The organism is Chromobacterium sp. IIBBL 290-4 (assembly GCF_024207115.1).
Classification (GTDB): domain Bacteria; phylum Pseudomonadota; class Gammaproteobacteria; order Burkholderiales; family Chromobacteriaceae; genus Chromobacterium.
Map to the genome: position 1 here is coordinate 287,227 of NZ_CP100128.1, position 55,569 is coordinate 342,795.

Sequence of the window (55,569 nt, forward strand, 5' to 3'; positions counted from 1 at the left end):
TGATCCGCGATCATCTCGGTCTGCTTTTTCTTGGACAGGCTTTGAACAGCAGACTTGAGAGCAGCACCGAGTGCCGTTTCAGTATTTGGCTTCATGAACTTCTATCTAGATCCGTTAATGCTAAAAGACAGCGAATGCTGCCCACTCAAGAGGCTTGATGCAACCGGCCACTTGTCCAGTGTAGACGATGCGCGCCGAATCATGCCATTTTAATATGCCGGTATCGGGACTGCCCCGTCAAAAATGACCAACGATAGGACATTTGCTCTAAATCGTCGTGGTGCCCCGGGCCGGAATCGAACCGGCACAGCCGAAGCCGAGGGATTTTAAGTCCCTTGTGTCTACCAATTTCACCACCGGGGCGACAACAGAGCTGGCGATTGTAGCCCAGACCCGCCGGACTGACAATGCATTTTAAATAAGAAGAATCCCTAGTTGAAGCAGGCCGGCGATTTGCATTTCTACAGACAAACTGCCACGCATTGATAGATGCGCTTACAAGCCGCCTCGCAACGGCAACAGCTTGATTCCAAACAAGCCCCCGCTCAGGAGCGCTGCACTTTAACGATAAAGCGCCAAACTGTCAATGCCGCCTCAGCAAAACACCTGTCAATTCAGCCAACATTTTAAACCCATCAACATATTGCAAATAAATTATTATCAAATATTAGCCGGGTTACACACTGCCCATCCGTCAGCGAAATATGTTCACCATACACATTGCGGCATTATTACATTAGCGCCAGATCCCATCCCAATGAACACATCCTGCTAAAACCTATCCTTTGAAAACATCTCGCCAAACATTCTTTCACAAGCAAGCCATTAAGCAATCCCGTAGCCAGTTTAAATTGAACAGCCATTCCATGCGCCCATTAGCCCACCTGGGCAAATAGCTATACAAAAAGAGAGAATGCTCAATAACCACCACTTATGTCAAACATCCCACTCGCGGAATATTTAATAATGCCCGCCACCCAACTTTTCAATGCGCAGCATGCCCAGGCCATAGCCGGATAGTGGGAGTGAATGATGCAAGTCGGCGGGCAATGCATGCAGGCGATAATTCAAAACAAACAAGCCAGTAAACTCTTGAGTTTACTGGCTTAATTCCGGAGGCGGGGGTCGGAATCGAACTGGCGCAAACGGATTTGCAATCCGTTTATTCTATATATTTTTCAATTACTTAAAAATAAATCCACTCCACCAAACATACTTTCCTGAGTTATCCATATATAAGGAATCGCTGTGTTGCACTTTCGCCCCTCCTCTACGCGCATGAAAGCGCATGAGTGCTGCCACCCCGCCAGCCGCTACGAGCGCCGCGCCTGGGGCGTTTGAGGGGCATTCCTGCAGGTGCATGATTTCCCGCACATGAAGCACGGGGGCGAGGCGGGGCTTCGATGGCGCGCGCTGGGGGCTAGTAGACTGCTGCACTGTCGGACAGCTACCAAAATTAGACTTTGTTCATATAATTTGAGTTTTGCCTTGTCATCAATATGAAGCGAGTCATTCGGATCGGCGACCCCACTGACCATGGTGGGAGTGTGACCAGCGCGAGCAGCACAACAAGCATGTTCGGTAAGGCCGTGGCATTGGTAGGCGACAGCGTCAGCTGCCCAAAACAAGGTCACGTGAACTGCGTAATTGTGGAGGGCGACCCATCATGGACTATCGGGGGAAAAGGTGTAGCCCTTGAGGGTCACACGGTCAGTTGCGGCGCAAAGTTGATTTCGACCATGGGCGAAGTCGGTCGGGATTACAAGAGCAGCAAGGCTGCCATCACACTGCCACCCATGCCATTGTTCCCGGTTCCTGGTGACACTACAGCCAAATACGGCCGCCGGTTTGTACTGGCTGACTCTGAAACAGGCCAACCTCTTGCCAACCGTGCATACACGGTTACGCACGCGGACGGCAGGGTCGAAAATGGGACAACCGATGGCGACGGCTACACTCAGCCCATCGAAGCGGAAGAGGTTGGCACAGTCTCAATTCATGCGGGTTTCATGGCCCCTGCGACCGACTTTGACAAGGAACATCTCGCATGACTAAAACCTACGAAACAAAAGCCCAATTGGTCCAAGCGGTCAACGGCACCATTCCAACCACGGTTATCACCATCAACGACCGAGCCGCCACGCGCGAAGCAATCATCACCGCCACCCGTCGCAAAGGTATGGACTTCGTGCCTCGGTCAGACTGGGCCGCTCACAAGAACCGCTCCGACAAAATGGTAGATGACTGGAACTACACACAGATCGCCATCCACCACGCCGGGCGAAGCTTTTCATGTGGTCCAGCAGCATTACAGCTGCAGCAAATCCAAGAGATGCAGATGGACAAGCCCAAGGCTGCGGCTGACGACATTGGATATCATTACGCAATCGATTGCTTTGGCACCGTGTACGAAGGCCGCGACATCCGCTTCAAGGGAGAGCACGTCCACAAGTACAACACCGGAGTCATCGGTATTGTGCTGCTGGAAAATCTCACCGCGCCTGAAGAGGGCGGCGATATGGTAGCCAAAGTGCGAACAGCTCTTGATACTATCGGGATAAATCAGACACCAACAGTTCCGGCGGCCCAAGGCGAGACATTGGAAAAATTTGTTTCTATCCTCAAGCAATACTTCAACATCGCCAAGCTAGGCGGCCATCGTGAGTTCCCCGGCCAGTTGGGAGAAGGCAAAATCTGTCCCGGAAACATCGGTCTGGCATTCGTCCATACGTTACGTGCCAAGACTGGTCTTGCGGCCCCCGGTTAACGCAGGAATTAGACCAGTATGAAATTTACAGTAAACAAGCAAATGCCTGTGGCCATCAGCCTCGGGGTGATGCTATTGGCTTGGCTTTACGTCGGGTATTTCAATTCCTACTTGGATGAAGAAGTACAGACACACGTCTTTCTTAAAAAACACCCGACGTTTCAGGTAAAGTTCTACGACATGTACGCAACCGAGGCTGACGACAAACCGTTCGAACTGCTAGCGCCAGATGAGCGAAAAGAATACTTCGAATATTGCCACTCTCGGTTTGGGATAGAATCAGATGGAAACGCAGACCTGTCTAGATGCAAGAAAATCACGCCCCCCTATTTGAAATAGAGTCCAGCACAGGCTCAGTTACTGGCCATGCGCAACAAGGAAAAGAGCCATCCGAAGATAGCTCTTTTTAAAAGCGAAAACTAAGCCCCTGTCATCGCCAATTGGTAGGTATCAAAGCTAATCACCTCCTCGCCCAGCCAGTCGTTGACCTCCTGCAAGCGCAGCTGTAGCGGCCGGATCTCGTTTTCGTAGAACACCCCCGCCGCCTTGGGCGCATCGCCGAAGCCGCCGACATTGCCGGGAATCACGCCCAGCAGCTGCGGCGGCACCCGATGCGCGGCCAATACATCGTCGCGCGTCACGTTCGGGCGTGTCCGAATTTTTGTGTAAACGGGGTTTGGGTTACGCCTGTGGAATGCGTTCCTCGAACTGAATGGTAAAGCGAGTCAGCGCTGCCTTCCAATCCCGAATCGGCATGGTCCACTTCTGACTGATGTTCCTTAGCGCCAGATAGAACAGTTTCAGCAATGCCTCATCACTCGGGAACGAGCCCCGATTCTTGGTCAGCTTTCGCAGACTCATATTCACCGACTCGATGGCATTAGTGGTGTAGATCACTTTCCTGATCTCCGGCGGGTAGTCGAAGAATGGCGTCAACCGAGCCCAGTTGCGCCGCCAGGACTGACCAATTGGCAAATACTCGTCATCCCACTTGGCCTCAAACTCACCTAGCCGCTGCTCAGCTTCGTCGAGGGTGGCCGATTGGTAGATTCGCTTCAGGTCGGCGGCTACTTCAGCACGCCGCTTCCACGACACGTAGTTCAGGCTGTGTCGCACCATGTGCACGATGCACAACTGCACCGCTGCTTTCGGGAAGACCGCCTCGATCGCTTCCGGGAAACCCTTCAGACCATCGACGCAGGCGATAAAGATGTCCTGTACGCCCCGGTTACGCAGCTCGGTCACGACCTGAAGCCAAAACTTGGCTCCTTCCGTCTGAGCCAGCCACATCCCCAGAACCTCCTTCTCTCCAGCCAGGGTAATACCGATGGCGAGATAGACGGCTTTCACACGTACAGCTCCCTCACGTACTTTCACGTGGATGCAGTCGAGGTAGATGATCGGATAGAGCGAGTCCAGGGGGCGAGCCTGCCACGCCTTGACCTCTTCTGTGACGGAATCGGTGATGGAGGAGATCAGGCTGGGCGAGACCTCGGTGCCGTACATCTCTTCCAGATGGGCCTGGATTTCCCGAACAGTCATACCACGGGCGTAAAGCGAGATGACTTTGTCGTCGAAGCCGGTCCAGCGGGTCTGGTGCTTGGGAATGAGTTGCGGCTCGAAGGTACCCTGGCGGTCTCGTGGCACTTCGATAGGCAATTCGCCGAACTCGCCCTTGAGGGTCTTGCGGCTCTTGCCGTTCCGGGTGTTGCCGGCTGGATTGAGCACCGGCTCGTGTTTGCTATGGCCGAGGTGTGCGGCCATCTCAGCATCCAGTGCTTTCTCGACCAGCAGCTTGGTCAGTTGCTTGAGTAGGCCGTTCTCACCGATGAGGTCTTCGGGCTTCTGATAGTCGGCCAGCAAGCTGTCCAGTAGTGTGTCAGGTACGTCGTGTTTCTTTGAGCTCATTGTGTCTCCAGACTAGGTGGCAGTTTCCTGCCAAATGTCCGTTTACACAAAATTCAGTACACGCCCACAACATTCCCATCCTCTCTGCTAGACCGTATATCAATAGAGGACTTATCAGCAGAAATCTCCAATGTACCATTTAATGACTTATACTTAGGTATCTTATTTCTGCCTCGAATTCGCTTCAAAGTTCTCTCTACGCCTATATAGTTAGCCAAGTCATCTTCAATTACTCTGCTGAATAATTCATTGCAAGAATCACATTCATCGCTAGAAAATAACGAATTATTACCAATAAATCCAGGAAATGCATGCGCCTCAGTTTTGAAACTAACTTCAGGGCTCTTTTTACCGCAATAACGACACAACCCACTTTCAGCTGAAGGAATAACGACCTTCTTTCCTTTCACAAGAGAGCCATATTCGATAGTTAAATATGAACTATCTATCTTTTCCTTTCTCTTCCAGCCTATTTGATCCATTTTTTCACCATAGCAATTGAGCAAGATCTGACCCACGTAAATTTGCATATCTTGAAAGCATGCGCGGGTCTTTATGACCAGTGATCTTTGCAATTTGCAAATCTGAAAGTTGAGTCCGTTCAAAAATACGGCTGGTAGCTTCATGCCGTAGATCATGAAAACCAAAGTCCTCGCAGCCGGCCGCATCGAATATTCGCGCGTACTGACGTGAAAGTAGCGCCGTGATCTTCTTCAGCATAATCGGGCTGTCATCGCCATTCCACCACGGCAGCAGCCTGCCACCGTCAAATTGCCAGCCTTCCATGCCGCGCTCGCCGGCTTCCACCTGCCGGCGATAGCGCTCTAGGGCGGCCAGCGCCACAGACGTAAGCGGCACCTGACGCTTGTCGCCGTTCTTGGTCTTGTCCAAGAAAATGGTGCGCCTCTCGATGTCGATCTGCTCCAGCCCCAGCGTGTACATCTCGCGCATGCGCATGCCGGTTTCTATGGCCAGATCGAACAGCAGCTCAAGCGCGCCTTGCCAGCGCAGTTCCAACGCGCGCTGGCGGCCTACTGGCTTGTGGCCATCCAGAATCAGGCGAATCGCCTTTTCTTCATCCGGCGCCAACCGGCGGTCGCGCCATTCGTCTACCGGCACTTGAACCAACGCGCCATCTGGCGCAGTAGCACGCAACACCGCGGCGTCGGCATCGTTATAGGTGGCGTAACGCTTAGGCAGCAGGCGCAAGGGGTTGGTGACAAAGGTGGAGTTAGGCAGGCGCGTGAGGTGGTCAAAACAGCGAGCCAGCGAGCCCACGTAATGGCGAATGGTGGACGGAGCCAGCTGTTCCTCATGCTTCATGGAGCGCACCCAACTTTCGGCCCAGGAATAGTTGATAGTGCGCAGCTCGATACTGCCCAGCTTACCGGCCAGGGCGGATAAAACCGGCTTGTCGGATTCAGCCACCGCCACATTGACCAGATATTCCCGCAGCGCATCGCGGATGGTGGCAATGTCCGGTTTTTGATTGAGCAATTCCGGCGGGACGATGCCGCGATCCAGTAAGGCTTCCAGCCTGGCGCAGTAATTGTCGCCCTCCTCCTCGCGTTCAAAGGTCATGGAAACCGGGCGCGGCAATACGCCTTTGCGGCGGACGATAAATTCCCAGGAGCCGCTGGGCCTTTGGCGTTTGGTGGGCATGCAATACTCGCGTAGTCGGCAAAAACTATAGTCTACGCGTGGTTCACCTATTTTTCCGCGTGGCTGGAGGCAGAAAATGCCGGTAAAAGTGGCAGTTTTGAGGAAATCAAACCTAAGAATTAAGACGCGAAAAAGCCCGTAAACTCTTAAGTTTACGGGCTTTATTCTGGAGGCGGGGGTCGGAATCGAACCGGCGTAGACGGATTTGCAATCCGCTGCATAACCACTTTGCTACCCCGCCGTAATCGGCGTTCAACCAGATGAAATCTGATCGATTATGTTTGGAGCGGGAAACGAGGCTCGAACTCGCGACCTCAACCTTGGCAAGGTTGCGCTCTACCAACTGAGCTATTCCCGCGTAAATACTGCTGTGAAACTTTATGCTGGAGCGGGAAACGAGGCTCGAACTCGCGACCTCAACCTTGGCAAGGTTGCGCTCTACCAACTGAGCTATTCCCGCATTCATATTGTTTCTGGCTTGATGCTGGAGCGGGAAACGAGGCTCGAACTCGCGACCTCAACCTTGGCAAGGTTGCGCTCTACCAACTGAGCTATTCCCGCATCTAAACTGCTTCAAGCTTGTGTGGAGCGGGAAACGAGGCTCGAACTCGCGACCTCAACCTTGGCAAGGTTGCGCTCTACCAACTGAGCTATTCCCGCATCACAAATTGTTCTGGTCTTGCTGGAGCGGGAAACGAGGCTCGAACTCGCGACCTCAACCTTGGCAAGGTTGCGCTCTACCAACTGAGCTATTCCCGCAGTGCTTAACTTTCACAACTCTCTTCAACTTCGCTGCCGGTTTCGGCTGCGTCGTTAAGAGACTGCGAATTATAGAGATTTGATCGACGCTGTCAACACCTCAAACATCAATTTTTTTACCCGCAAACTCCTTGGCGGCCATTTGCAGATAGTAAACCATTGACCATAAAGTCAATATCACAGCAACATACATCGAAAAATTTCCTACAAATCTCGCATCAAATGCCCTAAGCAGCGGGCCATCGTACAAAAGCAGGGTGATGGCCAGCATTTGCGCCGCGGTTTTGAGCTTGCCGATATAGGCCACCGCCACGCTGCTGCGGCTGCCCATGCCCGCCATCCACTCGCGCAGGGCCGAGATGGTGATCTCGCGGCCGATGATGATCATCGCCATCCAGCCTTCGGTTCTGCCCAGCTGCACCAACAGGATCAAGGCCGCGGCGACGATCAGCTTGTCCGCCACCGGATCGAGAAAGGCGCCGAATGCCGAGGTTTGGCCCAGTTTGCGCGCCAGATAGCCATCCAGCCAGTCGGTGAAAGCCGCCAATGCGAAAATGCCGGCGCCCACCGCGTTGCGGCTATGCAGCAGCAAGATGGAATCCGGCAGGAAAAACACCGCCACGCAGATCGGGATCAGGGCAACCCTGAGCCAGGTCAGGAAAATCGGCAAATTGAAGGGCATCGGTTTTGGTCTTATCGCTACAGGCTCGTCTAAACAGCCAGCCGCCGCCCCGAGCCTGAATCAGGGACGACAACCGCGTGGATGCGTCAACACGGCATTGTACAGCTTGATGGCTGATCGCGGACTTGCCGCTTGCCCGCGGCGGCATCCATCACGCCATCAATGCAGGGCATTGTAAATCTTTTCCGCCAGCGTGCGGCTGATCCCTTCAACTTGAGCGAGATCGTCCAGGCTGGCGGCCACCACGCCGCGCAAGCCGCCGAAGCGGGTCAGCAATTGCTGGCGGCGCTTGGCGCCGATGCCGGGTATTTCCTCCAGCGTGGACGCGGTGCGCGCCTTGGCGCGCTTGGCCCGGTGCCCGGTGATGGCGAAACGGTGCGATTCGTCGCGCACGGTCTGGATCAGATGCAGGGCCGGGTCGTCCTGGCGCAGATTCAGCGTTTTCTGCAGATAAGGCAGAATCAGCGTCTCCAGTCCAGGCTTTCGCTCCTCGCCCTTGGCGATGCCGACGATGGGCAGGCTCAGGCCCAGTTCGCCCAGCACCTCCAGCGCCACTCCCACCTGGCCTTTGCCGCCGTCGATGAACACCGCGTCCGGCAGCCTGCCATCGCCCTCCGCCAGCTTGCCGTAACGGCGGGTCAGCACTTCGCGCATCGCGGCGTAATCGTCGCCCGGCGCGGCGGTGGTGATGTTGAAGCGGCGGTATTCGGTGGGCTGCATTCCGCCCTTGTCGTATACCACGCAGGAGGCCACCGTAGCCTCGCCCATGGTATGGCTGATGTCGAAGCATTCGAAACGGGCGGCGTCCTCCAGCTCCAGCACCTCACTGAGCCGCGCCAGCCGCTGGTTTTGCGTCGCCTTGCTGCCCAAACGCTGCATGATGGCCAGATCGGCGTTTTTTTCGGCCATTTCCAGCCAGACGCGGCGTTCGCCTATCGGATTGCTGACCACTTGCACCCGCCGTCCGGCGCGCGCCAATAGAAACTCCAGGATCGCTTCATCCAGCACGCCATTGACGATCAACACCGCCGGCACACCGGCATGCTGATAATGCTGCGCCAGGAAGGCCTCCAGAATCTCTTGCGCGCTGTCGGCCTCGCCGCCCACCGGGAAATGGCTCTTGTCGCCCAGATGGCGGCCGCCGCGTATCATCACCAGATTGACGCAGGGCACGCCGTCTCGCAATACGGCCGCCACCACGTCGCAATCCTGCTGGCTTTGATTGCTGGCGACGAACTGCTTCTCCTGCACCCGCGCCAGCGCCTGGATCTGGTCGCGCAGCTCGGCGGCCTGCTCGAAAGCCATCTCCTCGGCCGCCGCCATCATGCGCCGGGTCAGTTCGTCTATCAGCTCGCTTTGCCTGCCGTTCAGAAAGGCGACCGCGCTGGCCACATCGGCCGCGTACTCTTGCTTGCTGATATGTTCCACGCACGGCCCGGAGCAACGCTTGATCTGATACAGCAGACAGGGGCGGGAACGGTTGGCGAACACCGCGTCCTCGCAGGTGCGCAGCCGGAACACCTTTTGCAGGATCTGTATGCTCTCGCGCACCGCGTAGCTATTGGGATAGGGGCCGAAATACTGGTTGGGCTTCTTAGGCTCGCCGCGGTAATAGGCCATCTGCGGAAAATCATGGCCGCTGAACATTAAATAAGGATAGGACTTGTCGTCGCGGAACAGGATGTTGTAGCGCGGCGCAAGCGCCTTGATCAGATTGTTTTCCAGGATCAGCGCCTCGGCCTCGGAACGGGTGACCGTGGTTTCGATGCTATTGATCTGCCGCACCATCAGGCGGATGCGCGGGCTGAGATCGTTTTTCTGGAAATAGGAGCTGACTCGGCGCTTCAGGTCTATCGCCTTGCCCACATACAGCACCTTGCCGTCCTCCCCCAGCATCCGATAGACGCCCGGCAAGGAAGGCAGGTTCTGCAGCACATTTTGGTAATCGAAAACTGGTTTAGCCACTATTTTCCGCACCATGTCTGCATGTCTTTTTCAGCCTGGCGGATCAGCTCCTGCTTTTGCGCGTCATTGGCGATGGCGGTGGAGCCCGGCATGCGGATGCGCCCGTTCTGCTGCAAGGTGGCCAGATTGGCCTTGGCGGAAGCGCAGTTCTGCGCCTTGACCTTGGCGTTATTGGCGGCGATGGCCGCGTTATCGGAGGCGACCTGCTTGTTGTCCGGCTGCTTGGCGGCTTTCTTTTCCGCCATCGGCGCGGAAGACGCCGCCGCGGCAGGCGCGCGCACGTTCAGCTTGCGCGCGGCCACATTGGGCGGCGGCTGGTCGGAGTAGACGGTCTGGCCGTTGGCGTCCTTCCAGCTGTATACATCGGCCATGGCTGCCGCGGCGGGCAGCAAAGCCAGCAAAAACGTCCATACTATATAAGACTTCATTATCCGCACCCGACCCCAAAAGCTGTACTCCCGATTGTAAAGCCTGCCCCCGCGCCACGCAAAAAACGCGGCCCTTCCGATACTTTTGCAGAGGAGTACGTGAACCGGTATAATGCGGCTTTGCCGCCTAAGGAAATGCGATGCGCATCATCGAGAAAGCCTACACCTTCGACGACGTCCTCCTCGTCCCGGCCCATTCTGAAGTTCTGCCGCGCGATGTAGCGCTCAGCACCAAACTCACCCGCAACATCACCCTGAACCTGCCGCTGGTTTCCGCCGCCATGGATACGGTGACCGAAGCCCGCCTCGCCATCGCCATGGCTCAGGAAGGCGGCATCGGCATCGTCCATAAAAACATGGGCGTGGAAAAGCAGGCCGCCGAGGTTTCCAAGGTCAAGCGCCATGAAAGCGGCGTGGTGAAAGATCCCATCACCATCGCCCCTGACATGCTGGTGCGCGATCTGGTGCTGCTGACTCGCCAATACAAGATTTCCGGCCTGCCGGTGATCGAAGACGGCAAGGTGGTGGGCATCGTCACCAACCGCGACCTGCGCTTCGAAACCCGTCTGGACCAGACCGTCGGCTCCATCATGACCCCGCGCGAGCGCCTGATCACCGTCAAGGAAGGCGCCAGCATCGATGAAGCCCGCGAGTTGATGCACACCCACCGCCTGGAGCGCGTGCTGGTGATCAACGACGCCTGGGAGCTGAAGGGCCTGATCACGGTCAAGGACATCATCAAGACCAGCGAACACCCGAACGCCAACAAGGACAGCCAGGGCCGTCTGCGCGTAGGCGCGGCTGTAGGCACCGGCGCAGACACCGAAGCGCGCGTGGCCGCGCTGGTGGCAGCCGGCGTGGACGTGATCATCGTCGACACCGCCCACGGCCACAGCCAAGGCGTGATCGACCGCGTGCGCTGGGTCAAGCAGACCTACCCGCAAGTCGACGTGATCGGCGGCAATATCGCCACCGGCCAAGCCGCGCTGGACCTGGTCAAGGCCGGCGCCGACGGCGTCAAGGTCGGCATCGGCCCCGGCTCGATCTGCACCACCCGCATCGTGGCCGGCGTGGGCGTGCCCCAGCTGACCGCCATCCATAATGTGTCCGAAGCGCTGAAGGGCACCGGCGTGCCGATGATCGCCGACGGCGGCATCCGCTTCTCCGGCGACATCGCCAAGGCGCTGGCCGCAGGCGGCAACGCGGTGATGCTGGGCGGCATGTTCGCCGGCACCGAGGAAGCCCCGGGCGAAGTGGAACTGTACCAGGGCCGCTCCTACAAATCGTACCGCGGCATGGGTTCGCTGGGCGCGATGAGCCAGGGCTCGGCCGACCGTTACTTCCAGGACAGCTCCAACGCCGCCGACAAGTTCGTGCCGGAAGGCATCGAAGGCCGCGTGCCGTACAAGGGCCCGATCTCCCAGGTGATCCACCAGCTGGTGGGCGGCCTGCGTTCGTCCATGGGTTATCTCGGCTGCCCGAGCATCGCCGAACTGCATGAAAAAGCGCAGTTCGTCGAAATCACCTCGGCCGGCATCCGCGAATCCCACGTCCACGACGTGCAGATCACCAAGGAAGCCCCGAACTACCACGTGGACCGCTAAACCGGTTTCGCCTGGCCAGACAAAAGCCCGCGTCAAACGACGCGGGCTTTTTCACGCCGTCAAACCACGCCGCCTTGCAGCAGCGCCAACAACCGTCCATGCAAAGCCGGGCAGGCCGCCAAAATGCCATTCGCGCCATGCGCCAGCGGCTTGCCGTCCAGATCCGTCACCACGCAGCCGCCCTCCTCCGCGAGCAAAGCGCCCGCCAGCCAATCCATGACTTGGCTGCCCACCTCCCAATAGCCATCCAGCACGCCCGCGCCCGCCTGCGACAGAGAGATCGAAGCGGGCCCCATCCAACGCTGAGCCAAGACGTGGGGCATGGCCAGGCCCAAACGCGCCAGATGGCTGGCGATCTCTTCAGCCGGCCGCTGCGGATAATTGGGAAAACTGGCGCCCAGCACCGCGAGGGACAGTTCCGCCCGCTCGCCGCAAAACGCAGGCTCGCCGTTGCGCCACAATCCTTCGCCGCGGCGGGCGCGCCAGACATCGCCGCTGATGGGATCATGCGTCAGCGCGAACTCGGTCCGCCCCTCCGCCACCAGGCACAGCGACAAGCTCCACAAGGTCAGGCCGGACAGATACTGCACCCCGCCATCGATAGGGTCGCACCACCAATAAGCGGCATGCTCGGCCAGACTTTCCTGCGACGGCGCATCAGAGGCGCAGAACACGGCAGTGCCGGGCGAAACCTGGCCCAATAGCTCTCGCAAACCATTCATCGCCAACTGGCTGGCCGCTCCCAGTTCTGCCCCCATGCCGGCCAAGTCCGGCAAAGCTCGTCGCGGCTGGCGCGCGCGCAGCTGACTCCCCAATTCTCGGACAGCCCGCTCTATCCGCTCGCCATCCAACTCTCTTGCTCGTTCCTTCATAGCCATGCTGTTCTCCATGTGATGTGGCGTGAGAACAGCATGGCGAAGATTTGAATGGCCTGCTAACGTAAGCAGGCCAATCTTTTATTCAAAAGGGTCAACTTGCAGGATTTATTCGCCATCGCGCCGCTCACCCACGACGCGTCATCTTCACAAGCTCCGCATGCGCACTCTGAAGGCCAATTGTTCTGGATCCAACAAGGCTTGATGAGCGCGCATACCGATGCCGGGCAATGGGCGATGCCCATGGGCTGCCTGGGCTGGGCGCCGCCAGGCCATCGCCACGGCGCGGCCTATCACGGCCCGACGCGAGGCCATAATTTTTACTTTGCAGAGGCCTGGAGCCGGGCGCGCATGCCACCAGACATCCGGGTGGTGCGCGCCACGCCCTTGCTCGCCGCCTTGCTGGAGGCGCTGCGGCGCGACGATCTCGATGCCGAGCGGCGAGCGCCCTATTGCCTGACCTTGGCCGACGCGCTGTCGCGCGAGCCCTGCCATCCGTTCTACTTGCCCATGCCTAGCGATGCGCGCCTGCGGAATCTGGCCGCCAGGCTGATGGCGCAGCCGGCAAGCGCCGATGACCTGGATACCCTGGCGCATAGCGCCGGCATGTCGCGGCGCACGCTGATGCGCCGTTTCCAGAACGAAACCGGCTGGAGCCTGGGGCAATGGCGGCGGCAGATGCGCCTGCGCCATGCGCTGCAAGCCCTGGCCGAAGGCGCATCGATCACGGCTGCGGGAATGGAGGCCGGCTACGACAGCCTCGGCGCCTTCTCATCCGCGTTCAAACGTTTTTTGGGCAAAACGCCATCGGAATGGCAGGCCAAAGCCATCAAGCCCGGCTTGCCGGATTGAACAATCAGGCCAAAGACAGCAGCAGCAACGTCCGCAACTGCGCCGGCGGCGTGTCGTAAGGCGAGTTCAGATACTCCTCAGCGCAGGGCACCGTGCCGGGCTGCTCGCCGCTGTCCGGCAGCCAATGCCGGTACAGCCAGTCCCAGCGCTCGGACAATTCGGCATACGGCCCGATATGCTCCAGCACCGCATAACGGCCGGCGGGAATCTCGCCGCACTCGAAGCCGTCCATGCGCGGCTCCGCCAGCCCCTCAGGCAGCGCCGCGCAGGCGATGGAGCGCAGCTCGCTCGGCGCCGTCTGGCCAGGATCGTCCAGATAGAGGCCGAAAGCGCTCGGCGACAAAGCCGACTGCTCCGGCCCCAGCGCGGCGCGCAAGGCGTCGAATGCCTTGCCTATCTCCATATACGGCCCCTGATGATGACGCATCAATACTTTCACCGCCGCGCGCTTCACGATTGCAACTTGGCCCATCGCACTCTCCCGATTGTGATTGAGGAATATGAGACGACGCTGGCGATAGCGGCCCGGCGTTTCGCCGTATTTGGCGGAAAAAGCCCGGATAAAGGCGGCCGTGCTGGAAAACCCCGCCCGCAGCGCCACCCGCGACAAAGGCAGCACATCCTGGCTCAGTTCTCCCGCAGCTCGATGCAACAGCAAACGCTGCCGACTGTCCATCACCGTTTCGCCCATCAGATTGCGATACAGCCGATGGAAGTGAAAGCGCGAAAAACAAGCCTCCTCCGCCAGCCGGTCCAGCAGCAAGGGCTGATCCAGATGGCGCCACAGATAGTCCAGGGCGCGCAGCAGGCGGATGGTGTACAAGGCGCCGGGGCCGAATTGCCGATAAGCGTGTCTCATGGGCACAGCCTAGGCGGTTTCGATTGATCGATTTTGCTCTTCATGCAGCAACAGCCACTGCATGTCCTGGCACAGCTCCACCACGTAGTCCCACACCACCCGATAACGCAAGGTGCGGCGGATATTGCTGCGGGCGCTGATCCAGTAGGAACGGACGATGCGCACCTCCGGCAGGATCTGCGCCAGCCGCGGATCGTCGTAAGTCATGTAATAAGGCAGCACCGCGATGCCGCCGTCGGCCAGCGCCGCCTCCTTCTGCGCCACCACGCTGGTGCTGCGCAAGGGCATGCTGGGATGGCGGCACAGGCCATGGTGGAACATCAGCTCGCGCGAGAACAGCAGGTCGTCGACATAAGCCAGAATGGCGTGGCCGTTCAGGTCTTCGCGCTCGCGTATCGGCGGCTGCGCCGCCAGATAGGCCGGCGTGGCGTACAAGCCCAGGCAGTAGTCGGTGAGCTTGCGGGTGATCACCAGATTGGCCTGCGGCCGCTCCAGCGACACGGCGATGTCCACTTCGCGGCTGGTCAGGCTGACAAAGCGCGGCACCGCCACCAGGTCGATCTCCAGCCCCGGATAGCGCGCCATCAAGGCCGGCATGTGGCGCGCCAGAAACAGCGCGCCCAGCCCCTCGGGCGCGCCCAGCCGCACCACGCCGCTGACCTCGGCCGTGCCCTTCTTGGCGCCGTCCAGCATCTGTGACGCGGTGTTCTCCAAAGACTCGGCCAAGGGCAGCAATTGCCGCCCGGCGGCGGTCAGGGTATAGCCATCGGCCTGCTGCACGAACAGCGGCTGGCCCAGCACCCGCTCCAGCGCGGCGATATGGCGCGCCACCGTGGCATGGGTAGTGCCCAGCTGCCGCGCGGCGCTAAGCAGTTTGCCGCTGCGCTGCAAGGCCAGGAAAAAGCGGACATCGTTCCAATCGAACATGGATATTCCCGCAACAAGATTGTGCGCCCGCACACGCAAAGGCGCCGGAATGGGCATTATGCTGTTTAAAAATTAACATACGTTGTTTCCCGCTGGCTATTTCCACCCGGCGGCGCTTGAGATTAGATGGCGTCACGACAACGACATGATTCGCGCCATGCTCAGCGAAGAATTCGACTACATCATCGTCGGCGCAGGCAGCGCCGGCTGCCTGCTGGCCAACCGCCTGTCCGCCGACCCGGCCAAACGCGTGCTGCTGCTGGAGGCCGGCGGCAAGGACAACTATCCATGGATACACATCCCTGTAGGCTATTTGTTCTGCATCGGCAATCCGCGCACCGACTGGTGTTACCGCACCCTGCCGGATAGCGGGCTGGGCGGCCGTTCGCTGACTTATTCGCGCGGCAAGGTGCTGGGCGGCTGCTCATCGATCAACGGCATGATCTATATGCGCGGCCAGGCGGCGGACTACGACCATTGGGCCGCGCTGGGCAATGCCGGCTGGGGCTGGGGCGATGTGCTGCCGCACTTCATCGCCATGGAAGACCACTTCGACCCAACGCGGCATCTGCACGGCCATGGCGGCGAATGGCGAGTGGAAAAGCAGCGGCTGTCCTGGGAAATCCTGGACGCCTTTCGCGCCGCCGCGGCGGAACAGGGCATTGCGCCCACCGCTGATTTCAATCAGGGCGACAATGCCGGCTGCGGCTATTTCGAGGTCAATCAGAAAAACGGCCTGCGCTGGAACTGCGCCCAGGCCTTCTTGCACCCGGTCCGCTATCGCGCCAATCTGACAGTGCTGACCGGCGCCGAGGCGGAAACGCTGATCGTCGAGCGCGGCCGCGCCGCCGCTATCGCATTTATGCAACAAGGGCAGCGCCATATCGCGCGCTGCCGCGGCGAAATCGTCCTCGCCGCCGGCGCCGTCGGTTCGCCGCTTTTGTTGCAGCGCAGCGGAATCGGCCCCGCGCCCTTGCTGGCGCAGCATGGCATCTCGCCTATCCATATCCTGCCCGGCGTCGGCGCCAATCTGCAGGATCACCTGCAACTGCGGCTGGTTTTCAAGGTCCGCCACGCCCTCACCCTGAACCAGCGCGCGGCCCACTGGACCGGCAAGCTGGCGATGGCCTGGGAATACCTATGGAAACGCAGCGGCCCGCTGTCGATGTCGCCCAGCCAGCTTGGCGCTTTCTCCCGCAGCGCACCGGACGTGGACAGGCCGGATCTGGAATACCACGTGCAGCCGCTGTCGCTGGAGAAGTTCGGCGAACCGCTGCACCGCTTCCCCGCCTTCACCGCCTCGGTCTGCCATTTGCGGCCGCATAGCCGCGGCCATGTGGCGATAAGCGGCCGCGATCCCGCCGCGCCGCCGGCGATCCAGCCCAATTACCTCAGCCATCCGCAGGATCAAGGCATCGCGGCGGCGGCCATCCGCCAAGCCAGACGCATCGCCGCCTCGCCCGCGCTGGCGCGCTACCTGCCGGAAGAATACCGCCCTGGCCTGCAATGCCAGAGCGACGAGGAACTGATCGAGGCCGCCGGCCGCATCGGCACCACCATTTTCCATCCGGCGGGCACTTGCAAGATGGGCGCGGATGAGCTGGCGGTGGTGGACGCCAGGCTGCGCGTGCATGGCATCGCCGGCTTAAGAGTGGCGGACGCTTCCATCATGCCCGCCATCACCTCGGGCAATACCAACAGCCCCACGTTGATGATCGCCTCCAGGGCGGCTCAATTGATCATGCAGGACAACAAGCAGCCGGCCCCGATACGGACGCCGGCACCACACGCAAAGGAGAGCTGGACATGAGCAACAGCATTGCATCGACCGCTTCGGCGGTCGGCATCAGCCGGGCCGAGCGCAAGGTGATTCTGGCCTCATCGCTCGGCACGGTGTTCGAGTGGTACGACTTTTTCCTGTATGGCGCGCTGGCCGCCATCATAGGCAAGCAATTCTTCACCGGCGTCAATGAAACCACCGGCTTCATCCTGGCGCTGCTCACCTTCGCCGCCGGCTTCCTGGTGCGGCCTTTCGGCGCGCTGGTATTCGGCCGGCTGGGCGACATGATAGGCCGTAAATACACCTTCCTCGCCACCATCGTCATCATGGGCCTGTCCACCTTTCTGGTGGGCCTGCTGCCCGGCTACGCCACGCTGGGCATCGCCGCGCCCATCATGCTGGTGTCGCTGCGCATGCTGCAAGGCCTGGCGATAGGCGGCGAATACGGCGGCGCGGCCATTTATGTGGCGGAACACGCGCCCGACAACAAGCGCGGCGGCTACACCAGCTGGATTCAAACCACCGCCGGCGCCGGCCTGTTATTGTCATTGCTGGTGATTCTGGCTTGCCGCAAGCTGACGGGCGAAGCCTTCAATGAATGGGGCTGGCGCCTGCCCTTCCTGGTGTCCATCTTCCTGCTGGCCATCTCCACCTGGATCCGGCTGTCCATGCAGGAGTCGCCGGCCTTTCTGAAGATGAAGGCCGAGGGCAAACACTCCAAGGCGCCGATCAGCGAAGCCTTCGGCAACTGGGGCAATCTGAAGATCGTGCTGATCTCGCTGTTCGGCTTCAATGGCGGCCAGGCCGTCACCTTTTACTGCGCCCAGTTCTACTCGATGTTTTTCCTGACGCAAATCCTCAAGGTGGACCCGCAAACCGCCAATCTGATGCTGATCGCGTCGCTGATCCTCACCACGCCGCTGTTTCTGTACTTCGGCCACCTGTCCGACCGCATCGGCCGCAAGCCGGTCATGCTGGCGGGCTTGACTCTGGGCTTGGTCCTGACCTTCCCGGCCTTCCGCTGGCTGACCGACTACGCCAACCCCGATGTGGCCGCCGCTCAGGCCCGCTCGCCGGTGACGGTGGTGGCGGACCCGGCGAGCTGCCACTTCCAGTTCGACCCCATAGGCAAAGCCAAGCTGAACACGCCTTGCGACCAGGCCAAGGCATTGCTGGCGAAAAACGGCGTGCCTTATCAACAGCAGGCCGCGGCAGCCGGCGTCACCGAAATCCACATCGGTTCGACTGTCCAGCAGGGATTCGACAAGAAGGCGCTGCAAGACAGCCTCAAGGCCGCAGGTTATCCGGAAAAGGCCGATCCGGCCAAGATCAACCACCTCATGGTGATCCTGGTGCTGGTGCTGTTGTCGGTGATTTCGGCGCTGGCCTATGGTCCGCTGGCCGCGCTGATGGTGGAGCTGTTCCCCACCCGCATCCGCTATACCTCGATGTCGCTGCCCTACCACTTGGGCAATGGCTGGATAGGCGGCCTGATGCCGACAGTGGCCTTCTCGCTGGTGGTGTACACCGGCGATATCCTGTACGGCCTGTGGTATCCCATTGTGGTGTATGCCGTCAGCCTAGTGGTGAGCCTGCTATTCCTGAAGGAAACCTTCCGCAACGACATCCATCAGCACTAAGCCACTGCGCAGCCCCGCCTCCCGGGGCTGCGCGCCTTCCCCGCCACCCGCTGCAAACCTGGCCCTTCTCCAAGCGGCAAGCGATTCTCAAAATATGCGATAAGCTGAAAGTAAACGCGCCTGCGCATTCCCGCCGCGCCATCCAACTCGCCGCCAAGCCGGCCGCTTGCCTTGACGGTTCGCCCGCCGCGCAAGATTTGAGCGCCACCTGGCCTCTGCCCCTCAAGCCTATAGACACCTCGCATGGCGGAAGGCTTACCGTTATTTTAAATTTTTCATTATCAATAATTCAATTATAAAAGTGGTTGATGTTTACAATCCATATACATATACTCAACTTAACAGATGGCCTTAAACAAAAGGCCAAAACCTTAAACCAATAGTTTAAACAATTCCGCCGATCCGCACGAACCCGCGAGCCGGCAGGGAGGTCAAAATGAAAAAAGTCATCCTCACTCTGGCAGCCTTGGCTGCTCTGCAGTCCGGCTTGGTTCTGGCCTCCGACAGCGGTACGATCTCCTTCACCGGCGCCATCGTCAAAGAACCGTGCGCCGAGTCCAGCAGCGATTTGCTGAAATACGCGCAAAACCCGCGCCTCTACCAAGCGGCCCGCAAGGAAGCATCCTCGCAAGTCTGCTCCGGCATGAGCAACACGCAATCGCTGAGCGTTTCCACGATCAGCATGGCCAGCGGCAGCGCCGAAAGCAGCGGCCAGATCGTGACCGTGGTCTACAACTGATAGCCCCATCGAATAGCAAAAGCCCCCGGTCTGCCGACCGGAGGCTTTTTTTATTGATCCGCGCCGCCGCAGTTCCTGAGCCAACTGGCTCGGGCCGCAACCGCGCGGCGCGTTACTGGTAAAGCATGTCTATCGTGATCGCCGTCTGCAATCCGCCCGGCATCACCGTGTTTGTCCTCACATATTCGGCAAACAATCCCAGCTGCGCCGCTTGCGATTGCACATTGACCACCCGGGTATTGTTGGTGGCGTTCGCGCCGATATTCGCGCCGTCGGCGACGCTGCCCAGATTGATGGCCACGCCCTTGGCGCTGCCTCCGGTATTGGCGAACAACACCGGATTATCGCTGTCCGAGGTGCCGGAAAAACGGAAGGTCGCCGTTTTCACGCCAGTCGAGCAGTTTTGGGCGCTGATGGTAAAGTAGCTCCTGGCCAGGGCGCTGCCGACCGCGGCGAACTGCGGACCGCCGACTATGGGCAGGTTCACCGTGTACTGTCCGCCGGCGCTGAGATTGCACGTGCCGCCAGGGGTAAAGAAAACAGTGCCGGATATCAGCTGATTGAAATTGATATTGGGCGTGATATTGATCCCGCCAACCCCATCCAGCTGGAAAACCGAATACTGCGATACATTGACCGAGCCGCTGGAAGGCGCATTCGCCGTCTTGATCAAGACGATCGAATACTGCAGGCTGGTTTTCACCGCGCCATACCAGGGAACATAAATGCCGGTGTCGATCGCGCCGCTGTTGCGGGTATAGGTCACGCCATTGAAAAGAATCCCGATCTGCACGCCCGCCGCCAGCGTCTGGTTTTGCGGATTCACCCAAAAGTACACATCCTCGCCTATGCTTTGCGTGCAATACAGGCTGAGAGTCTGCAACGGCGACTGCCAGATGACGGTTCCAACCGGCACATTCGCCGCCACATACAAATTGCTGGGCAGCGTCAAAGTCGCGCTGACCGCGCCCGTCGTATCCTTGCCGTTCCAGCACCCCAGCGCATGGCTCAAGGAAGGCGCCGCGCTCAATAGCAAACACAGCCACAGGCGCGCCATGCGTAGAATCAGTTTATTCATTTTCATCGCTCACCAACGGCGCTAGCGTGCCGTCGCTTCTGGTTGTAAAGGCTGGCACAGGGCTTCTGTCTGCAGATAGCCGGCACTGGCGTTCTGATGCGGCAATTGATATTGGAAACGGCACTGCTGATCGCGCCCGGAACCCCAGCTTGCGGTCAGGCTCTGCCCTTCCATGCCGCGGATAAAGGCGCGGCCGCCCTGGCCGATCAAGGCCACATACTCGCCCTTGCCATCGTTGATTTCCGCGCCGACCGGCAAGCTGCCGCCGCCGGGACGCTTCAAGGCGACAATGACGGGCTTGCCCTGCTGGGTGTTGAATTTCAAAGTCACGATGGCGCCGGCGCGCGGGGCATCGAGAGCGCTGGTTTCCAGCAGTTCGACATCCTGGTTCATATTCTTGGGATCGAGCGTGATTTCGTTCTGCCGATACGGCATCAGCGAGGACACCACCGCATAACCGTCATGGTTGATGCGCACGCCGTTGGTATTGGCCACCGCCGCGCCCTCCGCTCCCGGCGCTTCGATCACCGCTATCGATTCCCCCAAGGCCTGCGCGGCGGTCACGCCGCCGGGGTGGAACACCAAGGCGCCGCTCACGCCGGCGTTCGTTTGCGTATTGGAGCCATTGACGCTGCCGCCAGCCGAGAACGAGGCCACGGAGCTCGCATACTGCACGCTGGCGCCGCCGCTATTGCTGTTGCCGCTCGTATTGGCATAGCTGTTGTTGGCGTAGACGTTGTAGCTCAGATTGCGCAAGTCGCCGGCGACGCCGCTGACGCTGACTTGCTCGTTGCGGCTTTGATCGCTGCTGGAGCCCGCGCTGGCGCTCAACAGCGGCGCGCCGGCCCCGCTCCCCAGCGGCATGGTCAAACTGAGCAGGAATTGATTGATGTTGCGGCCATTGGAATCGCGCGAGCGGCCGGCGGACACATTCAGGCTGACTCGCTTGAAACTATTGCCATAGCCCAGCTGATAGGTGGTATTCCGGCCGGTTTGATTCCAATAGTCCTGCGTCGTTCCGGTCAGAAAAACATGGCCCCAGCTGCCGCCCAAAGGCTGGTCCACATTCAGCTGGAACTGGTTTTTCGCCCGCGCCAGGCTGCTGCTTCCATTCAGCAAATTGGCATAGTCCTGAAACTCCAGATAATTGGCGGTGGAGAAACGATAGGCCGCGACCGTGAAATTGGTGCGGGTTTTCTCCATCAGCTTGCTGAACGACAAACGATAACTCTGCCCCTGCATCGTTTGCAGGCCCAGGCTTTCGGGCAAAGCGCCCGCCCAGGACTGCGTGACGTCCAGAGCCAAGGCGCCATAAGCCGTATTGATGCCGGCGCCGAGCAAAGCGGATTGATAATGCTCGGCCAGAATCGCGCCGCCATACGCGGTCAGGCTGTTGCTGATGCCGCGCTGATACGTCGCCTGCGCGAAACCGGGCCGCTGGCTCAGCGAATTGCTGCGCCACTGCCCCGCCGTAAAAGCGAAGCGCTCGCGGCCTTCGCGCAGAAGCTGCGGCACGGCGGCGTAAGGCACGATGAATTTTCGCACCCGGCCATCGGACTCGGTCACCGTCACTTCCAGATCGCCGGAAAAACCGGTGTTATACAAATCGTCGATGCTGAACTCGCCGGGCGCGACGGTATTTTCATAGATCAGATTGCCGTTTTGCCGCACCGATACTTTGGCATTGGTTTCCGCCACGCCTCGCACCACCGGCGCATAGCCTTGCAAGGACTCCGGCAGCATGCGGTCGTCCGATAGGATTTGCACGCCGCGGAAAGACACGCTGCTGAACAAGTCGGAAGGGGTGAAATAATCGCCCACCGTCAAAACCGAGTGCCAAGCGGTCAAATCATGCTGCGCGTAAGCGGCCGTATTCTGATAATTGCGCTGGCTCAGGCCATTGCTGTCCTGCTGCGTCAAGGTGCCGTCATAGCGCAGGCGCCATAATCCGATATTCACGCCGGAATTGGCGGACAAGTAATACTGCGTCGAATTGCCCTGCCCGCTATTGCCCGCGCGATAGACATTGGCGTTGTAGTTGAGAAAGCCGGCAACCGGCGCGCCCGCATCCCAATATTCAGGCGCGACGTACCCGCGCGCCCGCGCTCGCTGATACCTTTGCGGAATGCTGACGTCCAGTCTTAAATCCGCGCTATTGAATGAAGAGAACGCGCCGGGCACGATCGAGCCGATTTCGACGCAGCGAGCCAGCTCGTCGCGACCGGGCAGTTGTTGCGGACTCGGCAGTCGCGAGGCCTCCAACCCTAAATCATCCAACAAGCTCCGATTCAAACACGCTTGCGCCGCCTTGTCGCCAAACGACTTCATCAATACATCGCGCCGCCCCACCCAGACGCCGTTGGCGTAAACATCCGCCCGATAGTTGCCCGGCAAGGTGCCGCCCATCTGGTTGAAACGCGACAGATCGATCTGCTGGCCGTTGGAGGTTTGGTTCAGAAACACCGGGTTGAACTGGACATCCTCAGGAGGCTGGGCCGCCGCCTTTCCGCTCGGCGCGGCGTTCGCGGGCGCAGGCGTAGAGGCGGCCGGCGCCGCGGCAGAATCGGCCCATGCGGCCGGAGCGCCAAATAAACCGCAAATCAGCAGGCTGAGCGGGTTTAAGACCCAGCGCAAATCAGGTTGTCGTCTCATGGCGAGCTTCATGGCGGATTCAGTCTGCAGGGGCAAGGAAGCGGCGCGAAGTGTCAGGGCGCCAGCTTGGCGTCGGTATGGCTGACCGGCGCGCCGTAGTCATTGATGCTCTCGTAGGAAACGCCAAGCTCGCCCTCTGGCCGGGACTTGAGGTTTTTCAGCGCAAAATCGTGGCTGCCGCCTGGCGGCACCATGCCGCCGTCCGTTTCATACTCACGGCCGCCCGATGCCAACACCGCGCGATTCAAGGAGATGTAATACGCCGAGAGGTTCGCCGCGCGCAGCGCATAGCCTTTGCCTCCGGTTTGCGCCTGCAAGGACCAAGTCAGCTGGCTCGCGGCATCGTCAGGATTGCCGGCCAAGCCATGCGGCCGATAAAACAACTTGATGCGGGAGCGAAACGCCACCTGCATGAAGTTTTGTTGTTCACTGGTTTTCTTGGGCAAAGGCGGTATATCCAGCACATTCAGCCAGAACACCGATTCCCTGTCTTCCGGCAAATCCGCGCCGGTATAAGTCAGGCGTATGGTCTGCCCTTTGCTGGGATCGACGCGGAAAATCGGCGGCATGATCAAAAAAGGCGCGTCCGCGGTATTCGGCACCGACTTTTCATTGCCGCGATCCGCCCAAACCTGCACCAGGGACGGCTCTTTGCCCGGATTATTGACCTTGATCGTCACCTCTCGATCGTCGGCTCGATAAATCACCCGCGTGCCGGATACCACCACGCCGGCCAGCGCGGCGCTGCTCAACAATGCCGCCGCCAACACCAGTCCGACCACCCCTTGCCATGCTGCTTGTTTCATTTTTATCAGCCACTATCCAGTCAAAATAGCCGCCGGACGACGGATGCCGCCCGGCGCATGCTCGCGCTTATTGGTAAGTCATGGAGTATTGAACAGAGCTGTTCACCAGACCCGCGGTCGCGGCGCCCGTCGCGTAGTACTGGGCGTAGTAATTCAGGGTGGCGGTGCCGTTATTGATAGAAACCGATTGCGAACCGACATTGCTGGACAGGTTGATCGGCGCGAAGCTGCTGTTCAGCACTTGCACTTCTACGTTGGTGGCGTTGCCGGTGCCCACGGCGTTCAGCAGATTGCCGGTTTGGGAGTCGATGGTCGAACCGACTTCAAAGCGAGTTTGAGCATTGTTCAGACCCGACGGGCAGCTGGTCAGACGGATATTGAACGGGGTCGCGCCTGCGGTTGCGCCGGAGGTGGTCAGCGCGGAAGCGCCTACCGTCGGCAGCGGCACCGATACATTGGTGCCGGTGGTGCCGGTGATGGTGCAAGTTTGCGCGGCGATTTTTCCAGTGATGGTGATCAGGCCATCGGAAGCCATGGCGGCGGAGGAAACACCCAGGCCGATCAGCGCGGCGATAACGATCTGCTTCATTCAAAAGTCTCCATTTCAATGATGGGCAATATGGCTGCCCGGTTAAGTGCCCGATTGAGCTCAACGACAAGGTCTTCTTTGCGCCTCGGCAGATCCAAATCGCCGGTGCGCCGCTACCTGTTTCAGTCCTTCGATCCGCCATATCCGTCCTCATCGCGGCAAGCGCGAGGATAAGCGATACAGGCCGCCAAACCTAGATTGATAAAATTTAATTAACGCTAACTTGGTAGTTAGTTTAAAAAAAGGGCGCAAGAATCCGCGACGCGCGGCCGCAATGGCAAGACGCCACTCCGCTTCGCAACATCCTGGCAGGTCACGCAGCCGCGTCCCTGCCTTTAAGCGCCGCCCATCCAACGCATCGTCTGGCGCGATCTAGACGCAAGATTAATGTAAATACTACCAAACATTCAACATACAAAACTCGATGCACCCATGACGAGCGGCAAGTCAAATAATTGATTAAAAACACTTTTTCCTAATTGTTAATATTTACAATATCTAATTTGAACTGTTGCCTTGATACATCATTGCAAAATAAATTAAATCATTTAGTTTAAAATAGCGGCTATCCGCCATATGTTTCGGAAACGCTCGCGCACCCGAAAAATGCTCTTGGCTTGAATTGACTTGCGCGTCCACCGGTTTAAACTGCTATCCATTCGCCACTGAACAGCCCAACGATATGCAAACCAGCGCCAAGCAGTTCGCCACGCTCAACCAACGACGCTATCGACTCCGCACCTGGGGCAAGGCGGATGCGCCTTTGATCGTGATGCTGCATGGCTGGATGGATAGCTCCGCGACCTTTCAATTTCTGGTGGACGCGTTTGAGCAGGACTGGCGCGTGGTGGCGCCGGATTGGCGAGGATTCGGCGACAGCCAGTGGAACGAGGGCAGCTATTTCTTCCCGGACTATCTGGCCGATCTGGACGCGCTGCTGGAGCATTTATCGCCGAATCAGCCGGTCAAGCTGCTGGGCCACAGCATGGGCGCGATGATCGCCGGCATTTACGCCGGCGTGCGGCCCGAGCGCATCGAAAAACTGATTCTGGAAGAAGGCTTTGGCCTCAACGCCACCCGCCCCGCCGAAGCGCCGGGGCGCTATGGCCGCTGGCTCAAGGAAACCGCGGGGGGCAGCCGTTTCGACATCATGACCGGTCTGGAAGAGATGGCGGACAAGCTGATGGCGCGCAATCCCCTGCTCACGCAGGAAAGGGCGCGCTGGCTGGCGGCAGAGCTGACCCAAGCCGCGCCGGAAGGCGGCGTCATCCACCGCGCCGACCCGAAACATAAAATGGTCAACCCGGTGTTATACCGGCTGGAAGAGGCGATGGCGTGCTGGAAACGCATCACCGCGCCGGTGCTATGGGTGCTGGGCGAACACCCCTTCGACCACCCGGCGGTCAGCGCCGTGCTGAACACGCTGGACGAGCGCCGGGCCTGTTTCCAACAGTTGAGCGAGGTCACGATAGCCGGCGCCGGACACATGATCCAATGGGAAAAGCCTGAGGCGCTGGCGGCTGCGGTGGAACGGTTTTTCAGCGCCGGCTGAACACTCGTCTCGCTTGCGCTGCATCAGAAAAGTTCGCGGATCGGCTGCTACACTGCTTAAGTATCTGCCACAAAAGCGCTACCGCCATGTCCACCGAACTGAGCGAAATCCAACGCGACCAGCTGCTGCAGAATCTGGTCATCCCGCCTCGACCGGAAATTCTGGACCGGCTGCAAGCGCTGCGCAATGACAGCGAATCGCCGCTGCAGGAGCTGAGCGACATCGTCACCAGCGATCCGGCGCTCAGCATCGCCATGCTGAAGGCGGCCAACTCTCCCGCGCTGGGGCAAGGGCGCAAGATCCAGTCGATCAGCCAGGCCATCAACCTGCTGGGCGTCAACAACGTCATCCACCTGGCTAGCGGACTGGTGCTGCGCAGCCGGTTGACCCAGGAATCGCCCGCGGCGCTGGAGCTGTTCTGGGAACGGGCGATGCAGGTGGCGGCCATCACCGGCCAGCTCAGCGAGCGGCTGACCCAGGCGCCGGACGAGTGCCAGAGCTTCGCGTTGTTTCACGCCTGCGGCATCGCCATTTTGCTGATGCGCGAGCCCAACTATCCCCGCACCCTGCAATTGATGGAAATCGCCGACGATATCCGCGCCTGCAAGGTGGAGCAGCAGCTGCACGGCACCGATCATGCCATCGTCGGTTATCTGGTGGCCAAGGTATGGAATATGCCGGAGAATTTCGCCCGCGCCATCCAGGTGCAATACGATCCCGATGTTTTCCATAGCGGACCGGGCGCCCCGCTGGACCACGACGGCAGAATGATGGTGGCCATCACCCGCGCGGCGCTGCACATCTGGCGCACCGCCACGCCGGGACGAGAAGATCCGGGCTGGCCTTCGCGCAGCGCCGCCGTGCTGGCCTATCTGGGCCTGGATCTGGTTGAGTTTGAGGACTGGCGCGACCACCTGCATCAACAGATGGCCGGCGTCTGAAACCGCTTAGCCCAGATAGCGCGCTTCCAGATGGGCTCGATAGTAAGCCGGATTGAGCGTCTCGCCGGTCGCCCGCGTGACCAGCTCATCCGTTTGCCAGCGGCTGCCCTGGCTCCAGATCTTGTCGCCCAGCCAAGAGAATACCGGCGACAGGGCTCCCGCGGCGATCTGCGCATCCAGTTGCGGATTCTGCCGGCGCATCGCGGCGAAATACTGCGCCGCGTACATGGCGCCCAGCGAATAGCAGGGGAAGTACCCCAGCAGCGAAATCGCCCAGTGCGAATCCTGCATGCAGCCATTGCGGTAATTGCCGCGCGTGTCCACGCCCAGATAAGCCATCATCTTCTCATCCCATAAGGATGGGATGTCCTCCGCCTCGATCTCGCCGTCTATCAAGGCGCGCTCGATCTCGAAACGCAGGATGACATGCGCCGGATAAGTCAGCTCATCCGCATCCACGCGGATGAAATCCGGTTTGACGCGGGTGAACAGTTTGACCAGATTGTCGGCTTCGAAAGCCGGCAGCTCGCCGAAATGGCGCCGCACCAGAGGCGACAGCAAGCCGGCGAAAGCCCGGCTGCCGCCTAATTGCATTTCAAACGACAGGCTCTGGCTCTCATGTATGCCCATGGAGCGCGCCCGGCCCACTGGCTGCGACAGCAGATCGCGCGGCAGGCCTTGCTCATAGCGCGCGTGGCCGGTTTCATGGACCACGCCCATCAGGCTGGAGACGAACTCTTGCTCGTTATAACGGGTGGTGATGCGGACATCCTCCGGCACGCCGCCGCAAAACGGGTGGGCGCTGATGTCCAGCCGGCCGCCATCGAAGTCGAAACCCAGCAGCCTCATCGCATCCAGCCCCAGCAGCCGCTGCGTTTCGATCGGGAAAGGCCCTTGCGGCTGCAGCACGGTCTCGCGCGATTGCTTGTCCATCGCCCTGGAGATCAGGTCCGGCAGCCAGCTTTTGACGTCATCAAACAAGCGCGCGATGTCGCCGCTGCCCATGCCCGGCTCGTATTGACCCAACAAGGCGTCGTAGCGGCTGCCGCCCTGCGCCGCGGCCAAGTGCGATGCCTCTTCGCGCGCCAGCCGCACCACTTCTTTCAAATTCGGCAGAAATCCCTGCCAGTCATTAGCCGGACGCTGGCTGCGCCAGGCATGCTCGCAATGCGCGGCCGCCAGCGACTTGGCCTGCACCAGTTCGGCGGGCAGCAGGTTTTCCTTGCTCCATTCGCGCCGCATCTCGCGCAGATTGGCGCGCTGAGCCTCGTTCAGATCGTCCTGCTCGGCCTCGTCCAGCCAGCGTTTCAGTTCAGGCGAGGTGATCAATTGATGGGTGTAGACGCTGATTTCCGCCAGCGCGTCGGCGCGGGCTGCATGGCCCTTGGCCGGCATCATGGTCTCGCTGTCCCAATGGGCAATCGAGGCCAAATGATTGAAGCGATGCAATCGTTGGAAAGTCTGAGTCAGGCTCTGATAGGCCTTTGAATCCGCCATGGCGTTCTCCTCTAGCAATACCAAAATATTCCCATAGCATCGACCCGGCGACAACCGCCGCGCAGGCCGACGGCTAGCCCGGCTCGTCGCCGGCGGCCTGGCGCTGATGCGCGAAGGGAAAGGACTGCCAATAGGGAAAGTAAGCGCGCACCGTCTCCAGCAGCAGCTCGCGCTCGCCGGAGTCGGACAGGTGCAGCAACAAGGCATCCACCGCCATCCGGTAACTGGTGGAGCGGAAAGGGTGCGGCTCCAACAGATAGAGCAAGGCTTGCAGAATCAGTTCCCTCGGCCGGATGTCGGCATTGGCCATGCCATCCTCGAACAGTTTGCCCAGGAACAGTTCCAGCGACGGCGGATAAGACTCGAATGCCTCGCCCTCGATGCGGGCGATCAATAAATCGAAGTTGGACTCGATGGGAAAGACGGGATTGTGGGTGGAAAAGCCGGAGCGGGAGGTGATCTCCACCACCCGCTTCATATCGTCCAGCCAGAAGTAGAAGAACTCGCGCGCGCAGGTCATGGCCAGCACTTTTTGCGGCGGCGACAACACCGCCAGCAAGGCCTCAACCATCGGCGGGTAGGCGTCCTGGGTGCGCTTCGCCGCGCCCTGCCTGGCCAGCAGGTCCTGCAGCAGAGCGCGCCGCTCATCCAAAACCGCAGCGGACGCGCCCAGCCGCGCCACCAGGCTCAGATACGCGTTCAAAGCCGACGCCAGATCCGCCATGCCTCCCCTCTCCGCAGATGCCTGCGCCTGCCCGCGCCTCACGCTTCACTATAAGCCATGCGGCGTCGGCGCTCAGCCTCGCGCTTCGGGTCGCAGCGTCAGCCGCAGATCGGCGCCCACCTTGGCCGCGTCGACGATGTCCAGCCGGATCTTGTCCGCCAGATCGCTCAGCGCCGGCCAGGCGAACAAGCCGCGGGCGGCATCTCCGGCCAAGCTGGGCGCGAGATACAGCACAATCTCATCCACCAGTCCGGCTTGCAGCATGGCGCCATTAAGGCCCGCGCCCGCTTCCACCATCAAATGGTTGACGCCGCGCTGGGCCAGTTGCCGCATCAATTCGGCCAGATCCGCCTTGCCGTCGATGGCGGGCAGCGCCAGGCAATCTACGCCGGCGGCCAGATACGGCGCCAGCTTGACGGGATCGGCCGCCCCATGCGCCAGCAGGCCCCGGCCGCCTTGATAGATGCGGCTGGCGGGCGAGGTTTTCAGCGCGCCGTCCAAAACCACGCGCCACGGCTGCTCGATGACGGCGATCTCGCGCACCGTCAGCTGCGGGTCGTCGGCCAGCACCGTGCCGCTGCCTGTCAGGATGGCGCAGCTGGCGGCGCGCAGGCGCTGCACATCCATCCGCGCCTCGGGGCCGGTTATCCATTTGCTGCTGCCGTTGAGCAAAGCGGTTTTGCCGTCCAGCGTAGCCGCCGCTTTCAGCGTCACCCATGGGCGGCCGCGCGTCACGCGGGACAGGAAGCCGCGATGCACGCGCCGCGCCTCCGCCTCCATCAGGCCTGCCTGCGCGTCAATGCCGGCCTCGCGCAGCATGGCGATGCCCCGCCCGGCGACTTCATGGTAGGGGTCGACCATCGCCGCGACCACGCGCGCGACGCCCTCATCAATCAGCCGCCCGGCGCAAGGCGGCGTGCGGCCGTAATGGCTGCACGGCTCCAGCGTGACATAAGCGGTCGAGCCACGCGGGTTGCCGCCTCTGGCCAAACAATCCTTGATCGCCTGAATCTCGGCATGATCGGAGCCCACCGCCAGCGTCGCGCCCTCGCCTATGACGCGGCCATCCCGCACCAAGACGCAGCCCACGCCCGGATTCGGCGAGGCCCGCCGGGTGGCGGCCTCGGCCAGCCGCAGCGCCCGCTGCATATACAGATGATCGTCGGCGCTGAAGCCCGTCATGCTCTTTCCTTCCACTCGCTGGCCAACAGGCCGTAACAACGCATATTCCAAAACCGGCCATTCAGCCGCTGCGCGTCGCGCAACTCGCCTTCCAGCCGAAAACCCAAGCGTTCCGCCACCCGGCAACTGCGGATATTTTCCGGCGCGCAGCCGAGTTCAACTCTATGCAGGCCCAGATCATCGAACGCATGGTCCAGCAATTGCGCCAGCGCTTGCCGCATCGCGCCCTTGCCCACGTGATGGTCGGCCAGCCAATACCCCACCCGCGCGCTCATATGCGTCTGGCTGATGCCATGCAGGGAACAAATGCCGGCGATTTCGCCATCCACCTCGATGATGCGGTGCGCGCTGCCGCCATCCGCATTGCTCTTCGCTTGCTGACGCAGAAACGCTTCCGCCTCGGCAGCGGATCGCGGTTTCACTACCTGGCTCATCCACTGCGCCAGCGTGGCGCGATAGCGCTCGATCAAGGCATGCACAGCTTCTGCATCGCGCTCCGGTTCCGGCGGCCGCAGCGTGACGTTCACCGGCGCGCGGCCCATTGGCTGGCCAGCATGCTGTACAAGCTGGCATCGAAGTATCGATCATGCAGATGCAGGTATTCGCGCATCACGCCCTCCAGCGCGAAGTCCAGCCTGCTCGCCACCGCCCGGCTGCGATGATTCGCCGCGCCGGCCACCAAGGCGACCCGATGCAAACCCATCTCGCCGAAAGCGATGTCCAGCACCTGACTCACCGCCTGCGTCATCACGCCTCGGCCACTGCAACGCGAAGCCAGCCAATAGCCCAGGCTGCCGTGGCGATGCTGACCGCTGAGTGCATGCAGATCAATGCAGCCCGCCAGTTCGCCGTCCGCCTCGATCAGCCAATGACGGCAAGGCGCGCCGTCGCGCCTGCCCTCCAGCACGCCTGCCAGAAACTGGCGCGAATCCGCTATCGACAGGGTTTTATCCACCCATGGCAGCCACGTCCGCAGATGATCCCTATCTTGATCGATCAAGGCAAACAGCGCCGGCGCATCGATCAAATCCGGCGCGCGCAACGCCACGCGGCATGCGCTGACGATATCGCTCATATTCAATCCATTTATGACAAATAAATCAAAAGTTATCTATTTGCCTGCAGACTGTCAATGCGATGATTTCTGAATTTCCTTGATCGCATCGGAAAACTCGGAAATATCCTGAAAACTGCGATACACCGATGCAAAGCGGACATAAGCCACTTTATCCAGCTTGGCCAGCTCGTTCATCACCATTTCGCCAATCTGCCGGCTGCTGACTTCGCGTTCGCCCAGTTGCAGCAGCTTATGGCAGATGCGGTCGATCGCCTCGTCCACCAGCGCGGTCGGCACCGGCCGCTTGTGCAAGGCGCGCAGAAAGCTGGTGCGCACCTTGTCGATATCGAATTCGGAGCGATGCCCCGCCGTCTTGACCACTTGCGGCATCCGGACATCGGCGGTTTCAAACGTCGTGAAGCGCTTGTCGCACGCCGGGCAGCGGCGGCGGCGGCGGATGCTGCTGCCATCCTCGCTGACGCGGGAATCGATCACCTGAGTATCGGGGTTGCCGCAAAAAGCGCATTTCATGACAGGAATCCTAAAGATTGCAACATGTTGATGTTATCAGCAAAGCCTGTCGCTGGCATCGCCTGCGCCGAGTCTTGTCTATACTGCAGCGCGATCTCATTATCCAAATGGGGCATGTCATGACTAGAATGAGTTTGCTGACCCTGCTTTTTCTCTCCGGCGCAGCCGCGGCGGATCCCGCTCAATACTCCTTCGGCGTCGGCGCGGGCACCACCGGCTTTGACCTGACCGGCTCCTGGAGCATTCTGGACAACGTCAATCTGCGGGCCACCCTATCCGACTTCAATTACAACCATAACGGCAACTTCGGCTCCGGCGTCCAATATCAGGGCAAGTTCAAACTGTTCCAGGCAGGTCTGCTGGCCGATTATTTCCCCTTCGACTCCGAATTCCGGTTCAGCGCCGGCTTGGTGCTGGTCAATACCAAGCTGAACTTGAACGGCAATCCGGACGGCACCGGCAGCTACACCTTCAATGGCAATACCTACACGTCAGGACAAGTCGGCACCGCGACCGGCCAGGCAAAATGGGACAAGCCGGGGCTGTATCTCGGCCTGGGATATGGCAATAGCCTGAGCGAAAAAGGCTGGAGCGTGGGCGGCGACCTGGGACTGATTTACACCGGCAAACCCACCACTACCCTCAGCGCCGCCTGCGGCAGCTCGCTCAGCGCAGCGCAATGCCAACAGCTGCAAAGCGATGTCGCCGCCGATCAAGCGACCGTCCAAAACGACGTCAACAAGTACAAGATCTGGCCGGTTGGCCGCATCAGCGTCAACTACGGCTTTTAGCGCAGCCAGCTTCGCTCGAGGATAGCCATTTCCCAAACCGACAGAAGCGCCTGCCGCAGGCGATAGCGCTTTTGTTGCAATCAAAAATATTCACATATTAAATGCCAATGGATTTGACGTATGATTGTCCGCTTTTTTTGCACTACCCGGGACAATCCAAATGAAATATACGAAAATCCTCTCCGCCATCGCCTTGATCGGCGCCGCCCTGTCCGCTCATGCCGCCGATGACGCTGCCCGCTTCGCCATCGGCGCCGGCGTCGGCACCACCGGCTTCGACCTGATGGCCACCTACAAACTGGCTGACAGCGTCAACCTTCGCGGCGTCCTGTCCGGCTTCGATTACAGCACCAGCGGCAACTACGGCACCGACACTCACTACGACGCCAAATTCAAGCTGTTCCAAGCAGGCCTGTTGGCGGACTACTTCCCGTTCGACAACGGCTTCCGCCTAAGCGGCGGCCTCGTCGCCAACAATACCAAGATCGGCTTGAACGCCAATGCCAGCGGCCATGCCACCTACACGCTGAATGGCTATACCTACACCGCGGATCAGATCGGCAAGCTGGAAGGCGAATCCAAATGGAACAAGCCTGGCCTGTACCTGGGCCTGGGCTTTGGCAATAGCGTCAAAGAAAAGGGGCTGAGCCTGAGCGGCGACCTTGGCGTCATTCTGACCGGCAAACCCAGCACCAACCTGAGCGCCAACTGCACCAGCGCGCTCAGCCAAGCTCAATGCCAACAGCTGCAATACAACGTGAACGTTGAACAGGAGAAGCTGCGCGGCGACATGAACAAAGCCAACTTCTGGCCGGTTGCCCGCCTGACGCTGAATTACGCCTTCTAAGCAACCCAATCTGTCCAGTCCTGACATAGGTTGACACCTGCCAGCGCGCCGCATGCGCTGGTCAGATGCTCGCGACAGACGCCCGATGTACCTCATCGGGCGTCTTGTATTTCAAGCCCTGGTGAGGGCGCTCCTGGTTGTAGATCCTCACCGACTGCTCCACCATTTTCCTCGCCTGCTGCAAATCGGCTGGGCGATGCAGCAGCAGTTCGCCTTTTAGAATGCCGTTCACCCGCTCTGCCAGGGCATTCTGGTAGCAATCGTAGCCATCCGTCATTGAGCACATCAGCCCGTGTCGTTCGTGGATCTGCTGATAGTAGGCCGAACAATACTGAATGCCGCGATCGGAGTGGTGAATCAACGGCTGCCGTGAACGTCGCGTCCGCAAGGCCATTTTGAGGGCTCCGCTGACTTCCTCCGCCTGCAGGCTGTCATGCACGTGATACCCAACAATTTTCCTTGAGTAAGCGTCAGTCACGAGACTCAGGTAAGCAAACCGCTGCGCTGTCGGCAAGTAGGTGATATCCGCCACCCAGACCTGCTCCGGCCCCGTCGGGACGACTTGGTGCGGCCCGGCCTTGAGCAGATTAGGATGGCGGTAAAAGCGATGGTGACTGTGTGTGGTCTTATGGTACGCCCGCTGCGGCACGACCAGCAGGCGGGCTGTACGCAACAGATCGAACAAACCGTCCCGTCCCAGCTTGATCCCCGCTTCCGCCATTCGCGATTGCAGCACATGGTGCAGCTTCCGCGTTCCCAGTCGGGGCTGGCGCAAGCGCACGTCCCTCACCCACGCGATCACTTTGCCATTCCGTTCGGCACGATGGCTTTCGCTTTGGCGGCGCTTGTAATAGGCCTGGCGGCTCAGCTGGACATATCGACAGGCCCGGCCCACGCTCAACCCCTGGACGAGCCTTTGGGCAAGGACCTGCCCGAAGGCTTTTTTACTACGCGCACCCCGTAGTCTTTCTTCAAGACCTCAAGCATCGCTTCGAATAGCTGCGCCTTCTCATTGGCCTCTTTGAGTTGGGTTTCCAGTTCCTTGATCCGCTGTTCTGGCGTCAGCGGCTTGTTGCCTTGATTCCCCATCGCGATCCCCTGGGCGCTACGGGAGGGCTGGGCACTCCAGTCCTGCAAACCGTGCTTACGTAACCATACCAGCACCGTCGAACGACCTTGAATACCATAGCGGCGTTGCGCCTCTTTGTAAGTCAGTTCGCCTTTTTCTACCTGCTCTACGACCGACAGTTTAAAAGCCAGGCTGTAGTCTTGCTGGGTACGTTTAATCCTTGATTCCATGTGACTCTCCTTCGTTACGGCGAAAAAGTGTCAACTTATTCCAGGACGGGACAATCAAAACAAAAAAGCCGCCCTCATTCGAGAGCGGCTTTTTCTTGGGCCGAACAGCTTACTTGGCGTACACCGGGAAACGGTGGCACAACGCAGTGGCTTTCTCGGCCACACGGGCGATCAGCGCGTCGTCGTTCGGATTGTCCAGCACGTCGGCGACCAGATTGGCCACTTCAATCGCCTCGGCTTCCTTGAAGCCGCGGGTGGTGATGGCCGGGGAGCCGATGCGGATGCCCGAGGTGACGAACGGGGTTTCCGGATCGTTCGGGATCGCGTTCTTGTTGACGGTGATGTGGGCGCGGCCCAGCAGCGCGTCGGCTTGCTTGCCGGTCAGGCCCTTGGCGCGCAGGTCGACCAAGAACACGTGGCTCTCGGTGCGGCCGGACACGATGCGCAAGCCGCGCTCGGCCAGGGTCTTGGCCATGATGGCGGCGTTCTTGATCACTTGCTCTTGATAAGCCTTGAATTCCGGCTGCAGCGCTTCCTTGAAAGCCACGGCCTTGGCGGCGATCACATGCTCCAGCGGACCGCCTTGCAGCGTCGGGAACACATTGCTGTTGATGCTCTTCTCGAACTCCGCCTTGGCCAGGATGATGCCGCCGCGCGGGCCGCGCAGGGTCTTGTGGGTGGTGGAGGTCACAAAGTCGGCGTGCGGCACCGGGTTCGGGTACAGGCCCGCGGCCACCAGGCCGGCGTAGTGGGCCATGTCCACCATGAAGTAAGCGCCGACCTTCTTGGCGATCTGACCCATGCGCTCGAAATCGAAGCGCAGCGCATAAGCGGATGCGCCGCCGATGATCAGCTTGGGCTTGGTTTCCATCGCTACGCGCTCCATGTCGTCGTAGTCGATCTCTTCCTTGTCGTTCAGGCCGTAGGCGACGATGTTGAACATCTTGCCGGACAGGTTGGCCGGGGAGCCGTGGGTCAGGTGGCCGCCGTGGCCCAGGTTCATGCCCATCACGGTGTCGCCCGGCTTCAGGATGGAGAAGTACACAGCCTGGTTGGCCTGGGAGCCGGAGTGCGGCTGCACGTTGGCGTATTCGGCGCCGAACAGCTGCTTGACGCGATCAATGGCCAGCTGCTCGACGACGTCGACATGCTCGCAACCGCCGTAGAAGCGCTTGCCCGGGTAGCCTTCGGCGTACTTGTTGGTCAGCTGGGAGCCTTGGGCTTCCATGACGGCCGGGCTGGTGTAGTTTTCCGAGGCGATCAGCTCGATGTGATCTTCCTGGCGTTGGCATTCCGCAGCAATGGCGGCGGCGAGTTCGGGGTCGAATTTGGCGATCGTCTGGTCAGCAGCGAACATCTTTGACTCATCCATCAAAGGGTTAACGATGGGGCCATTCTACACGAAATGCTTCAAGCAAAACCTTAACGTGAAGCAAGCCGGCGAACGCACCGCGAAACCCTCGCCAGCCCGGCCTCATGCCGCCCGGCAGGAGCGGGCCGGCGCGCCGGAAAAGCCCTCAAGCGCGGCAGTGGACGTCCTCGCGGTTTCCCATAAGATTCTGGCGCTTAGCGGTTTGGTCGGCAGCCGGCTGAAAGGTCGCCCAGCGCAGGCTCACTCCCGGGTATCCACCAGGATCAATTCAGCATCCTGGCTGGCCGAAACCTGAATGGTTTCCTCGTCCCGGATGGCCGCGCCGTCGCCGGCTTGCAGGCCGATGCCGTTCAGCTGCGCCTCGCCGCTGGACAGCACCAGATAGCCGCGCCGTCCAGCGCCGAAGCGATAGTCCGCGCGCTCGCCGGCCCGCAGCGTGGCGCCCAGCACTCGGGCGTCGGCGCGGATGGGCAGGGCTTCGCCATCGCCGGCCATGCCGCTGGCCAGCGCGATGAAGACGCCGGAACGATCCGCCTTGGGAAACGGCTTATTGCCCCAGGACGGCTCGCCGCCGTGGCGGTCCGGATAGATCCAGATCTGGAAGATGCGGGTGGCGACAGGCTCCAGATTGTATTCGGAGTGGACGATGCCGCTGCCGGCGCTCATCACCTGCACGTCGCCAGCCTCGGTGCGGCCGCGGTTGCCCAGGCTGTCCGCATGGCTGATCGCGCCTTCGCGGACATAGGTGATGATTTCCATGTCGGAGTGCGGATGCGGATCGAAACCGGTGCCGGCGGCGATGGTGTCATCGTTCCATACCCGTAGCAGTCCCCAGCGCATGCGCTCGGCGTCGCGGTAATCGGCGAAGGAAAAGTGGTGCTTGGCATCCAGCCAGCCATGCTGGGCAGCGCCCAGGCTGGCGAAGGGACGGCGTTCGATCATAGCGCGCTCCTGCTGTTGTCGATAAGGATGTCGCCACTATAAGCCGCCGCCATCATCGTGTTAATAGAATATATTGAATTCCATGATTTCCATTTTTTAGATAATCAAGGCCAAACCGGCTAGCGGGAATGATAGTATCGCCAAGACGCCACCCTTCGCCGGAACCATCATGAAACGACTGCCCGATCTGGAAGCCTGGGCCATTTTCGCCAAGGTGGCCGAATGCGGCGCCTTCGCCCGCGCCGCCGACGAGCTGGGCCTGTCCCAGGCCACGGTATCCAAGGCCGTGTCGCGGCTGGAAGATAGAATGAAGACCATGCTGCTGCGCCGCACCTCGCGCCAGCTGTCCTTGACTGAAGCCGGCGAAGCGGCCTTGGAGCGCGCCGCGCGCATCTTGGCGGAAGGCGAGGCGGTAGAGGCGGACATCGCCGAGCAGTCCAGCGCGCTGCGCGGCCGGGTGCGCATGGCTGCGCCCATGTCTTTCGGCCTGTCCCATTTGGCGCCGTTGCTGCCGGGCTTCATGGCGCGGCACCCGGAAGTGGAGCTGGACCTGCATTTCAGCGACGAGCAAATCGATCTGGTGGCGGACAGGATGGACCTGGCGCTGCGCATCGCCTCGCCGGCCGACTCCAGCCTGCTGGCGCGCCGGCTGTGCGCGGTGCGCATCCTGTTGGTGGGCGCGCCTTCCTATTTCGCCCGCCACGGCAAGCCGGAGCACCCTGCGGAATTGGCCCGGCACCGCGCCTTGCAATACAGCAATTCGCAAGGCGGCCGCTTCTGGCGCTTCCGCCATGCTGTCGACGAGGAGTTTTCGCTGGAGATGAGCGCGCCGCTGCGCGTCAACAACGCCGACGCGCTGGCGCCGGCGCTGCGGGAAGGCCTGGGACTGGCGCTGCAGCCTGAATTCCTGGTCTGGCAAGACCTGCTGGATGGCCGGCTGGAAACCGCCATGCCGGATTGGCAGATCGATCCCATCGCGCTCTATATCCTGACGCCGCCGGGCCGCGGCCGGCCGGCGCGGGTGCAAGCCTTGATCGACTACCTGGCCCAAAGCCTGGCCGGCTCGCCCTGGGCCCGCGCGGGAGGGTGAAACGAAAAGCCCCGCACGCAGCGGGGCTTGCACGGCGCGGCGCAGACCCTTACAGATCGTCGGCGGTGAAAAACAGCGGGATGCCGTCGCGGCTTTCCGGCTGCAGTTCCGGCAGCACATGCACCTCGCGCACGTGGCATTCGCGCATCAGCTCGCGGAAGTTCTCTTCTATCAGCTGGACGTTGTCCAGCGAGGCCAGCGGCCAGACGAAGCCTTCCCAATTGCGATCATCCCCCTGGGCCGACAAGGTGAAGTGCACTTCGCCATTATTGTGGGCGGACAGAATGGCCACCGGCTCCAGGTTCAGTTCTCGCAGATGGCGGATCTGGCTGCTGGCGAACACTTGCAGCGCCACCTCGAAGCGGGCGAAGTTGCCGGCCACCAGCGCCTGCATCGCCGGCAGCGGCGGACGGGCGATGGGGAACAGCGTCACGCCATCGGCTTTCAGCTGCTCGCCCAGAAACTTCATCACCGGCATGCCCCAGACGCCGACGGAGCCGCCCAGCCTCACCGGCGGCTCCTCGCCCTCGCGCTGAATGGCCACGCCTATCATATAGCGCAGGAAAACGCCCTCTTCCTTCACCGTCACCGGCGCGGCGCGGTTCGGCAAGCCCTCGCGCGCCGCCTCGCCCTGGCGAGTCATCTTATATAGCTTGAGCGTATCCAGGCCGATCAAATCGTCCGGATGGGACAGAATGCCGGATATGGTCACATCGGCGCCGTCGGCGAACACGCCATGCTGTCGCAGCAACGCGTTCAGGCCCGCCGCATCGGCCACCGCCCCCGGCAGCTCGGTCTGGCTGCGACTGCCCGCCACCAACACCAGCGGCATGGCGAATACGATGGCGCGCGCGCCGCCGGTTTCTTCCACCGCGTGGCGCAAGGCATCCCACACCACTTGATAGCAGGCTTGCGTCGGCACCATCGCCAAAGCCACCGAAATCGACAACACCTCGTCGCGCTGCAGCATTTCATCCATCGCGCCGGCCAAGGCCTGGCGCCACATCTCGCGCTCGCCGGCATCCGGCGCGTCCAGCACGGACTGGGCATGATGGATCAGGCGGTTGGTCAGGGATACTTGAGGGTGATACTGGCGCGGATCGGGAAGGGTATGGCGGACGGCGTCCATGGGCTGACATCCTGCTGCAATCGAAAAGAACGTATTGTGGCACAGCTGCCACGCTAGCGCTCGCCCGCTCAAGCGCATTCACATGGCCCGCGACCCAGCAAAATCAGCCCTCCCCGCCAGCAATGTGCATAGTTGCGACAAAAAATTACATTTCTCGACATTTTCGAAAACGCACATGTTGACACTCGCTACCGCAATCCGGATAATCCGTTCTCGTTGAGATGCAGCAATTGCTTCTTGATAGTTTCTCCTCTATTTCTCCTTTGTAGACTTGGCGCGGGCCGAAAGGCACCGCGCATTTTTTTTGCCTATCGCGGCATAGAATAAATCAAACCTTTAAAAATCATTGCGATGCGCTGATGATTTTTAACAGTTCTCTTGGATATAAGCTCCATTCAACTCAATACCCTCCTCTTTCGACACATAGAGTTATCGCTCAAGCCGCAAGCCAAAATGCATTTATCAACACAAATTATATGCTTATAGAATATTTTAACATTTCACTTCCGAACATAAACGAATTATTGCTTGCGGGAATTTTTCGGAATGAAAATAAATGAACACAGCGCATCGCTGTGGATTTGAGGCGGGTCAACGGTAGACAAATGCAGGCAGGAAGTAGTTCCCTCCCGGCCCCGCAGAGCATGACGGAATGATATCACCAAGCGGCTGCGCCAATATGACAATCATCAAGACATAATCACTTCTCCGCCCTTTATGCGCAAAGGGAACCCATCCGCAAGCGCCGCGTCTCAGCCTTTTACACGCCAACGGACCCGGCATGACCATCCAGCAACTCTCCCTGAACGGTTTCCGTTCCATACGCAAACTCACGCTGGAGCTGGATGCGCTCAACGTCGTCATCGGCCCCAATGGTTGCGGCAAATCCAATCTCTACAAAGCCATCCATTTAGTGCATGCCGCAGCGGAAGGCCGGCTGTCGGCGGCGCTGGCGCAAGAAGGCGGCATTCAAAAAGCGATGTGGGCCGGCGGCCCCAGGCGCGGCGACAAGGCCCGCGCGCCGAAGAGAATGATCCTCTCCACCCGGCTGGACGACTTCGACTACGAGCTGCAATTAGGCTATCCCGAACCCAGCGCCAGCCTGTTCAGCCTCGACCCGTTGGTGAAGGAGGAAAGCCTGTGGCTGGCGGGCCATGGCCGCCGCCCCTCCACCTTATTGCTGGAACGGCGCAATCAAGCCGCCTTCCTGTCCGGCGTGGACGGCGAACGCAACGCCTATCCGGCCAGCTTGCGCGCCGAAGAGTCCATCTTCGGTCAACTTGCCGAGCCGCATCGCTACCCCGAGTTGTCGCAACTTCGCGAAACGCTGCGCAATTGGCGCTTTTATCATGAGTTCGCGGTCTGGCCAGGCTCGCCCTTGCGCGCGCCGCAAGTCGGCATCCGCTCGCCGGTATTGGCCCACGACGGCGCCAACCTGGCCGCCGCCTTCCAGACCATTGTCGAGATCGGCGACCGCGAGCTGCTGCGCCATGTGCTGGCCGAAGCCTTTCCCGACAGCCATTTCCAGGTCGATGCCGCGCAGGGCCGGTTTCAAATGCTGATGCAGCGCGAGGGCTTGCTGCGGCCGCTGGAGGCCGCCGAACTGTCCGACGGCACGCTGCGCTTTCTCTGTCTGGCCGTCGCCCTGCTCAGCCCTCGCCCGCCAAGCTTTCTGGCGCTGAACGAGCCGGAAAACAGCCTGCACCCCGCCCTGTTGCCCGCCCTGGCTCGCTTGATCGCCGAAGCCAGCCGCTACAGCCAGATCTGGCTAACCAGCCACTCGCCGGCCTTGGCCGAGATGATCCGCCGCCATCGGCCGCTGAAGATATTTCCACTGGCGCTCAAGGATGGCGAAACCACGCTGGCCGAGGAGGCGTAAAGCCCGCCGTCCAGATTGTCGCAAGCCGTATTTTTAGGTTTGACGCAAAGATATCGCGGCAATTTCGCCGATATGGCGAGATCATGCGCGCGACAAGCAGGGAACTCGCCGCGACAAGACCCGGTCAGACCTGGGTCTTGTTTATTTTATTCAACACTATGCATAAAAAATTATTCACTCCTCTGCTCATCTCCTGGCTGGTGCTGCTGGCAGCCATCCTCTGTGAAATCGTCGGCACCTCCTTCATGGCAGTCGCCGCCCGCAGCGGCGGCTATCTGGGCTACCTCTGGATGGGGGGCGCGCTGGCCTTGTCCTACTACTTGTTGTCGCTGGCCCTGCGCGCCATCTCCATCGGCGTCGCCTACGCGGTATGGGAAGGTCTGGGCCTGGTGGGCCTGACCGTTGTCAGCGTCTGGCTGTTCGGAGAAAAGCTGGTGCCGCAGGAGTTGCTTGGCCTCGGACTCGCCCTGTTGGGTCTGATCTGCGTGACGCTGGGCGAGACGCATGACGAGGAGGCCGCGGCATGAAAACCGTTTACCTCTTGTTCGTGCTGGCCTCAGCCTTGATTGAAGTGGGCGCTAATTTGATGCTGGAAAAATCCGACGGTTTCCGCCGCCGCGCCTGGGGAATCGGCGCCATCCTGCTGGTGTGGCTGGCCTTCGCCTTGCTGGGCCAAGCGGTTAAGGGCATGGACCTGGCCATCGCCTACGCCTTGTGGGGCTCCATCGGCATTCTCGGCACCGCCATCGGCGGCCGCCTGCTGTACCAGCAGAAACTGAAGCCCATAGGCTGGGCAGGCATCGGCATCGTCGCAGCGGCGGTGGTGACCTTGTCCACCGTCTGAAAACAGCCAGGCCCGAAAATTCCACCGTCCCAAACGGGACCGCGGCGAAATTTTCAGGCCCGCCTGGAAACATGAAGGGGAGGCGCTCAGCCTCCCCTTTTTCCATCCGGCCATGTCCGGCGCGACGCCCCTGCGGGGTGATAGCGCCCTAGCCTGGATTATTTACGCTCGACTTGCGATACATCGCGCACCGCCCCGGTGTCTGCGCTGGTGGTCATCGCCGCATAGGCTCGCAGCGCGGGGCTGACGACGCGATCGCGGCCCAGCGGCTTCCAGGCGTCGCGGCCTTTGGCCTCCATCGCCGCGCGGCGGCGCGCCAGCTCCTCGTCCGGCACCGCCAGATGGATGCGGCGCTTGGGGATGTCGATCTCCACCGTGTCGCCCTCTTCCGCCAGGCCGATGGCGCCGCCTTCCGCCGCTTCCGGCGAAGCGTGGCCGATGGACAGGCCGGAAGTGCCGCCGGAGAAGCGCCCGTCAGTCAGCAAGGCGCAGGCCTTGCCCAAGCCCTTGGACTTCAGATAGGAGGTCGGGTACAGCATCTCCTGCATGCCCGGTCCGCCCTTCGGCCCCTCGTAGCGGATGATGACGATGTCGCCGGCGACGATCTGGTCGGCCAGAATGCCTTCCACCGCCGCGTCCTGGCTTTCGAAGATGCGGGCGCGGCCGGTGAACTTCAGGATGGAATCATCTACGCCCGCCGTTTTCACGATGCAGCCGCGCTCGGCGATATTGCCGTACAGCACCGCCAGGCCGCCGTCCTGCGAATAGGCGTGCGCCTTGTCGCGGATGCAGCCGTCGGCGCGGTCGTCGTCCAGCGTCGGGTAGCGCATGCTCTGACTGAAGGCGATGGTGGTGGCCACGCCGCCCGGCGCGGCGCGGTAGAAGCGGCGCGCTTCGCTGTCCTCCGCCTGACGCATCACATCCCAGGCCTCCAGTCCTTCACCCAGCGTTCTGCTGTGCACGGTGGGCACGTCTCGGTGGATCAGGCCGGCGCGGTCCAGCTCCGCCAGGATCGCCACCACGCCGCCGGCGCGGTGCACGTCTTCCATATGATATTTCTGCGTCGCCGGCGCCACCTTGGACAGGCAGGGCACGCCGCGGCTGATGCGGTCGATGTCGGCCATCTTGAAGTCGACGCCCGCCTCGCTGGCGGCGGCCAGCAGGTGCAGCACGGTATTGGTGGAGCCGCCCATCGCCACGTCCAGGCTCATCGCGTTTTCAAACGCTTCCTTGGTGGCGATGCCGCGCGGCAGGATGGAATAGTCCTCGCCCTCGTAGTGGCGCTTGGCCAATTCCACGATCAGGCGGCCGGTCTTGAGGAACAGCTCCTTGCGGTCGGCGTGGGTGGCCACCAGGCTGCCGTTGCCGGGCAGCGACAGGCCCAGCGCCTCGGTCAGACAGTTCATCGAGTTGGCGGTGAACATGCCGGAGCAGGAGCCGCAGGTGGGACAGGCGGAGCGCTCGACGCGGTCGACGTCTTCGTCGGACACCGCGCTGTTGGCGGCCTCCACCATCGCATCCACCAGGTCCAGCTTGCGCACCTCGTTGCCCCACTGCACCTTGCCGGCCTCCATCGGCCCGCCGGAGACGAACACCACCGGGATGTTGAGCCGCATCGCCGCCATCAGCATGCCGGGGGTGATCTTGTCGCAATTGGAGATGCACACCAGCGCGTCGGCGCAGTGGGCATTGACCATGTATTCCACGCTGTCGGCGATCAGATCGCGGCTGGGCAGGCTGTACAACATGCCGCCATGGCCCATGGCGATACCGTCGTCGATGGCGATGGTGTTGAATTCCTTGGCCACGCCGCCGGCTTTTTCAATCTCGCGCGCCACCAGCTGGCCCATATTCTGCAGGTGCACGTGGCCCGGCACGAACTGGGTGAAGGAGTTGGCGATGGCGATGATGGGCTTGCCGAAGTCGGCGTCGGTCATGCCGGTGGCGCGCCACAGCGCGCGGGCACCCGCCATATTGCGGCCGGCGGTGGAAGTGCGGGAACGGTATTGAGGCATGGAGCTTCCTTTATCTGTGCAAAACCGGTCGTCGTTCCGTCACGTCAGCAGGGTAAGCTGGCGGCGCTTGGCCCATGGGTGCCGGGTGGGCCGAGCAAAATGCCGAGTCGCCGCGGGTGAGCGGCGCGACGGCGGGGAACGCTTTCCGTATAATCTCGTCAACATTTCTTTTACCGCAAACGCACATCACTGACAAATGCTGATTCATCCACAGTTCGACCCGGTGGCCATCCACCTGGGGCCGTTGGCCGTTCACTGGTACGGCCTGATGTACCTGCTGGGCTTCGCCCTGTTCCTCACCATGGGCAAGTACCGCCTGAAAAACGGCAACGACGTGCTTACCGTGCCCCAGCTGGACGACATGCTGATGTACGGCGCGGTCGGCGTGGTGGTGGGTGGCCGCCTGGGCGAGGTGTTGTTCTATCAGCCCGGCTTCTACTTCAGCCATCCGCTGGAGATCTTCATGGTGTGGAAAGGCGGCATGTCCTTCCATGGCGGCTTCCTCGGCGTGCTGATCGCGGTGGCGATTTACGGCCGCAAGGTGGGCCGCGGCTTCTGGCAGCTGACCGACTTCGTCGCGCCGCTGGTGCCGCTGGGCCTGGCGGCCGGCCGCGTCGGCAATTTCATCAACGGCGAGCTGTGGGGCCGCGTGGCCAGCCCGGACTTGCCGTGGGCCATGCTGTTCCCGCAGGCGCGGCTGGAAGATATCGCGGAAGCGCAACAGTCGTCCGACCTGATGAATATGCTGATGCAGTACGGCGGCTTGCTGCGTCATCCTTCGCAGTTGTATGAATTCGCGCTGGAAGGCATCGTGCTGTTCGGCGCGCTGTGGCTTTACAGCGCCAAGAAGCGCGCCACTGGCCAGGTGTCGGCGCTGTTCCTGATCGGCTACGGCCTGGCCCGCTTCATCAGCGAATACTTCCGCAATCCGGACGCCGGCATTTTCGGCAAATCCGACGTGATCAGCATGGGTCAATGGCTGAGCCTGCCGATGATCGTCATCGGCGTGGCGCTGTTCCTGTTCTTCGGCAAGCGCAAGGCCGCCTGATGCCGGCTTGAACCGGCCTCAACGAAAAGCGCCGTTTCCGCACAAGGGAAACGGCGCTTTTGCATGGACCTCGGCAACGATGCTCACCAAGCGCAATACGCCAATCCCGCCAGGCACAGCCCCCAGCACAAGGCCGTCGCGATCAACGCGCGGCGCAGCAAGCCGGCCATGCCGCGCTGCCTTTCCTCTAACGAGCGCCCGGCGCCGTTTTTCTTGCCAAACAGCCTGGCCAGGACAGTATCCAACTGCGCCAAACCCGCTTCGCCATTCATCGCCCGCAACATGCCGGCATCCAGCTGCAGACGCCAGTTCAGCCAAGCCTGCCATAGCGCGGCCAGCGCGCATGCGGGCAGCCAGACCGCCCCGCCCTTAAGCAAGGCCAGGGCCAATAACAAGACCGGAGACGGCCAGCACAGCCAGCGGCAGGAAGAAAGAACGGCGGCGCTCAACCGCGCCTGGGCGAGATCATCCGAGCTCATAGCGGCTCCAGTTGCGCGCATAGTTCGGCCAGCTGCGCATATTGGCTCTCGCTCAATTCCACGCGCTGCCGGCGCTGGCGCAGCAAGGCCCTGGCCTCTTCCAATGATGCCGCCCGCCCCGACACCACCAGCCAGGCCAGCGCCACCGCCGCGCTGCGAGTCAGCCCCAAGGCGCAGTGCACCAGCAAAGGGCCAGGCGTCGCCGCGCGCAGGTTTTCCAGAGCGCGGACCGCCCGGTTCAAATCGTCTGGGCATGGCAACAGCAAATCCAGCAAAGGAACGCTTTGGTAAGCCGCTTGGGCATGCGCCCGCCGGTCGTACTCCGCGGCAAGGTCCAGCACGGCGGCGAAACGCCTCTCCTCCGCCGCGGGAATAGGCCCCAGCCAGACGCCCGGCGCAATCTCCTCCGCGCCCGGCAGGCGGCGCAGGAAATAACGGTGGCACCATGCGGCCGCCAGGCTATACGGCAAGAGCAGCGCGCGGGCGGCGAAACGGCGCCGGCCTTGATGCTTTTGCATCACCGCCGCCCCTAGCCGCAGATAACCCAAGGCCAGCGCAGCCAAAGACAGGCCCGGCCAACACAGCAGCCATCCCCAGCCGCCCCAGACCCATGCGCCGGCGAAACAGGCGATGGCGGCCAGGCCATAGCGGCCGGCCAGTGCGCGGCTGCGTGCGCGATCTTGCGTCGACAACGCGGCCTGGCCCGCCAAAGGCATGGGCAATACATAGCAGACCAGCACCGCCAGCGCGAACCCGGTGGGAACATCCAGCAAGTGATGCTGCCAAGTCGTCAGCACGGACACGCCTATCAGCGCGAACCAGCCATGCAGCAGCCAGCGCCAGCGTTCCGGCACATGCTGCCAATAACGCAGCCACAACACCGTCAGCAAGCCGATATGCAGCGAAGGCGCCTGGTTGAACGGCTTGTCGAAGCCCATCAGCAGGTTGAACAGCTGGCCGAACACGCCCTCCAGCTGCGGCCGCTCGAAGCCGAAACGCAGCGGAAACAGCACGAAGCACAGGCAGGACAACACCGTGACCAGCAACAGGCGCCTGGCGTGGACATTCAGTTCGGCGCGGCTGCGGCACACAAACAAGGACACGCCGTACAGCAGGTCTATGCTCCAGTACGGCACGATGGCCCACGTCCACAGGGGAATGTGGCGCTCCCAAGCCATGGCGACATTGCCCACCCTATCGGCGGGCAGGCTGGCCGCATAGCCGTTGGCCGCGCCGTACAACAGGAAAAAGCCGGGGCCCAGCGCCAACAACCACAAGCAAGCCAGGCGCCACGGATGCTGTTCGCTTGCCAAACTCATGCGCTGACGCTTTCCTGCCTGGACTCGGCCGCTGCCGGCCGGACATCCAGCCTTCTGGCCAGGCTGACGGTGAACACGCCCCATTCGTCTATGCGCTGCTCCAGCTTCTCGAAGCCGGCGGCCGCCACCAGCTGGTCCATCTCCTGCTGGGTGCGGCGGCGCATGATCCAGTCTTCGCCGCCGCGATGGCTGGTCAGCGTGCGGGCGATCAGCTCCAGCTGCGGGTGCCAGGGCTGGTTGGTGTAGACCAGATAGCCGCCCGGCGGCACCGCCTCGGCCAAACCGGCCAGCGACTGGCGTATCGGTTCGTTCAGCGGAAACAGCTCGTACAGGCCGGACACCACGGCCAGGGTCGGCGCGGGCTGCAAGGCGGCCAGATCGGCGCGGTCGAAGGCGTCGCCCTTATCGAAACGGGCCCTGCCCTCCAGGCCGCGCTCGCGTATCAGCGCGCGACCGGCGTCTACATTGATTTCGCTATAGTCGCGCAATTGCACATGCTCGACCTCTTCGCCCAAAGCGCCCACCGCGTCCAGAATGTAACGGCCGTGGCCGGCGGCGATGTCGACGACCCGCACCGGCGCGCCGGCTTCCCGCAGCCGGCCGGCCGCGTCGGCGATCAGCGCCTCCAGATTCAGCTTGCGCTGGCGTATGCCCTTCCAGCCGACGCTGTCCAGATAGGCGCGATCGCCCAGTTTGCCTATCGGCGTCACGCCCTCGGCCTGATTGCGGTAGACATAATCCAGCGTGCTGCCGGAATCGAAACCGGTTTGCCAGCCCAGGCGGATGCCGGCGGACAAGCGCCCTATCGTGGCCAGCGTCAAACGCGTCAGCGCGAAATTCCAGCGCTGCGGCGACCACCACGGCCTGGATTGTTGCAAACGCTGGAACTCGGCGGCGGTGTAGCCGCCCTGATCGGCCCGCCTCAGATCGGCCTCGGCCGCGCCCGCTTCCACCTTGGCGATGAAGGCGCGGATCTTGTCCAGCGCCAGCGCGCGGTCGCGCTCGCCCAGCGTGTCGTGATAGAAGCCCGGCAGCTCATGCATCTCCTTCACCGAGCTGCCCAGACGGCTGAAGAAGGTTTGCTGCGGCCCTTTGTGGACGACGAAATCGGCGCCGGACACCAGCAGCTGGGTCGGCACGGTGATCGCGCCGGCATCGGCGACGATGCGCTCGGCGGTATCGTACAAGGCCAGCAGCATGTTGGCGGAAATCGGCCGGGTGATCAGCGGATCGCTGTCGTAAGAAGCGATGCGTTCCGGATCGTGGCTGAGGAAACGCGCCTTGACGTAGGAGTTGACGAAGAAATTGCCGCGCAGCTTGTACAACAGCTGCAAGCCCGGCCGCGCGAACGGCACGTACAGCTTCACTTTGAAAGCGGGCGACGCCAAAAGCAGCGCGCGGATGCGCGGCGCGTAATCGTGGACCCAGGTGGCCGCCAGCACCGCGCCCACGCTCTGGGCGATGACGACGATTTCGTCGATTTTCAAGCCGTGGCAGCGGCACAGATGGCGAATGAACTCGTCCAGATCCCGCACCGTCGCGCCCAGGCTGGGGCTGTAGCCGCGCGGCCCCTCGTTGCGGCCATGGCCGCGGGCGTCCCAGGCGAAGATAGGCGTATCCGGCATGCCCAGCTCATCCGCCAGATGTTGCAGCCGGCCGGAGTGCTCGTGCCCGCGGTGCAGCAACACGATGGCGCGCGGACGCGGCCCGCCGCCGGACGCCGGCCAATGGCGATAGAACAGGCTTTGCCCGTCGAAAGAAGTGAAGCTGAGCTCCTGAGCTTGTCGCATGATGATTATCCTTGTCCTTCCTGCCCGGTCATGGCCGGCAGGGTTTTCTGTTTCAGGTACAACAACGCGTCGCGGATGCGCTGGCGGAATGCCGGCTTATCCTCAAGCCATTGCAAGGGCCTCCCCACGGCCACGTCGACGAAAAACGGTATCGGCAGCCACTGGCCTCGCCCCATCGCCCGCCCCAGGCCATGCAGATACACCGGCACCATAGGCACGTCGGGAAAGTCGCGCGACAGATACCAGATGCCCGATTTGATCTCGGACAAGGCCTCCGGCTCGCCGCGCGTGCCTTCCGGAAACAGGATCAGGATGCGGCCGTCCGCCAAGGCCTGGCGGCAGCCTTCCAGAGGGTCCAGTCCTTTGGCCACCCCGCCGCGCGTCACCGGGATGATGCCCACCACCTTGGTGGCGAACCAGGCCGACAAGCGGTTGCGCATGAAGTAGTCGGCCGCCGCCGCGGGCTGGACATGGGGAATCAAGCGCAAGGGGAACAGGCTGTACAAGGCCAGGATATCGAGATGGCTGTTGTGATTGGCCACCACGATGGCGGGGCCGTGGATGGGCAAACGCTGCTGATGCCGCACAGTCAGGCCGAACCACAGCCTGACCACCGGGCGCGCCAGCAACACGACGAACAAAATGCGCAGCAAACGGTCCATCGCGTCAGAAATACAGGTAGTGGACGAAATGGAAGAACAGCGGCGCGGTATAGGTCAGCGAATCCAGCCGGTCCAGCACGCCGCCGTGGCCGGGCAGCAGGCGGCCTGAATCCTTGACGCCGATGTCGCGCTTCACCGCCGAGATGACAATGTCGCCGATAAAGCCCATGGTGCCGATCAGCAAACCGGCCAGCGCCGCGTGCAGCGGGCTGAAAGGGGTGAGAATCGGCCCCAGCGCCCAACCCAGCAGGCTGGTGGTGGCCGCGCCGCCCAGCAGCCCGCCCAGCGTCTTGTTGGGGCTGACCTTGGGCGCCACCTTGCGCCGGCCTATGGCCTTGCCCCACAGGTATTGGGCGACGTCGTTAAGCTGCGTCAGCGCCACCAGGTAGAACAACAGCATCGCGCCCTGACCCGGCTCGCCTATCTTGGTCAGCTGCGGCAAGGTCAGCACGCCCGCCATGTGGCTGAGGCAGAACACGCAGATCATCAGCCCCCATTGCAGCGAGGCCGCCGCCTTCAGAAAGCCCTGGGTCTCGCCTATCAGCACCATGCGCATCGGCACGAACAGGAAGGCGTACACCGGAATGAACACGATGAACATGCCGTACCAGTGGATGCTCAGCCAATAGTACTGCAGCGGAATGCTCAGATAGGCCCAGAACAGCACCAGATGATCGGCGCTGCGCGTGGCGCACAGCGTCAGGTATTCCTTCAGCGCCAGGAAGCTGATGATGCCGAACACCACCAGCGCCAGCGCGACATTGCCCAGCAGCGTCAAGGAAAAGAAACCGACTATCCACCACCAGGTGCGCACCCGCAGCTTCAGCTCCAGCCAGTTTTTTTCCGGTTTGGCGCGCTCCAGCAGCGCGATGACAGCAGTGGCGATCACCAACAATATGAATACGCCGCCCAAGGCATACAACAGCGGCGGCGGCAGAACGGGCTTAAACACGTTTATCTCCTTCAGCCAGGATGGCGCGCGCGCGATTGGCGCAGGTAAACAACAGCAGGGCCGAAGCGGCGGCAAACGCCCAGTCGGCCAGCACCGCCCAGCCCGGATTCCACGCCAGCAACAGCGCGCCCAAACCATAGGCGAAAGCGCGGTCGCTCTTGCCGAAGGGGCCGTCATAACGGCGGGAGGCGCCCAGCATGGGCCCCAGCACGCCGATGTACTCGGTCAGAAACGCCAGCAATACGCATAGCACCGCCAGCAGCGGCGTCGGCGCAATCAAGGCGAAAGGCAGGTACAAAGCGGCGTCCGACACCACATCGCCCGCTTCGTTGAGGATGCCGCCCAGACAGGATTGCTGGCCATGCTCGCGCGCCAGCATGCCGTCGATCGCGTTCAGGGCCATGCGCAAGAACAGGAAAAGGGGCAACAGCGCCCAGGGCAAGGGACTGCCGGCATCCCTCCACAGCCATAAGCCGTAGCCGATGGAAGACAGCATGGCGAACAAGGTGACGTGGTTGGCGCGAATGCCCAGTTTGACCAGGGTGCCGAGCAGGGGACGCAGCCCCTGCTGAAAACGAGACTTTAATTGATAGATGCTGACCATGATTCCGAAGGCTATGTCCCAATAATGTGTTGCAAGGGACGACCCACTGCCTCCTGCAAGCAGTGGCAAGGCTGCATGGTTTGCTGATAGCGCTCCAGCATCCGTCGCCACCCCAGATAGTTTTCAAGGTATTTGGTGGCAACCCCGTGGAATCGAGCCATCCAAAGCTTCAAGCGGCTATGGTAGGCATTCACATGCTGGATATGGAACGCCCCCTCGCGTACCCGCTGTCCCGTCTTGGCATGCACGACTCGATGGGTAATGCCATGCTGCCTGGCAAAGGTCGAGTACACCGCTGCGCCGTCCGAACACAGGATGGCGTCGCTATCCACCAACGGGGCTAAAGCCGCTTCCACATGAGCGCCATTGAGCTTCTTCAACTTGAAGTCCGCTATATGTCCCTCTCGGTCCTGCACCACCATGATGGGAATCTGATCCGGCCCGGTTCCCCGTGTTTGGCTGACGCCACCCCGCTGGCGCGGCGCGCGGGGGAGGCACCGCTGCCCTTTGAATGATTCCAGAATGAAGGTTTCATCTACTTCGACGATGCCTCGGGCTTGCGCCGCCAGATGGTCTGATGCGCGATGCAAGAAGCGATGCCGCCATAGGAAAGCCGTGTTCTTGCTGATGCCGCATGCACGAGCGGCTGCTCGCACGGTCAAGCCATCCTGCAGTGCTTGGGCGTAGCTCAGCCAGCGATCGGCCTTGCGCAATTTGGCTAATGGACTGCCCGACAAGGCATTGCAGGTCCGGTGGCACTGTTTGCAGCGATAACGCCGCAGGCCTCGGCTCCAGCCCCATAACGCCAACTGGTTGGCCTCGGCCTGGCAGTGTGGGCAAGCCGTCAGGTCAGGCAAGGCGTCCTGAATGGCGTCATGGTGAGTGGGATGTTTAAGCGCAGAAGACAGCAAGCTCCTCTGTTTGAGCGTGAGCTGATCCAGTTGGGCAAGAAAACGCTGAAAACTCTGGGCATCCATGGCGCGACTCCCGGTCTGCTACTGTATTCAGCATAGCTCCCAACACGGAATTGGGACATAGCCATTCCGAAAGCCGCACGCTGTCATGCAGATAGACTGCCTGACAGAAATGGTTAGCCGATGATAATTAGAAAAATGTGAAAGGTTAATATTCTATATGACTATTAAGCATTTGGTAAAATTTTAACTGCATGATGAAGATCAGGGACTTTAAGACGGCTTAGGCTCTCGCAGCCTAGCCTCCGGCATAACGGAACATCAACAATGTGTCATCGGGCCAGGATTCATCGGCCAGCGGGGCGATAAAGCCATGTCCTCCGTTTTGTATTCTGGTCAGCGGCGCCTGGCGACCGCCGGCTTGCAGCTGTATCGACTCAATCTTGCGGGCAGATGGGAAAACCAAGGCCATGGCTTGCATGGTGCACATATTGCCTACCACGCTCATCGACGCTCGCGCAGCCCAAGACAACTCCTGCTTCATCATCGGCCAGTACACTCGACATATCAGCCTCAAGTCGCCCAAGCGCTGCACATTGTCAGCCAGCCCTGGCGTGCGCACTATCGGCCGCCAGCGATAGCTGCCCTGCTTCTGATTGCTGCGCACCACCGCGTCTTCATCCTGCGCCAGCTCGGCGATGCGCGGCAGCGTCACGCGACCATCGCGCGACACCGGCAGCGCTTCCACCTTGCTTTCGCCGACAATCTTCAAGACCAAATCCTCGGGCAAGGTCTGGCCTTTTGGTGGGCGAAGTTGAAACTGCAAGCTGGCTTGCGGCGCCAGCCCATGATGCTGGTCAAACTCATCCAGCCAACTCAAGGCCTCGCGATACGGCACCGACTCCGGCTGCCGAACCCCTAGCGTCTCGCTGGCCGGCAATATCTCCGCGGCTGGCGCGCTGGCAGCAGCCGGTTCGGATTCCGCCTGCGTCCAGGCGCTCATCGCCAATAGGCTTGCCGCTAGCCATTGCACTTTCATATTGCCTCCCCGTTAAATGACAAAAGCATTAAAGGCAGGGTATTCGATAGCCTAACCACTGTCCAGCCATCAAAAATCATTCCATGGAATATCAATTTAATTTTTTATAATTTAAAGGTATGAATCATTTCGGGTAGCATGGCGCTCAGCAATAAACATTTCGCACTATCGATAAGGCTCGCCATGAAAAAGACTATCGCTTTCGCTATCGCCGTCGCCCTGACTTCCACCGCCGTCCTGGCCGACCGCCTGGATGACATCAAGAAAGCCGGCGTGCTGCGCGTCGCCGCCTTCGACAGCAACCCGCCCTTCGGCTTCCTGGATGCCAAGAGCCGCCAGATCGTCGGCCTAGATGTGGACGTGGCCCAGCACATCGCCAAGAAACTGGGCGTGAAGCTGCAACTGGTGCCGACCAACCCGGCCAATCGCGTGCCGCTGCTGGTATCCGGCAAGGCCGACATCGTGGCAGCCAACTTCACTGTCACCGACGAACGCAAGAAGCAAGTTGATTTCAGCCTGCCCTACTTCGCCTCCGGCCAGCAGTTCATCGTCCGCAAGGGCACGCTGCAGAAGCCGGAACAATTGGCCGGCCTGCGCGTAGGCGTGGACAAGGGCACCACTCAGGAAGTGTATCTGCGCGACAAGTACCCGAAGACTACGGTCGTAGCCTATGACGACACCCCTCTAGCCTTCACCGCGCTGCGCAACGGCAATGTGCAGGCCATTACCCAGGACGGCTCCAAGCTGGCCGCGCTGTTGGCCAATGCGCCGGACAAGGCCAAGTACGAGCTGGCGCCGTTCACGCTGACCCGCGAATTCCAGGCCATCGGCCTGCCCAAGGGCGAGGCGCGCCTGACCAAGGTCGTGAATGAAACGCTGCAGCAGCTGGAAAAGAGCGGCGACGCGGCCAAGATCTACGATCATTGGTTCGGCCCCAAGACCAAGGCGCCGCTGCCGCGCGACTTCAAGATCGGCGACGCCGCCTGATCCGGATTGCCCCGCCGTCCGCAACCGCCGCCTCGCCGGCGGTTTTGCCGTTTCACGCCGTAGAAAGAAATCCGCATGACCCCACCCGCCTGGCTCGGCCATAACTGGCTGGAACCGCACTATCTCGTCTGGCTGGGCAAAGGCGCGCTGCTCACCAGCTGGTTGTCCTTGCTGGTGATTCTGGCCGCCAGCCTGCTCGGCCTCTTGTTCACCGCCCTGCTCGATCAACCCTGGAAACCGCTGCGCCTCGCCGCTCAGCTGTGGTTGAGCCTGCATCGCAATACGCCGCTGATGGTGCAGCTGCTCTTGTGGTACTTCGGCGTGTCCGGCCTGCTGCCGGACGAGGCGCGGATGTGGCTGAACGCGCCGCACGCGCTGGCTTTGCCTTTCGATCTGGCCCTGCCTTGGCCATCGTTTGAATTCCTGGCCGCGTTCACCGCGCTGACGCTGTACAGCGCCGCCTTCATCTGCGGCGAACTGCAGTCCGGCCTCAACGCCGTGCCCAAGGGCCAAGCGCTGGCCGCTCGCGCGCTGGGCATGAGCCGCTGGCAGGTATTGAGCCTGGTGGTTTTGCCCCAGGCCTGGCAATTGGTGAAACGTCCCTTGGTCGGGCAGTACACCGCCATCGTCAAGAACACCTCGCTGACCATGGCCATCGGCCTGGCCGAGCTCTCCTACGCCTCGCGGCAGGTGGAGACCGAAACGCTGCTGGCCTTCCAGGCTTTCGCCGTCGCCACCGCGCTTTATCTGGTTCTGGTGCTGCTCACCCAATTGCTCAGCCATAGGCCGGAGCCAGCCTGGAGCACGCTGCGATGATCCCGGCCGTGATACAAGACAATCTGGACTACCTGCTGTGGGGCAATCTGTCCGGCGGCGAGCCCGGCGGCCTGCTGCTGACGCTGGCGCTGAGCCTGGCCGCCGCGCTGTTGGCCTCCGCGTTGGGGCTGGCGCTGGGCATCGCCCAGTTGATGGGAAGCCCCAGAATCGGCAAAACCTTGATGGCGCTCACCGCCGTGCTGCGGGCCGTTCCGGTGCTGATGCTGATCTTCTGGTGCTATTTCCTGCTGCCGCTGCTGTTCGGATTGGACATTCCCGGCCTGCTGACCGTCATCCTGGCGCTGGCGCTGATCCATGCCGCCTATCTGGGCCAGGCGGTGCTGGCGGGACTGACCGCAGTGAGCCGCGGCCAATGGATGGCGGGACTGGCGCTGGGCTTCAGCCGCTGGCAGACGCTGCGCTGGCTGATCCTGCCGCAGGCGCTGCGCATCATGCTGCCATCTTTCGTCAATCAATGGATATCGCTGCTGAAAGACAGCTCGCTGGCCTATATCGTCGGCGTGGCGGAATTCACTTTCGTCGCCACTCAGGTGAACAACCGCGAGCAGGTCTATCCGCTGGAAATCTTCACCACCATCGCAGTCGGCTATCTGCTGCTGTGCGGCGTCTTGCAATTGCTGGGCCACTGGAGCGCCCGCCGCTGGCAAACCGCGTGGCGATAGCCTGACTTCATG

53 protein-coding genes and 7 tRNA genes (1 of these 60 only partly in view) are annotated in these 55,569 nt (G+C 61.1%); 19 read left to right on the forward strand and 41 right to left on the reverse strand.

The genetic code is table 11. The features are described 5' to 3' along the window. Together NKT35_RS01245 and NKT35_RS01250 are read right to left on the reverse strand one after the other, a co-directional pair. On the reverse strand, window positions 1–95 hold the 5' portion of the coding sequence (locus NKT35_RS01245; protein ID WP_254298012.1) for a ProQ/FINO family protein. The gene continues 337 nt to the left of window position 1, outside the view; 95 of the gene's 432 nt are visible here — the first part of the coding sequence; it begins with the start codon at window positions 93–95; its stop codon lies beyond the left edge, outside the window. 183 nt (window positions 96–278) lie between these two features. Beyond that, window positions 279–363: transfer RNA gene (locus tag NKT35_RS01250), tRNA-Leu, on the reverse strand. Window positions 364–1,499: 1,136 nt separating this feature from the next. On the opposite strand from NKT35_RS01250, the gene NKT35_RS01255 reads away from it, so the two are divergent. Then, window positions 1,500–2,051: a PAAR domain-containing protein gene (locus NKT35_RS01255; protein ID WP_371926425.1), complete on the forward strand. Its 552-nt coding sequence runs from the start codon at window positions 1,500–1,502 to the stop codon at window positions 2,049–2,051. Beyond that, window positions 2,048–2,767, forward strand: coding sequence for a peptidoglycan recognition protein family protein (locus tag NKT35_RS01260; protein ID WP_254298016.1), 720 nt, complete (start codon window positions 2,048–2,050; stop codon window positions 2,765–2,767). The genes NKT35_RS01255 and NKT35_RS01260 overlap by 4 nt, the downstream gene beginning before the upstream one ends. A 419-nt stretch (window positions 2,768–3,186) precedes the next feature. Here NKT35_RS01260 and NKT35_RS01265 read toward each other — a convergent pair whose 3' ends face one another. The 13 genes from NKT35_RS01265 to NKT35_RS01325 form a co-directional block, all read right to left on the reverse strand. Continuing rightward, window positions 3,187–3,408 carry a phage portal family protein gene (locus NKT35_RS01265; RefSeq protein WP_254298018.1) on the reverse strand — a complete coding sequence of 74 codons (222 nt, stop codon included), beginning with the start codon at window positions 3,406–3,408 and terminating at the stop codon, window positions 3,187–3,189. A 40-nt stretch (window positions 3,409–3,448) separates the two neighbouring features. Continuing rightward, window positions 3,449–4,675 (reverse strand): IS256 family transposase, encoded by a 1,227-nt coding sequence (locus NKT35_RS01270; RefSeq protein ID WP_254293804.1) that lies wholly within the window; start codon window positions 4,673–4,675, stop codon window positions 3,449–3,451. Between the two features lie 53 nt (window positions 4,676–4,728). Continuing rightward, entirely contained in the window at window positions 4,729–5,157 is a 429-nt protein-coding gene (locus tag NKT35_RS01275; protein ID WP_254298020.1) for an HNH endonuclease, read from the reverse strand. A 4-nt stretch (window positions 5,158–5,161) separates the two neighbouring features. Continuing rightward, the gene (locus NKT35_RS01280) at window positions 5,162–6,337 is read right to left on the reverse strand and encodes a site-specific integrase (RefSeq protein ID WP_254298022.1); all 1,176 of its coding nucleotides are present in this window, start codon (window positions 6,335–6,337) and stop codon (window positions 5,162–5,164) included. Window positions 6,338–6,504: 167 nt separating this feature from the next. Then, a tRNA-Cys gene (locus NKT35_RS01285) sits at window positions 6,505–6,578 on the reverse strand. 41 nt (window positions 6,579–6,619) lie between these two features. Continuing rightward, window positions 6,620–6,695: transfer RNA gene (locus NKT35_RS01290), tRNA-Gly, on the reverse strand. A 26-nt stretch (window positions 6,696–6,721) separates the two neighbouring features. After that, window positions 6,722–6,797 (reverse strand) — tRNA-Gly (locus NKT35_RS01295). Window positions 6,798–6,822: 25 nt separating this feature from the next. Further along, window positions 6,823–6,898: transfer RNA gene (locus tag NKT35_RS01300), tRNA-Gly, on the reverse strand. 23 nt (window positions 6,899–6,921) lie between these two features. Next, a tRNA-Gly gene (locus tag NKT35_RS01305) sits at window positions 6,922–6,997 on the reverse strand. 23 nt (window positions 6,998–7,020) lie between these two features. After that, a tRNA-Gly gene (locus NKT35_RS01310) sits at window positions 7,021–7,096 on the reverse strand. Window positions 7,097–7,196: 100 nt separating this feature from the next. Next, the gene (gene pgsA, locus NKT35_RS01315) at window positions 7,197–7,778 is read right to left on the reverse strand and encodes a CDP-diacylglycerol--glycerol-3-phosphate 3-phosphatidyltransferase (RefSeq protein ID WP_254298024.1); all 582 of its coding nucleotides are present in this window, start codon (window positions 7,776–7,778) and stop codon (window positions 7,197–7,199) included. A 159-nt stretch (window positions 7,779–7,937) separates the two neighbouring features. Beyond that, window positions 7,938–9,743 carry an excinuclease ABC subunit UvrC gene (gene uvrC / locus NKT35_RS01320; RefSeq protein WP_371926426.1) on the reverse strand — a complete coding sequence of 602 codons (1,806 nt, stop codon included), beginning with the start codon at window positions 9,741–9,743 and terminating at the stop codon, window positions 7,938–7,940. Continuing rightward, the gene (locus NKT35_RS01325) at window positions 9,743–10,171 is read right to left on the reverse strand and encodes a DUF4124 domain-containing protein (protein WP_254298028.1); all 429 of its coding nucleotides are present in this window, start codon (window positions 10,169–10,171) and stop codon (window positions 9,743–9,745) included. The genes uvrC and NKT35_RS01325 overlap by 1 nt, the downstream gene beginning before the upstream one ends. A gap of 140 nt (window positions 10,172–10,311) precedes the next feature. Between NKT35_RS01325 and guaB the strand changes: the two genes are divergently transcribed. Further along, on the forward strand, window positions 10,312–11,775 hold the full coding sequence (guaB, locus tag NKT35_RS01330; RefSeq protein WP_254298030.1) for an IMP dehydrogenase: 1,464 nt from the start codon (window positions 10,312–10,314) through the stop codon (window positions 11,773–11,775). 59 nt (window positions 11,776–11,834) lie between these two features. Here the strand turns inward: guaB and NKT35_RS01335 are convergent, their stop codons facing one another. Continuing rightward, on the reverse strand, window positions 11,835–12,653 hold the full coding sequence (locus NKT35_RS01335; protein ID WP_254298031.1) for an inositol monophosphatase family protein: 819 nt from the start codon (window positions 12,651–12,653) through the stop codon (window positions 11,835–11,837). Between the two features lie 96 nt (window positions 12,654–12,749). Here NKT35_RS01335 and NKT35_RS01340 point away from each other — a divergent pair, with 96 nt between their 5' ends. Next, window positions 12,750–13,502, forward strand: a complete 753-nt coding sequence (locus tag NKT35_RS01340) for an AraC family transcriptional regulator (RefSeq protein WP_371926427.1) — start codon at window positions 12,750–12,752, stop codon at window positions 13,500–13,502. A gap of 4 nt (window positions 13,503–13,506) precedes the next feature. Here NKT35_RS01340 and NKT35_RS01345 read toward each other — a convergent pair whose 3' ends face one another. Both NKT35_RS01345 and NKT35_RS01350 read right to left on the reverse strand, forming a co-directional pair. Continuing rightward, window positions 13,507–14,361 (reverse strand): AraC family transcriptional regulator, encoded by an 855-nt coding sequence (locus NKT35_RS01345; RefSeq protein ID WP_254298035.1) that lies wholly within the window; start codon window positions 14,359–14,361, stop codon window positions 13,507–13,509. Window positions 14,362–14,370: 9 nt separating this feature from the next. Beyond that, window positions 14,371–15,288, reverse strand: a complete 918-nt coding sequence (locus NKT35_RS01350; protein WP_254298037.1) for a LysR family transcriptional regulator — start codon at window positions 15,286–15,288, stop codon at window positions 14,371–14,373. 157 nt (window positions 15,289–15,445) lie between these two features. Here NKT35_RS01350 and NKT35_RS01355 point away from each other — a divergent pair, with 157 nt between their 5' ends. The 3 genes from NKT35_RS01355 (at window position 15,446) to NKT35_RS24090 (ending at window position 19,447) form a co-directional block, all read left to right on the forward strand. Continuing rightward, on the forward strand, window positions 15,446–17,098 hold the full coding sequence (locus NKT35_RS01355) for a GMC family oxidoreductase (protein ID WP_254298039.1): 1,653 nt from the start codon (window positions 15,446–15,448) through the stop codon (window positions 17,096–17,098). After that, window positions 17,095–18,708: an MFS transporter gene (locus tag NKT35_RS01360; protein WP_254298040.1), complete on the forward strand. Its 1,614-nt coding sequence runs from the start codon at window positions 17,095–17,097 to the stop codon at window positions 18,706–18,708. Before NKT35_RS01355 ends, NKT35_RS01360 begins: the two co-directional genes overlap by 4 nt. 436 nt (window positions 18,709–19,144) lie before the next feature. Then, complete coding sequence (locus NKT35_RS24090) at window positions 19,145–19,447, forward strand: hypothetical protein (RefSeq protein WP_305883461.1); 303 nt, start codon at window positions 19,145–19,147, stop codon at window positions 19,445–19,447. A 112-nt stretch (window positions 19,448–19,559) separates the two neighbouring features. Here the strand turns inward: NKT35_RS24090 and NKT35_RS01370 are convergent, their stop codons facing one another. The 4 genes from NKT35_RS01370 to NKT35_RS01385 form a co-directional block, all read right to left on the reverse strand. Then, window positions 19,560–20,525 (reverse strand): fimbrial protein, encoded by a 966-nt coding sequence (locus tag NKT35_RS01370; RefSeq protein WP_254298043.1) that lies wholly within the window; start codon window positions 20,523–20,525, stop codon window positions 19,560–19,562. A gap of 21 nt (window positions 20,526–20,546) precedes the next feature. Continuing rightward, the gene (locus tag NKT35_RS01375) at window positions 20,547–23,177 is read right to left on the reverse strand and encodes a fimbria/pilus outer membrane usher protein (RefSeq protein ID WP_254298045.1); all 2,631 of its coding nucleotides are present in this window, start codon (window positions 23,175–23,177) and stop codon (window positions 20,547–20,549) included. A 53-nt stretch (window positions 23,178–23,230) separates the two neighbouring features. Continuing rightward, window positions 23,231–23,983 carry a fimbrial biogenesis chaperone gene (locus tag NKT35_RS01380; RefSeq protein WP_254298046.1) on the reverse strand — a complete coding sequence of 251 codons (753 nt, stop codon included), beginning with the start codon at window positions 23,981–23,983 and terminating at the stop codon, window positions 23,231–23,233. 67 nt (window positions 23,984–24,050) lie between these two features. Further along, window positions 24,051–24,572 (reverse strand): fimbrial protein, encoded by a 522-nt coding sequence (locus NKT35_RS01385; protein WP_254298048.1) that lies wholly within the window; start codon window positions 24,570–24,572, stop codon window positions 24,051–24,053. 682 nt (window positions 24,573–25,254) lie between these two features. Here NKT35_RS01385 and NKT35_RS01390 point away from each other — a divergent pair. Next, complete coding sequence (locus NKT35_RS01390) at window positions 25,255–26,124, forward strand: alpha/beta fold hydrolase (protein ID WP_254298050.1); 870 nt, start codon at window positions 25,255–25,257, stop codon at window positions 26,122–26,124. A gap of 86 nt (window positions 26,125–26,210) precedes the next feature. Continuing rightward, the gene (locus NKT35_RS01395) at window positions 26,211–27,065 is read left to right on the forward strand and encodes an HDOD domain-containing protein (RefSeq protein ID WP_254298052.1); all 855 of its coding nucleotides are present in this window, start codon (window positions 26,211–26,213) and stop codon (window positions 27,063–27,065) included. 6 nt (window positions 27,066–27,071) lie between these two features. On the opposite strand, the gene NKT35_RS01400 is transcribed toward NKT35_RS01395, so the two are convergent. The 6 genes from NKT35_RS01400 to nrdR all read right to left on the reverse strand — a co-directional run bounded on the left by NKT35_RS01400 (window position 27,072) and on the right by nrdR (window position 32,056). Further along, complete coding sequence (locus tag NKT35_RS01400; protein ID WP_254298054.1) at window positions 27,072–28,562, reverse strand: carboxypeptidase M32; 1,491 nt, start codon at window positions 28,560–28,562, stop codon at window positions 27,072–27,074. A gap of 73 nt (window positions 28,563–28,635) precedes the next feature. Then, window positions 28,636–29,286 (reverse strand): hypothetical protein, encoded by a 651-nt coding sequence (locus tag NKT35_RS01405; RefSeq protein ID WP_254298056.1) that lies wholly within the window; start codon window positions 29,284–29,286, stop codon window positions 28,636–28,638. A 72-nt stretch (window positions 29,287–29,358) separates the two neighbouring features. Then, complete coding sequence (ribD, locus tag NKT35_RS01410; protein WP_254298058.1) at window positions 29,359–30,468, reverse strand: bifunctional diaminohydroxyphosphoribosylaminopyrimidine deaminase/5-amino-6-(5-phosphoribosylamino)uracil reductase RibD; 1,110 nt, start codon at window positions 30,466–30,468, stop codon at window positions 29,359–29,361. Next, window positions 30,465–31,010: a GNAT family N-acetyltransferase gene (locus tag NKT35_RS01415; protein ID WP_254298060.1), complete on the reverse strand. Its 546-nt coding sequence runs from the start codon at window positions 31,008–31,010 to the stop codon at window positions 30,465–30,467. Before NKT35_RS01415 ends, ribD begins: the two co-directional genes overlap by 4 nt. Then, window positions 30,992–31,543: a GNAT family N-acetyltransferase gene (locus NKT35_RS01420; RefSeq protein ID WP_254298063.1), complete on the reverse strand. Its 552-nt coding sequence runs from the start codon at window positions 31,541–31,543 to the stop codon at window positions 30,992–30,994. Before NKT35_RS01420 ends, NKT35_RS01415 begins: the two co-directional genes overlap by 19 nt. Before the next feature lie 54 nt (window positions 31,544–31,597). Beyond that, window positions 31,598–32,056, reverse strand: coding sequence for a transcriptional regulator NrdR (nrdR, locus tag NKT35_RS01425; protein WP_254298065.1), 459 nt, complete (start codon window positions 32,054–32,056; stop codon window positions 31,598–31,600). Between the two features lie 119 nt (window positions 32,057–32,175). Between nrdR and NKT35_RS01430 the strand changes: the two genes are divergently transcribed. Together NKT35_RS01430 and NKT35_RS01435 are read left to right on the forward strand one after the other, a co-directional pair. Beyond that, window positions 32,176–32,847, forward strand: coding sequence for a hypothetical protein (locus NKT35_RS01430; protein ID WP_254298067.1), 672 nt, complete (start codon window positions 32,176–32,178; stop codon window positions 32,845–32,847). Window positions 32,848–33,007: 160 nt separating this feature from the next. After that, entirely contained in the window at window positions 33,008–33,694 is a 687-nt protein-coding gene (locus tag NKT35_RS01435; RefSeq protein ID WP_254298069.1) for a hypothetical protein, read from the forward strand. A gap of 61 nt (window positions 33,695–33,755) precedes the next feature. Here NKT35_RS01435 and NKT35_RS01440 read toward each other — a convergent pair. The 3 genes from NKT35_RS01440 to NKT35_RS01450 all read right to left on the reverse strand — a co-directional run bounded on the left by NKT35_RS01440 (window position 33,756) and on the right by NKT35_RS01450 (window position 37,307). Next, window positions 33,756–34,993 (reverse strand): IS3 family transposase gene (locus tag NKT35_RS01440; protein WP_254294910.1). Its coding sequence is split into 2 segments (ribosomal slippage): window positions 33,756–34,640 and window positions 34,643–34,993, totalling 1,236 coding nucleotides; the frame shifts between segments, so codons are not numbered across the junction. A gap of 109 nt (window positions 34,994–35,102) precedes the next feature. Beyond that, on the reverse strand, window positions 35,103–36,350 hold the full coding sequence (gene glyA / locus NKT35_RS01445) for a serine hydroxymethyltransferase (RefSeq protein ID WP_114061984.1): 1,248 nt from the start codon (window positions 36,348–36,350) through the stop codon (window positions 35,103–35,105). 255 nt (window positions 36,351–36,605) lie between these two features. Further along, window positions 36,606–37,307, reverse strand: a complete 702-nt coding sequence (locus NKT35_RS01450; RefSeq protein WP_254298071.1) for a pirin family protein — start codon at window positions 37,305–37,307, stop codon at window positions 36,606–36,608. 169 nt (window positions 37,308–37,476) lie between these two features. On the opposite strand from NKT35_RS01450, the gene NKT35_RS01455 reads away from it, so the two are divergent. Then, window positions 37,477–38,397, forward strand: a complete 921-nt coding sequence (locus NKT35_RS01455) for a LysR family transcriptional regulator (protein ID WP_254298072.1) — start codon at window positions 37,477–37,479, stop codon at window positions 38,395–38,397. Window positions 38,398–38,446: 49 nt separating this feature from the next. Here the strand turns inward: NKT35_RS01455 and NKT35_RS01460 are convergent, their stop codons facing one another. Next, window positions 38,447–39,526, reverse strand: coding sequence for a hypothetical protein (locus tag NKT35_RS01460; protein WP_254298074.1), 1,080 nt, complete (start codon window positions 39,524–39,526; stop codon window positions 38,447–38,449). A 781-nt stretch (window positions 39,527–40,307) separates the two neighbouring features. On the opposite strand from NKT35_RS01460, the gene NKT35_RS01465 reads away from it, so the two are divergent. From NKT35_RS01465 to NKT35_RS01475, 3 genes are all read left to right on the forward strand, one after another. After that, window positions 40,308–41,405, forward strand: a complete 1,098-nt coding sequence (locus NKT35_RS01465) for an AAA family ATPase (RefSeq protein ID WP_254298076.1) — start codon at window positions 40,308–40,310, stop codon at window positions 41,403–41,405. Between the two features lie 158 nt (window positions 41,406–41,563). Then, on the forward strand, window positions 41,564–41,932 hold the full coding sequence (locus tag NKT35_RS01470) for a DMT family transporter (RefSeq protein WP_254298078.1): 369 nt from the start codon (window positions 41,564–41,566) through the stop codon (window positions 41,930–41,932). After that, on the forward strand, window positions 41,929–42,249 hold the full coding sequence (locus NKT35_RS01475) for an SMR family transporter (RefSeq protein WP_254298080.1): 321 nt from the start codon (window positions 41,929–41,931) through the stop codon (window positions 42,247–42,249). The genes NKT35_RS01470 and NKT35_RS01475 overlap by 4 nt, the downstream gene beginning before the upstream one ends. Before the next feature lie 158 nt (window positions 42,250–42,407). On the opposite strand, the gene ilvD is transcribed toward NKT35_RS01475, so the two are convergent. Beyond that, window positions 42,408–44,264, reverse strand: a complete 1,857-nt coding sequence (ilvD, locus tag NKT35_RS01480) for a dihydroxy-acid dehydratase (RefSeq protein WP_254298082.1) — start codon at window positions 44,262–44,264, stop codon at window positions 42,408–42,410. A gap of 196 nt (window positions 44,265–44,460) precedes the next feature. Here ilvD and lgt point away from each other — a divergent pair, with 196 nt between their 5' ends. Further along, window positions 44,461–45,312, forward strand: coding sequence for a prolipoprotein diacylglyceryl transferase (gene lgt / locus NKT35_RS01485; protein WP_254298084.1), 852 nt, complete (start codon window positions 44,461–44,463; stop codon window positions 45,310–45,312). A gap of 83 nt (window positions 45,313–45,395) precedes the next feature. On the opposite strand, the gene NKT35_RS01490 is transcribed toward lgt, so the two are convergent. From NKT35_RS01490 to NKT35_RS01525, 8 genes are all read right to left on the reverse strand, one after another. Further along, window positions 45,396–45,791: a hypothetical protein gene (locus NKT35_RS01490; protein ID WP_254298086.1), complete on the reverse strand. Its 396-nt coding sequence runs from the start codon at window positions 45,789–45,791 to the stop codon at window positions 45,396–45,398. Beyond that, window positions 45,788–47,110, reverse strand: a complete 1,323-nt coding sequence (locus NKT35_RS01495; protein WP_254298088.1) for a phosphatase PAP2/dual specificity phosphatase family protein — start codon at window positions 47,108–47,110, stop codon at window positions 45,788–45,790. The genes NKT35_RS01490 and NKT35_RS01495 overlap by 4 nt, the downstream gene beginning before the upstream one ends. After that, entirely contained in the window at window positions 47,107–48,900 is a 1,794-nt protein-coding gene (locus NKT35_RS01500; RefSeq protein ID WP_254298090.1) for a bifunctional alpha/beta hydrolase/class I SAM-dependent methyltransferase, read from the reverse strand. Before NKT35_RS01500 ends, NKT35_RS01495 begins: the two co-directional genes overlap by 4 nt. 5 nt (window positions 48,901–48,905) lie before the next feature. After that, on the reverse strand, window positions 48,906–49,562 hold the full coding sequence (locus tag NKT35_RS01505; RefSeq protein ID WP_254298092.1) for a lysophospholipid acyltransferase family protein: 657 nt from the start codon (window positions 49,560–49,562) through the stop codon (window positions 48,906–48,908). A 4-nt stretch (window positions 49,563–49,566) separates the two neighbouring features. After that, the gene (locus NKT35_RS01510) at window positions 49,567–50,514 is read right to left on the reverse strand and encodes a phosphatidate cytidylyltransferase (protein WP_254298094.1); all 948 of its coding nucleotides are present in this window, start codon (window positions 50,512–50,514) and stop codon (window positions 49,567–49,569) included. Continuing rightward, entirely contained in the window at window positions 50,507–51,118 is a 612-nt protein-coding gene (locus NKT35_RS01515; protein ID WP_254298096.1) for a CDP-alcohol phosphatidyltransferase family protein, read from the reverse strand. Before NKT35_RS01515 ends, NKT35_RS01510 begins: the two co-directional genes overlap by 8 nt. An 11-nt stretch (window positions 51,119–51,129) precedes the next feature. Further along, window positions 51,130–52,095: an IS1595 family transposase gene (locus tag NKT35_RS01520; RefSeq protein ID WP_254293992.1), complete on the reverse strand. Its 966-nt coding sequence runs from the start codon at window positions 52,093–52,095 to the stop codon at window positions 51,130–51,132. 235 nt (window positions 52,096–52,330) lie between these two features. After that, window positions 52,331–53,071: a hypothetical protein gene (locus NKT35_RS01525; protein ID WP_254298098.1), complete on the reverse strand. Its 741-nt coding sequence runs from the start codon at window positions 53,069–53,071 to the stop codon at window positions 52,331–52,333. A gap of 183 nt (window positions 53,072–53,254) precedes the next feature. Between NKT35_RS01525 and NKT35_RS01530 the strand changes: the two genes are divergently transcribed. The 3 genes from NKT35_RS01530 to NKT35_RS01540 all read left to right on the forward strand — a co-directional run bounded on the left by NKT35_RS01530 (window position 53,255) and on the right by NKT35_RS01540 (window position 55,557). After that, window positions 53,255–54,058 (forward strand): ABC transporter substrate-binding protein, encoded by an 804-nt coding sequence (locus tag NKT35_RS01530; RefSeq protein ID WP_254298100.1) that lies wholly within the window; start codon window positions 53,255–53,257, stop codon window positions 54,056–54,058. Window positions 54,059–54,133: 75 nt separating this feature from the next. After that, window positions 54,134–54,874: an amino acid ABC transporter permease gene (locus tag NKT35_RS01535; protein ID WP_254298102.1), complete on the forward strand. Its 741-nt coding sequence runs from the start codon at window positions 54,134–54,136 to the stop codon at window positions 54,872–54,874. Then, window positions 54,871–55,557 (forward strand): amino acid ABC transporter permease, encoded by a 687-nt coding sequence (locus NKT35_RS01540; RefSeq protein ID WP_254298104.1) that lies wholly within the window; start codon window positions 54,871–54,873, stop codon window positions 55,555–55,557. Before NKT35_RS01535 ends, NKT35_RS01540 begins: the two co-directional genes overlap by 4 nt. The last annotated feature ends 12 nt before the right edge of the window (window positions 55,558–55,569 follow it).

Excerpts from the sequence above, each read along its gene's own strand:
- NKT35_RS01255 (WP_371926425.1), top strand. The coding sequence starts at position 1,500 with ATGAAGCGAGTCATTCGGATCGGCGACCCCACTGACCATGGTGGGAGT.
- NKT35_RS01260 (WP_254298016.1), top strand. The coding sequence starts at position 2,048 with ATGACTAAAACCTACGAAACAAAAGCCCAATTGGTCCAAGCGGTCAAC.
- NKT35_RS01270 (WP_254293804.1), bottom strand. The coding sequence starts at position 4,675 with ATGAGCTCAAAGAAACACGACGTACCTGACACACTACTGGACAGCTTG.
- NKT35_RS01275 (WP_254298020.1), bottom strand. The coding sequence starts at position 5,157 with ATGGATCAAATAGGCTGGAAGAGAAAGGAAAAGATAGATAGTTCATAT.
- NKT35_RS01280 (WP_254298022.1), bottom strand. The coding sequence starts at position 6,337 with ATGCCCACCAAACGCCAAAGGCCCAGCGGCTCCTGGGAATTTATCGTC.
- pgsA (WP_254298024.1), bottom strand. The coding sequence starts at position 7,778 with ATGCCCTTCAATTTGCCGATTTTCCTGACCTGGCTCAGGGTTGCCCTG.
- NKT35_RS01325 (WP_254298028.1), bottom strand. The coding sequence starts at position 10,171 with ATGAAGTCTTATATAGTATGGACGTTTTTGCTGGCTTTGCTGCCCGCC.
- guaB (WP_254298030.1), top strand. The coding sequence starts at position 10,312 with ATGCGCATCATCGAGAAAGCCTACACCTTCGACGACGTCCTCCTCGTC.
- NKT35_RS01335 (WP_254298031.1), bottom strand. The coding sequence starts at position 12,653 with ATGGCTATGAAGGAACGAGCAAGAGAGTTGGATGGCGAGCGGATAGAG.
- NKT35_RS01345 (WP_254298035.1), bottom strand. The coding sequence starts at position 14,361 with ATGAGACACGCTTATCGGCAATTCGGCCCCGGCGCCTTGTACACCATC.
- NKT35_RS01350 (WP_254298037.1), bottom strand. The coding sequence starts at position 15,288 with ATGTTCGATTGGAACGATGTCCGCTTTTTCCTGGCCTTGCAGCGCAGC.
- NKT35_RS01355 (WP_254298039.1), top strand. The coding sequence starts at position 15,446 with ATGCTCAGCGAAGAATTCGACTACATCATCGTCGGCGCAGGCAGCGCC.
- NKT35_RS01360 (WP_254298040.1), top strand. The coding sequence starts at position 17,095 with ATGAGCAACAGCATTGCATCGACCGCTTCGGCGGTCGGCATCAGCCGG.
- NKT35_RS24090 (WP_305883461.1), top strand. The coding sequence starts at position 19,145 with ATGAAAAAAGTCATCCTCACTCTGGCAGCCTTGGCTGCTCTGCAGTCC.
- NKT35_RS01370 (WP_254298043.1), bottom strand. The coding sequence starts at position 20,525 with ATGAATAAACTGATTCTACGCATGGCGCGCCTGTGGCTGTGTTTGCTA.
- NKT35_RS01375 (WP_254298045.1), bottom strand. The coding sequence starts at position 23,177 with ATGAGACGACAACCTGATTTGCGCTGGGTCTTAAACCCGCTCAGCCTG.
- NKT35_RS01380 (WP_254298046.1), bottom strand. The coding sequence starts at position 23,983 with ATGAAACAAGCAGCATGGCAAGGGGTGGTCGGACTGGTGTTGGCGGCG.
- NKT35_RS01385 (WP_254298048.1), bottom strand. The coding sequence starts at position 24,572 with ATGAAGCAGATCGTTATCGCCGCGCTGATCGGCCTGGGTGTTTCCTCC.
- NKT35_RS01390 (WP_254298050.1), top strand. The coding sequence starts at position 25,255 with ATGCAAACCAGCGCCAAGCAGTTCGCCACGCTCAACCAACGACGCTAT.
- NKT35_RS01395 (WP_254298052.1), top strand. The coding sequence starts at position 26,211 with ATGTCCACCGAACTGAGCGAAATCCAACGCGACCAGCTGCTGCAGAAT.
- NKT35_RS01400 (WP_254298054.1), bottom strand. The coding sequence starts at position 28,562 with ATGGCGGATTCAAAGGCCTATCAGAGCCTGACTCAGACTTTCCAACGA.
- NKT35_RS01405 (WP_254298056.1), bottom strand. The coding sequence starts at position 29,286 with ATGGCGGATCTGGCGTCGGCTTTGAACGCGTATCTGAGCCTGGTGGCG.
- ribD (WP_254298058.1), bottom strand. The coding sequence starts at position 30,468 with ATGACGGGCTTCAGCGCCGACGATCATCTGTATATGCAGCGGGCGCTG.
- NKT35_RS01415 (WP_254298060.1), bottom strand. The coding sequence starts at position 31,010 with ATGGGCCGCGCGCCGGTGAACGTCACGCTGCGGCCGCCGGAACCGGAG.
- NKT35_RS01420 (WP_254298063.1), bottom strand. The coding sequence starts at position 31,543 with ATGAGCGATATCGTCAGCGCATGCCGCGTGGCGTTGCGCGCGCCGGAT.
- nrdR (WP_254298065.1), bottom strand. The coding sequence starts at position 32,056 with ATGAAATGCGCTTTTTGCGGCAACCCCGATACTCAGGTGATCGATTCC.
- NKT35_RS01430 (WP_254298067.1), top strand. The coding sequence starts at position 32,176 with ATGACTAGAATGAGTTTGCTGACCCTGCTTTTTCTCTCCGGCGCAGCC.
- NKT35_RS01435 (WP_254298069.1), top strand. The coding sequence starts at position 33,008 with ATGAAATATACGAAAATCCTCTCCGCCATCGCCTTGATCGGCGCCGCC.
- glyA (WP_114061984.1), bottom strand. The coding sequence starts at position 36,350 with ATGTTCGCTGCTGACCAGACGATCGCCAAATTCGACCCCGAACTCGCC.
- NKT35_RS01450 (WP_254298071.1), bottom strand. The coding sequence starts at position 37,307 with ATGATCGAACGCCGTCCCTTCGCCAGCCTGGGCGCTGCCCAGCATGGC.
- NKT35_RS01455 (WP_254298072.1), top strand. The coding sequence starts at position 37,477 with ATGAAACGACTGCCCGATCTGGAAGCCTGGGCCATTTTCGCCAAGGTG.
- NKT35_RS01460 (WP_254298074.1), bottom strand. The coding sequence starts at position 39,526 with ATGGACGCCGTCCGCCATACCCTTCCCGATCCGCGCCAGTATCACCCT.
- NKT35_RS01465 (WP_254298076.1), top strand. The coding sequence starts at position 40,308 with ATGACCATCCAGCAACTCTCCCTGAACGGTTTCCGTTCCATACGCAAA.
- NKT35_RS01470 (WP_254298078.1), top strand. The coding sequence starts at position 41,564 with ATGCATAAAAAATTATTCACTCCTCTGCTCATCTCCTGGCTGGTGCTG.
- NKT35_RS01475 (WP_254298080.1), top strand. The coding sequence starts at position 41,929 with ATGAAAACCGTTTACCTCTTGTTCGTGCTGGCCTCAGCCTTGATTGAA.
- ilvD (WP_254298082.1), bottom strand. The coding sequence starts at position 44,264 with ATGCCTCAATACCGTTCCCGCACTTCCACCGCCGGCCGCAATATGGCG.
- lgt (WP_254298084.1), top strand. The coding sequence starts at position 44,461 with ATGCTGATTCATCCACAGTTCGACCCGGTGGCCATCCACCTGGGGCCG.
- NKT35_RS01490 (WP_254298086.1), bottom strand. The coding sequence starts at position 45,791 with ATGAGCTCGGATGATCTCGCCCAGGCGCGGTTGAGCGCCGCCGTTCTT.
- NKT35_RS01495 (WP_254298088.1), bottom strand. The coding sequence starts at position 47,110 with ATGAGTTTGGCAAGCGAACAGCATCCGTGGCGCCTGGCTTGCTTGTGG.
- NKT35_RS01500 (WP_254298090.1), bottom strand. The coding sequence starts at position 48,900 with ATGCGACAAGCTCAGGAGCTCAGCTTCACTTCTTTCGACGGGCAAAGC.
- NKT35_RS01505 (WP_254298092.1), bottom strand. The coding sequence starts at position 49,562 with ATGGACCGTTTGCTGCGCATTTTGTTCGTCGTGTTGCTGGCGCGCCCG.
- NKT35_RS01515 (WP_254298096.1), bottom strand. The coding sequence starts at position 51,118 with ATGGTCAGCATCTATCAATTAAAGTCTCGTTTTCAGCAGGGGCTGCGT.
- NKT35_RS01520 (WP_254293992.1), bottom strand. The coding sequence starts at position 52,095 with ATGGATGCCCAGAGTTTTCAGCGTTTTCTTGCCCAACTGGATCAGCTC.
- NKT35_RS01525 (WP_254298098.1), bottom strand. The coding sequence starts at position 53,071 with ATGAAAGTGCAATGGCTAGCGGCAAGCCTATTGGCGATGAGCGCCTGG.
- NKT35_RS01530 (WP_254298100.1), top strand. The coding sequence starts at position 53,255 with ATGAAAAAGACTATCGCTTTCGCTATCGCCGTCGCCCTGACTTCCACC.
- NKT35_RS01535 (WP_254298102.1), top strand. The coding sequence starts at position 54,134 with ATGACCCCACCCGCCTGGCTCGGCCATAACTGGCTGGAACCGCACTAT.
- NKT35_RS01540 (WP_254298104.1), top strand. The coding sequence starts at position 54,871 with ATGATCCCGGCCGTGATACAAGACAATCTGGACTACCTGCTGTGGGGC.